This is a genomic window from Janthinobacterium sp. UMAB-60 (assembly GCF_900095235.1).
Taxonomy (GTDB): domain Bacteria; phylum Pseudomonadota; class Gammaproteobacteria; order Burkholderiales; family Burkholderiaceae_D; genus Janthinobacterium.
In genome coordinates this window covers 26,066-83,376 of record NZ_LT607498.1, presented here as the reverse complement: position 1 = coordinate 83,376, position 57,311 = coordinate 26,066, and the positions used below count along the sequence as shown (strand labels likewise).

Here is a 57,311-nt window from a genome sequence, read left to right as displayed (position 1 = left end):
GGGAAGAAGTCGTGGTCCGTCTTGCCCAGTAATTGCTCGCGCGAGCGTCCCAGGGTCAGTTCCGCGTGGCGGTTGACCATTTCAAAGCTCAGCTTGTCGGCGCGCTTGACGAAGACCATGGCCGGGATGTTTTCGATGATGGTGCCGAACAGATGTTTCGAGTGGCGGAATTCCGCTTCGCTGCGCTTGCGCTCGCTAATGTCCAGCCACAGGCCCGACACGCCCAGCAATTGCTGCTCGGGACCGAAAATCGGGTGATACGAGACGATCCAGTGGCTCAGCTGCTCGCGCTGCCGGCCGCTGTGGCCGTTCAACTCCATGTCGACGATGGGCGTGCCCGTTTCCAGCACCTGGCGCACGCAGCGCTCGACGTCCGCGCGCACGGCGTCGTCGCACAGCATGGCGCCCACGGGACGGCCCAGATGCTGCGTCACGCTGGCGCCGTGGATGGCGGCCAGGTAGTGGTTGATCATGACGATGCGCAAGTCCAGGCCCACGAACAGCATGCCGATGGGTGCCGTCGCGTACACGGTTTCCAGCAGGCGCGTGGATTTTTCCAGGGCCAAGGTGCGTTCGGCCACCAGGCTTTCGAGCTGCGTGCGGTGGCGCCGCAGGTCGCGTTCCAGCGCGCCCAGGGCGGCGGCCATGTCGGCCGATTCGCGGTCCGCGTGCTTGTTCGAGAGCAAGGGTTTGCCCTGCGCCAGCGCCTGGATCTGCAAGGTCAGTTCCTGCAGGGTGCTGGCCAGGCGGCTGCCCACGCGCCAGGCCAGGGCAAAGCCCGCACCCAGCAGCAGGGCCAGGATGGCGGAACCCGTGACTACCGAGCCCAGCAGCGCCTCGGCCACCGTGCTGCTGCGCATGGTGACGGTCACCGTCCAGCTGTCGTCGGGAGCGCGGCGAAAGCCCGTGTAGACGTCCAGGTTTTCCAGGGTGGCATGGCGCAGCACGCCCTCGCGCGCCTGGCGTATCTGTTCCAGCAGGGGGGCCACGCTGCGCTGGCCCACGTAGCGCTGCGGCGCCAGAGTGCGCGCCACGTTGATGCCGTCGGCATTGATGATGGCCGCGCCCAGGTAGGCCGGCAGGTGCAGTTCGCGCAACAGCAAGGGCAGGTAGTCGGGCGGGTACAGCGCCGTCAATACATGGGCGGCACCCTGGGCGCGCGGCAAGGGCAGGTTCAGCGCCAGCCGCGGCACCTCGTCCGGCGCCATGAGCAGGCTGGTCAGCCGCGGCTTGCCATACTCGCGCGTGCGTTCCATGCTGGCGGCCCATTTTTGCGGCAGGGGAGGTGGTGCCTGGCTGGCGGGCAGGGCAGTATTGATCAGCTGGCGTCCCCTGGCGTCGGAAACGATGAAGGCGCTGACGGCCATGCCTGGCTGCAACAGGCTGTCGGCCAGGATGCGCAGGGCGCCGATGTCGTCCGTTTGCAGGGCGGGCGAGGCGGCGAGGATGCGCGCGGCCATCTGGGCGCCGTTCAGGTCGCGTTCGACGGCGGCGGCGACTGCCCGCGCCGCCTGCGCCGTTTCGCTGACGACATGCTCGCGTTCGCGCGTGTAGCTTTGCGCCACGAGCAGCAGAAACACGAGCGCCGTCGGAATGACCCAGGCGAGCACCAGCCATGAAATTCTTGAGCGTATCGAAGGCAAATCTTGCACCCGGAAAGCTCCCAGAATGGATGAGTCGACAGGCAGGCTCACGCTGGCGCTGGCTGACCTTGAATGAAAAGATGCTAGACGAAATTGATTGCTCTGACAAGGCTAGTTTCTAGAATGGAAAAAAGCTTGTGCAAGGTATACAGAAGAGGGGGTGATACCCATCCCGCCGTGGCGGCGGGATGGCAATGCAGCTTACGGGACGACGGTCAGCACATCGACATCGATTTCCGGGCTTTCCATGAAGTCTTTTTCCACTTCGCCACGGATTTCCACCTGGGTTTTGGCGTCGATCTTGCGGTTCATGAAGACCTTGTCATCGATGTCCACGCGGATTTCCGCCGTGCCATCGGAGAAGGTGTATTTTTCTTTGCCCACTTTGCGCAGCAAATGGCCGCGCAGCACGACGGCCTGGTCGTCGACGGGATTTTTCAGGATGGCGGCCACGCTGCTGGGCGCGGTGGGGCCGGCCGTGGGACCCACATACTGGGCTTGCGCGCTGCCGGCCAGCAAGGCGCTGGCGGCGGCCAGGGAGACGATGAGTTTGCGGTGCAGAGACATGGTATTCCTTTGATAGTGACGGCCTTGTCAGAAAAACACGGCGGTGCGGGGAATGATAGCACCGGTATTGCCATAGGCTATGTTCGCCCGCACGCTGCCCGTGCTCGCCGAAAGGGAGTGCCATGCGCGCGCGCGGGCGGCAAGTGTTTCCTTGCGCAGTGTTGAAATGCGCGAAAATCAAGCCGCGGAGTGTATTTTCTTTAAGAAACAACAGGTTCTGGAATAAAATACCTGCGCACGCCGCTGGCGTGTATCGTCTGAAGAATCTGTCGAGGAGCAAGCATGGCAAGGCCAGAGAAAGTCCGGCTCGGTGAAATTTTGGTGCAGCAGAAATTGCTGACGGAAGAACAGTTGGGCCAGGCCTTGACGGAACAGAAGCGCTCGGGGCGCAAGCTGGGCCGCGTTTTTGTCGAGCACGGCTTTGTCACGGAAGAGCAGATTTCGGGCGCCCTGGCGCGCCAGCTCGACATTCCTTACATCAACCTGAAGTTTTTCAACATCAATCCCGAACTGGTGCGGCTGTTGCCGGAAACCCAGGCGCGGCGCTTTCGCGCGCTGGTGCTGGAAGACCGGCGCGAGGGCTTGCTGGTCGGCATGTCCGATCCGACCGACCTGTTCGCGTACGATGAGATCTCGCGCCTGGTCAAGCGCCATATCGAGCTCGCTGTCGTCAATGAAACGGAAGTGCTGGCCGCCATCGACCGCATCTACCGCCGCACGGAGGATATCTCCACCCTGACGCGCGAGCTGGAGCAGGACCTGGGCGACGTGTCCGTCGACTTCGGCGCGTTGGCCGCCAATCCGGGCCTGGAAGAGGCGCCCATCGTCAAGCTGCTGCAATCGGTGTTCGAGGATGCCACGCAGGTGCGCGCCTCGGACATCCACATCGAACCGCAGGAAGGCCGGCTGCAGATCCGTTTCCGCATCGACGGCGTGCTGCACCTGCAGACGGAAGCGGACAGCAAGATCGCCAGTTCGCTGGCGCTGCGGCTCAAACTGATGTCGGACCTCGATATTTCCGAGAAGCGCTTGCCGCAGGATGGCCGTTTCGCCATCCGCGTGAAAAACCAGCGCATCGACGTGCGTATTTCCACCATGCCGACGCAGTACGGCGAATCGGTCGTGATGCGGCTGTTGAACCAGGGCGGCACGACCTTGCGCCTGGACGCCATCGGCATGCCGCCCCAGCTGGTGGAACGCTTCCGCGCCATCGTCAATCGCCCCAACGGCCTGGTGCTGGTGACGGGGCCGACCGGCAGCGGCAAGACGACGACCTTGTACTGCGCCTTGTCCGAACTCAATTCCGTGGAAAAAAAGCTCATCACGGTGGAAGACCCCGTCGAGTACCGCTTGTCCGGCATCAACCAGGTCCAAGTGAACGACAAGATCGAGCTCAGTTTTGCCCGCGTGCTGCGCTCAGCCTTGCGGCAAGATCCCGATATCGTGCTCGTCGGCGAGATGCGCGATCAGGAAACGGCGCAAATCGGCTTGCGCGCCGCCATGACAGGTCACCTGGTGCTGTCGACCTTGCACACCAACGACGCCATCAGCACGCCGCTGCGCCTGATGGACATGGGCGTGCCGCGCTACATGGTGGGCAGCTCGCTGCAAGCCGTGCTGGCGCAGCGCCTGGTGCGCGTGATCTGCGAAAGCTGCAGCACGCCCTACGCGCCCACGCCGAACGAATACGAATGGCTGCGCCTGGAACTGGGCGAGCTGGTCGAGCGCAACCAGTATTTCCATGGCAAGGGCTGCTCGCATTGCAATGGCATGGGTTACCGGGGCCGCACGGGCGTGTACGAATTGCTGGAAATCACACGCGCCGTGGCCGATGCCGCCAACCATGCCGATCCATCGCACTTCATGAAGGTGGCGACGGCGCAGATGGCGGGCGAGACGCTGCGCCGCCACGCCGTGCAACTGGTGGTCCAGGGCCGCACGACGGTGATGGAAGCGATGCGCATCAGCAACCAGAGCGAGGATTGAGGTGGCATTTTTCTCCTACAAGGCGCGCAACGCCAGCGGCGAGCTGCTGACCGGCGTGATGGAAGGCGCCGACAGCGGCGCCGTGGCCGACCAGTTGTTTTCCAGCGGCGCGACGCCGGTGGAAATCCTGGTGACCAAAAAAGCCGCCACCACGGGCGCCGATATCGGCTGGTGGCAAAGACTGACGGAGAAAAAAGTCAGTTCGATGGACGTGCAGTTGTTCAGCCGCCAGCTGTACACCCTGCTCAAGGCGGGCGTGCCCATCATGCGCGGCCTGGCCGGCCTGCAGGAGTCCGCCATCAGCCCCGCGTTCGGGCGCATCATCAAGGATGTGCGCGAATCGCTGGACGCGGGCCGCGAACTGTCGGCCGCCATGGCGCGCCACCCCACCGTGTTTACGCCGTTTTACCTGTCGATGGTGCGCGTGGGCGAAATGACGGGGCGCCTCGATGAAGTCTTCCTGCGCCTGTTCGACCACCTGGAGTTCGATCGCGACATGCGCGCGCGCGTGAAGTCGGCCACGCGCTATCCCAGTTTCGTGATCGCGGCCATGCTCGTCGCCATGGTCATCGTCAATATGTTCGTGATTCCCCAGTTCGTGAAAGTGTTCGCCAGCTTCAACGCCGAACTGCCCCTGATGACGCGCATCCTGATCGGCACGTCGGCTTTCATGGTGGCGTATTGGCCTTTGCTGCTGCTACTGACGATCGCCGCGATAGCCGCTTTCCGGGCCTGGTTGCGCACCGTGCCTGGCCGCTATACGTGGGATCGCTACAAGTTGCGTTTCCCCATCGCCGGCAAGATCATCCTGAAAGGCACCATGGCGCGCTTCGCGCGCAGCTTCGCCCTGTCCAGCACCAGCGGCGTGCCCATCGTGCAGGCGCTGACGGTGGTGTCGCAGACGGTGGATAACGCCTATCTGTGCGCCCGCGTCGAGCAGATGCGCGACGGCGTCGAGCGCGGCGACAGCATCCTGCGCACTTCGGTGGCGGCGGGCGTCTTCACGCCGGTGGTGCTGCAAATGATCGCCGTCGGTGAAGAGTCCGGTTCGCTGGATGAGCTGATGGATGAAATCGCCCAGATGTACGAGCGCGAAGTGGATTACGAATTGAAGACCTTGTCCGCGCAGATCGAACCCATCCTGATCACCTTTCTTGGCGCCATGGTGCTGGTGCTGGCGCTGGGCATTTTCCTGCCCGTGTGGGACCTGGGCAAGGTGGCCCTGCACAAATGAGGCCGCGCATTGCGTCAAAAAACAACATGTTGGCTGGCAAGGCGAGGCAGCGCGGCTTTACCTTGTTTGAACTGGCCGTCGCCGTGGCCGTCATCGCCGTGCTGGCGGTCGTGCTGCTGGGCCGGCTGGAGATGCTCCAGCAGGACGCGGAACGGGTCGCCGTGCGGCAAACGGTGCTGGCGCTGCGCGCGGGGCTGCGCATGCAGGTGCTGGAACTGTATGCGTCCGACCGGCAAAACCAGTTGCCGGCGCTGGCGGGGCAAAACCCCATCGATTGGCTGGCTGAAAAACCGGCCAATTATTTGGGCGCATATATGGCGCCGGAGATGGAAAAACTTCCCCCAAGTCATTGGTTTTTTGATAGAAGTAATGCAGAATTAATATATATATTAAATCGAGGCAACACTTTTGCTGCAGACCGTTCCGAGTTGCTTCAATTCAAGGTAAGCTTGCGGCAAGCGTCCGCTACCCGGGCCCAGTCCTCAAGCCCGGTTGATGCGCCCGAGGTGGCCCTGATACAGGTGGGCGAGGCGGGCGGGCTGAAATAGCTTTTTTTATTCTGCGGGCAAATTTTGCCAACATTGTTTTTTTGATTTTTTGGAGATCAGCATGAAACTGCAGTCAATTCGTCGTTTTCAACAAGGTGCTCAAGCGGGCTTTACGCTGATCGAGTTAATCGTCGTCATCGTCATCCTGGGCATACTGGCGGCCACCGCGATTCCCCGTTTTATCAATATGTCGGCTGACGCCCGCCTGGCGAAAATCAACGGCGCCCGCGCCTCGGTGCAGGCTGGTGCAGCCCTGGCCCATGCGCAATGGCTGGTCAATGGCGCGGTTGCCACGGCTCCCTCGGTGCTAATGGATGGCGTTGCTGTCACTCTGGCGAACGGCTATCCTACCGCTGACGCCGCCGGCATCCTGATGGCGGCCGGCATCGGGGCACCGGATTTTAGCGTGACGGGCACGGGGCCGCTCACGATCGCCGCTGACGCCGCTCATACCACCTGCTCGTTCACTTATGCGGCGGCCGCAGCCAATGCCGCGCCGACCGTAGGCACTGCGCCTGCCGTTGGCAGTTGTTAAGGTCGTAAGCCCCGCATGCGGCGGCAGGTCGCGTCGCATGCAATCCGCCTGGTTCGCCAGGCGTTTTTTATTCTTCCTGGCATGTTTCAGCCGGCATGCCGCTCATTGCCACAGGTGTCCACGATGCTGTCTGCAGCAGGTTTGATGTTTGCCGGACCGGCCAGCCGTGGGCGGGGGCCGCGGGGCTTTACCCTGATCGAGCTGATCGTCGTGCTGGTGGTGGGGGGGCTGCTGGCAGCCGTCGCCATGCCCCGTTTCTTTCAACAGGAGAGTTTTGATGCGCGCAGCTTTGCCGATCAAAACGTGAGCATGTTGCGCTATGCGCAAAAACTGGCGATCGCGCAAAACCGTCCCGTCTTCGTGCAGCTCGACGGCACCCGCATCGCCCTGTGCTTCAATACCGCCTGCGACGCGGCCAACCGCGTCTTGCCGCCTGCGGGCGGCAACAGCGGCCGCAGCGCCACCTTGAGCGCCTGCGCGAATACCACGGCATGGCTGTGCGAAGCGGCACCGGGCAAGATCAGCTACAGCGTGCCGCAGGAAGCGGCAGCCTTTTACTTCAATGCCCTGGGCCGACCTTACAAGTCCACTGACACCGAGCCTGTCTCCAGCTTTCCCGCGCGCGTCAGCATCGGCATCAGCGGCGGCGGCATCCCGCGCACCATCGTGGTCGAAGGGGAGACCGGCTATGTCCATTACTAGGGACGCAGCCATGGCGGCGCGCGGGACGGGGCAGCGGGGCGTGACCCTGATCGAGCTGGTCATCTTCATCGTGGTGGTCAGCATCGCCGTAGTGGGCCTGCTGCAAATTTTCGCCCGCACCACGGCCAGCAGCGCCGATCCGCAATTGCGCAAACAGGCGCTGGCCATCGCCGAAGCCATGCTCGATGAGATCGAAGGGGCACGCTTTACGTTTTGCGATCCGCTCGCCGATCCGGCCGCGGATATGGCGACGAATGCCGCACCGTTCGACAGTTCCACCAATCCCACCGGCTGCAACACGCCGCAAAATGTCAGCGCGACGGTACCCGCCTTGGGGCGGCCGTATTACAATGTCAGCGACTATGTGCGGTCCTTCAATACGCCCGTGGTCTATGCCGCCGACACGGCTGGAAACAGTTTTCCTGCCGGCTATGCGGTGAGCGTGGCCATCAGCCCCGACGCGGGACTGGGGCCGGCCGGCGCCGGCCTGCCTTCGGACGCCACGCCGATCAACATGAATGTCCTGCGCATCACGGTCACCGTGACTTATGCCACGAATCAACAGCTCGTGCTGGCCGGCTACCGCACGCGCTACGCAGGCAATGCCGTGCCATGATGACTTCTTTACGCCCCCGGCAGCGCGGTTTCACCCTGATCGAACTGATCGTGGTGATCGTCATCACGGCCATCGTCGCCGGCATGGTGACGGTGTTCATCCGTGCCCCCGTGCAAAGTTACCTGGATGTCAGCGCCCGCGCCGAACTGGCGGACGCGGCCGATACGGCATCGCGGCGCATCACGCGCGATGTGCGCCTGGCCTTGCCCAACAGCGTGCGCGTGACGAACAATAGCAGCGGCAGTTTTCTGGAGCTGTTGCTGACCAAGACGGGCGGGCGCTATCTGTCGGAAGACGACAACCTCAGCCTGACGCCGGGCAATGTGCTGGCGTTTGATCCCGGCACGCCGGTAGCCAACCCGAATATGTTCACCATCGTAGGCGGCGCGCCATCGGGCTTGCAAGCCATCGTTCCCGGCGACTTTATCGTCGTCAACAATCTGGGCGAGCAGCCTCCTGTGGACGCCTATAATTGCAGCGGGCAGTGCAACCGCGCCCAGGTCGCTTCCATCAGCGGCAACGATGTCACGCTGGTCAGCAACCCCTTTCTCGCGCAAACGCCGTCCATGCCTTCCCTCAGCTATCGTTTCCAGGTGGTCAGTAGGGTCGTCACCTATCATTGCGCGCCGAATGCGAACGGCACGGGCACGCTGACGCGCTATGCCGGCTATGCGATCCAGGCGGCCCAGCCGGTGAGCGCCGCCGCGCCGCTGACCGGCGCGCCGTCCTCGGCGCTGATGGCCAATCAGGTGGCCGCTTGCGGTTTTTCCTTCGATACCCTGCCCAACCTGCAGCGCGGTCTGGTCAGTGTCAGCCTGACCCTGGGCGCGCCCGGCGGCAACGCGGGCCAGATCACGCTGGTGCAACAGGCACAGGTCAATAATTCGCCATGAGAATATCGATTTTCCCCTTGCCGCGTGGACGGCGCCTATGCCGTCCGGCGCGCGGTTTCAGCATCGTCACCGCCATCTTCCTGCTGGTGGTGCTGTCCGCGCTGGGCGTGGCGCTGCTCTCCATCTCCACCATGCAGCACGCCGAGTCGGCGCTGGACGTGCAGGGCGCGCGCGCCTACCAGGCGGCCCGCGCCGGCATGGAGTGGGGCGTGTACCGGCAGCGCGTCGACGGCAAATGCATTACCAGCAGCGATTTTGCCTTGCCGGCGAATGGCGCCCTGAACGGTTTCAGGGTCACCGTGCGCTGCACGCAGGCGGCGGGCACGCTGCCCCGTTTCCAGGTGATTGCCACCGCCTGCAACCAGCCTGTGGGTGGCATTTGCGCCACCGCCAATGCCACCAACCATCCCGATTATGTGCAGCGCGTCGTGCAGGCGGAGTTTTAAACACGGTACGCTAAAGGAGCAATATGCAGGCAATCATCGCCGTATGGATAGCCGTCGTGGCCCTGCTTGCTGGCGCGCCGGTTCAGGCGGCAACCTACGCCAACACCAGTTTTGCCTACAGCTGGATCGACGCCAGCAATCATGCCAAGCTCGGCTATAACACAACACCGTACCGTTTCAACGGTTCCGCCGGCTGCGGTACCTCGCCGCCCGTCCTCGACGACACGCTCAGCGATGCCTTGCCCATCGGTTTCAGTTTCATGTATTCGGGCGTGGCCTTCACCACCTTGCGCGTGATGACGAACGGCCGGGTGCAGTTCAATAACAATGTCACCTGCGGCTACGGCAGTCCGGTGCAGACGCTGCCGTATCCGGACAGCAGCCTGAACTACACCATGCGCATCTATGGCAACGACCTTGACCCCACCTCGAAACTGGAAGTGCCCACCTACAGTACCGCCTGCGCCAGCCGCCTTACTTGTTACGTCAGCTACGCCACCATCGGCACGGCGCCGTACCGCAGCTTCGTGGTGACCTGGAATAATGTGCCGGAATGGACCACGGGCACCACTACCACTGGCTCTTACAGCCTGCAATTGATCTTGCAGGAAAACGGCGAATTCATCTACCAGTACGGCACGGCAGTGGCGGGACCTTCCGCCAAGCTGGGACAGATCGGCTGGCAAGCCGACAGCAACGATTACGACACGCCGCAAACCGGCTTCCCCGTCACCAATTCAGCGATCAAGTTCTACATCCCGCGTCCCGTGGTCGAGTACCGCATGGAGCAGCCCAGCTGGAACAATACGCCCGGGCAAGTGTCAGATACCAGCGGCAACGGGCGCGACGGCACGGTGCTGGGCGGCGCGCAGACGATCGCTGCCGGCCGCGTCTGCCGCGCCGCCAGTTTCCCCCTCAATACCAGCGCCGCCGCCATCGATGCGGTCGACAGCGGACTGTCGGTGCCCGGCACCATGGGCGGCGCCGGCACCATCACGTTCTGGTACAAGGCCAATACGGCCTGGTCCGGCAGCGGCACGCGCGATGCGCAACTGCTCGACGCCACGCAGATGAACAACGAGTGGTTTTTTCTCGTGCGGCGCAGCACGGGCGCCCTGCGCTTCGTCGTCACGGACAGCCTGGGCAATGTGCGCGTGGTGGAAACGGCTGCCAATAGCGTGCCCGCCGGCACCTGGAAGCATATCGCCGTGAGCTGGAGCTTCAATGCGCTGGCGGCTGCCAATAGCGATCGCCTGCGCATCTACGTCGATGGCGTGCTGCAAAAGGAGTCGGCGTTTACGACAGCGGCGGTGGTGTCGCCGCGCATTGGCAGCCTGTTCATTGGCGACAACCGCAGCGCGGTGACGGGGCAGAACGGCAGCGGCAATTCCACCGATGGCGCCATCGACGAATTGCGTGCCTATAATTACGAGGGCGGCCTGGCGCTGGTGCAGCGCGACCAGAACCTGAGCCAGGCCGGCTGCCTGAACCATTATGCGGTGACGAATACGGGGACAGGCCTGACGTGCCAGCAAAGCACGGTCACGGTCACGGCGCATGACGTCAATCACAATAATATCGTGATGCCGAACAACACCACGCAAATCCAGCTGAGTACTTCGAACGGCATCGGCGACTGGGCCCTGATCGCGGGCTATGGAGTGCTTTCCAATGGCACGCTGAACGACGGCGTGGCGACCTATCTGTTCAACGGCGAGTACCAGGCCGTGTTTGGCCTGAGCAGCGGCACGGCCGGCACCGTCAGCGTGAATGTGACGGATGGGCAGTTCACGGAGCAGGAAGACCAGTCGCTGGTGATCAAGGCGTGCGCCGTGGCGCGCTTCAACGCCTGCGAGGCAATCTCGCCCCGTTGCGTGCCCAGCACCAGCAGCCTGACCTATGCGCGTCTGAATACCAAGCTGGCCGACACGGCCTTCAAGCTCGACCTGGTCAAGCTGAAGACCGATGCCAGCCTGGAAACGACGTTCGCTGGCGCGGCCACGGTGGATTTGCTGGTCAATACCGCCACCGGCGTCACGCTGGGGGCGAATAACTGCCCGCTCACCCAGACGGCGGTCATTCCGCTGGGCCTGGTGGCGTTCACGGGCGGCTATTCGAGCGCCAATGTCAGCATCCCGGCCAGCGCCATCAGCGCCGTGGCGCCCAGGTACAGCGCTTACCGCGATGTGCGCGTGCGCGTGACTTGCACCGCCGCCGTGTGCGGCACGGCCAATGTCGGCTGTTCGACCGATAATTTCGCGGTGCGTCCACAGCAGTTCACGCTCAGTTCCAACATGAGCAACAGCGGCCTGAGCGGCACGCCCAGCCTGGCGGCGGGCACCCAGTTTACCGTTGGCGCTGCCGCGGCGGCCGGCTATGACGGCACGCCGCTGGTCGATAATTCCGTGGCCGGCCAGAAAATCACCGGCTTTCTCAGTGTCACCGACTACACCGACCGCCTTGCGTCTGCCTCGAATGCCAGCCCGTTTCCGCTGGGGCAGGCGGTGCTGGCCAGCGGCCTGGCCAGTAACAGCGGCGTGACGTACGGCGATGTCGGCACCTTCCGCATGCTGCCCGAGGCGGTGCTCGACAATGCCTACACCAGCGTCGACCAGCCTGGCGACTGCGTCATCGGCAGCAGCAGCAATACGGCCGTGAATGGCAAGTTTGGCTGCAATATCGCCAACCAGGCGCAAAGCCCGGCACCCGTCTTCGGCCGCTTTTTCCCTGACCACTACGCGCTCACGGGCGCGCTGACGGCGGCCTGCGGCGACTTTACCTACATGGGCCAGCGCGAACTGGGCGTCGTGCTGGGCGCGACGGCATTAAGCAAGGGCAACCAGATTCTGGCGCGCTATGGCAGCGCCTATCCCGGACTCGCCAGCGTCAGCGTGGGCGCGGGCAATGCCGGCGCGGCACTGTCCATCGGCCGCCTGGCGCCAGCCTTGCCCGCCTTTGCCTGGAACCAGGGACGCAGCGGGCGCTCCTACACGACCGATGGTGGCGCGTATGCCGCCGGCAGCACGCAAGTGGTGGTGGCAGGCAGCGGCGGTCTGTCGGCGGGCGACCTGATCAAGTTTGGCGGCGACGGCGCCATCTACACGGTGCAGGCCGGCACTGCGGGGGCGGGCAGCATCACGCTCGCCGCGCCTGGCCTGCAGCAGGCGATTCCCAGCGGCGCGACCGGCATCACGGTACTGCACAGCTTTGACCGGCTGGCCAGCGGCCAGGATGGCCCATACGACGATTTTTCGCTGGTGGTGGGCATCAGCGACAGCGACGGCGCGCTCATTTCCAGCGTGAATGGCCTGGTGGTCGCGCCCGCCGCCGCCGTCGCCATCGGCGATACCCGGCTGCGTCATGGCCGCCTGCGCATCAACAATATGTATGGCTCGGAACAGCGCGCGCTGCTGGTGCCCCTGGTCGCGCAATACTGGAACGGCAGCGCGTATGTCGCCAATACGCTGGACAATTGCACGGGCCTGTTGCGCAAGACGTTCGTCTTGAAGGATTATCTCAACCTGACGGATGTGCAGTTGCCAGCGGCGAGCACCTTGCCGCTCGACAGTGGCTTGCTGCAGCAGGGCGGCGGCAGCGTGCTGATGGCCAAACCCGCCGCACCCGTGAAGAAAAAAGGTACGCTGACACTACAGTCGCTGATACCGTACCTGCCGGGACAGGCGCGCGAAACCATAGGCGCATTCAAGAGCGAGCCCGTGTTCTTCATGCGTGAACTGTATTGAGGGGCGCGTGGTTTTTCGGCGCGTCGTGACAATCGTGGTGTTTTCCTGAAAATATGTTGTCAATTATTTCTTTTTTAGCCTGTTCATACCTGCTATGAATTAAAATTGATTCAATGCATCATTCGGACGGCACCGCTGTCGTCGCATTTCATTATCTGGATCGGTGGCATGGGTTTATTCGCAAAAGCAAAAAAATACGAGGGTTGGCTGGCGACATCATTTTCAGCGGAAGGTGTGTGCGCTGTCGTGGTCAAGCGGCGCGCGGATGACAAGCCGCTGGTGCAGGCGGCGGTCATGTATCCCGGACGCAAGCCGCTGGCGGCGTCGACCCTGGAAAAAATGAACCGCGATCTGCATGCCCAGTCTTATCGCAACACCACTTTGCTCGGTGCGGGCGAGTATCAGATACTGACGCTCGACGCGCCGAACGTGCCGCCGGAAGAGCTCAAGACCGCCGTCCGCTGGCGCCTGAAGGACATGCTCGACTTTCCGGCGGCGGACGCCACCGTCGACGTCATCGATATTCCCGCCGACAAGAACGGGCCGGGACGCGCGCAATCGCTGTTCGCCGTCGCGGCGCGCAACAATGCCGTGGCCCAGCGCCAGGCGCTGTATGGCGAATGCAAGATCGGCCTGTCGGTCATCGATATCCCGGAAATGGCCCAGCGAAATATCGCGGGCTTGATGGAAACGCCGGGCCGCGGCCTGGCCATGCTGTCTTTCGATGGCGAAGGGGGGCTGTTGACCGTGACGTTCGACGGCGAACTGTACCTGGCGCGCCGCATCGATGTGACCGTGGCGCAGCTGGCCGATACCAGCGACGCCCAGCGGCAGCAGTATTACGACAAGATCACGCTGGAATTGCAGCGCTCCTTTGACCATTTCGACCGTCAATTCCATTTTATTTCCGTTGCCAGGCTGGTCCTGGCGCCGACCGGCAGCGACGGCCTGCATGCTTACCTGGCGGACAATTTGTACATGCCGGTCGAGGCGCTGGATCTGACGGCCCTGTTGGATTTTTCCAAGGTGCCGGACCTGTTGGCCGCTGCCGGCCAGGCGCGCTTTTTCCTGGCCCTGGGTGCGGCCCTGCGGCAGGAGGAGAACCCAGCGTGAGCCAGCAAATCAATCTGTTCAACCCGGCGTTTGAAAAACGCAAGCAGGCGCTGTCGGCGCTGGGCTTGCTGCAGGGCCTGGGGCTGGTCCTTGCCGCCAGTGCCGCAGTGGTCTGGTTCGGCGCGCGCCAGGTGGCCGCGCTGGAGCGGACGGCGGCCGACGCCAAGGTCGCGCTCGATGCACGCGAGGCGAAGCGGGCGGATGTGTTCGCGCGGTTTCCCGTGCCCGGCAAGGACCCGCTGATCGCGGGCGCGCTGGGCCAGGCCGAGGCTGACCGCGGCGCCTTGGTGGAAGCCGGGCAAATTCTGCAGGGCGGCGAACTGGGCAATACACACGGCTATGCCGATTATTTCCGCGCCTTCGCGCGCGCCAGGGTGAATGGCTTGTGGCTGACGGGAGCGAGCATCGCCGGCGCCGGCAAGCAGATCGAGATCGGCTTGCAGGGGCGCGTCGTGCAGCCGGACTTGCTGCCCCGGTACATCAGTGCCTTGTCGAGGGAATCGGCATTGCAGGGCAAATCGTTCGCGCGCCTGGAGATGGTCACCGCCCAGCTTCCCGCCCAGGCCGCCGTGTCGGCGCCGGCATTACCGGGCGTCGCGCCGGCCGCTGCCGTGGCAGCACCAGTGCCGCGCTTTATCGAATTCAGTTTGCAATCGTCGGCGGCACCCGCCAGCGGCGCGGGGGCGGTCAAGCAATGAAACAGCAATGGCAACAATTTGCCCTGAAATTTGATGCGCTCAGCGTGCGCGAACGGATCATGGTCTTCGGCGCCAGTGCCGCGCTGCTGGTTTTCATGGTTATGTATCTGTTCGTCAATCCGCAGCTGGACAAGCGCAAGGCGCTGGCCGACACGATTGCCCAGCGGCAGCTGGCCGTCGCGGCCATCGATGCCGAGATGGCGCAAAGGATGGCCGCGCATGCGGGCGACCCCAACCAGCAGGACCGCATCCGCCTCGAACGGATCAGGCAGGAAGTGCAGCAGATGCGGCAGTCCCTGCAATCGACGCAAAATGGCCTGGTGGCGCCCGAGCGCATCGTGCCGATGCTGCAGCAATTGCTGAAACAGCAGGCCAACTTGCGCCTCGTGTCGCTGGCCACCTTGCCATCCGGCGCCATGGGGCAGGGCGGCCATGTCGCCAGCAAGGCGGCGTCCGCACCTGCCGCCGCGCCTGCCGGGCAGTCGCCAGCGGACGCCGAGCCGGCGAAGGCGCCGGCCGTGCTCTACCGTCATGGCGTGGAAATCGTATTGCGTGGAAATTATCTGGATATGGTGAATTATATGGATGCCGTGGAGGCCATGCCGTCCCATGTGTTCTGGGGCAAGCTCAATATGCAAGTCGAGCAATACCCGAATGCCACGCTGAGCCTGACCTTGTACACGCTCAGCCTGGACGAGAAATGGATCGCGCTGTGATGCGCGCGCGTCGTTGCGTGCTCCTTGCGGGCGCGCTGCTGGCCTTGGCGCCGGGGGTGTTTGCCCAGGCGCTGGTCGATCCCACGCGGCCGCCCGATGCGGCGCCCGTCCTCGGTAGTGCGGCCTCTGCCGGTGTGGCGCGGCCGCGGCTGCAATCGGTGCTGATTTCCAATCGGCCTGACGGGCGGCGCCTGGCCGTGATCGATGGCCGCAGCGTGCGCGCGGGCGACAGGGTGGACGGCGCGGTCGTCGTCAGCATAGGCGAAGCGAGCGTGGCGCTGCGGCGCGGCAAGACCCTGGAAACGCTGCGGCTGTATCCGCAGACGGTCGACGCAAATGATGCAATGCATGTACGAAGGAAACAGGTTCATGTCACCCAATAAACACAAGGCGGGAATGCGGAAGATACTTGAAATCAGCAAGCGGGCAAGCGTCCTGGGACTTGCCGCGGGTTTGTGCGCCTGCAACGTTGCGCCTGTGAAGCGCGACACCTACAATGCGATCAAGGAGCAGGTGGCAGGCGCAGTGGCCACCACCAGCCCGGCGGCGCAGTCGGCAGCGGTGGAAAACGCGCTGCTGCCGCCGGCGTCCGCGCTGGCCGCGCAGTTGCCCAAGGCGCGCGGCGTGCTGGACGAGCGTTTCAATGTCGCGTTCAACAACGTCCCGGCACGCCAGTTCTTTCACTCGCTCGTCAACGGCACGCGCTACAACATGCTCGTGCACCCGGATGTGCAGGGCAACATTTCCGCCAACCTCAAAGATGTGACGCTGTTCGAGGCGCTCGACGCCGTGCGCGAGATGTATGGCTATGATTACAAGGTCGAAGGCACGCGCATCGCGATTCGGCCCCTCACCATGCAAACGCGCATGTTCCAGGTCAATTACCTGACGGGCAACCGCAAGGGCACGTCGAATTTGCGCGTGTCCTCGACGTCGGTGTCGTCCGCCGGCACCAGCAACAGCGGCCAGAGCGGGGGCAGCAACGGCCAGCAGTCGCAGCCGCAGCAACCAGGCCAGCCCGGCAGCCAGGTGCAGCAAGACAGTTCCAACCTGAGCACTACGTCGGACAGCAATTTCTGGGCAGAATTGAAAGAATCGCTGGGCGCCATCATCGGCGGCACCGGCGATGGCCGCAAGGTGGTGATCAGCCCGCAGTCGGGCGTCGTCGTCGTGCGCGGCATGCCCGACGAATTGCGCGCCGTCGACCTGTACCTGAAGGCGACGCAGCTGTCGGTGGACCGCCAGGTGATCCTGGAAGCCAAGATCCTCGAAGTGGAATTGAACGACAACTTCCAGACCGGTATCAACTGGGCCTCGTTCGCCTCCATCAAGAGCGGCCACACGAACCGCATCTCGACGGGCTTCATCCAGCCGGGCGGCACCCTGGCGCCGCTGCCGTTCAACGGCGGCCAGCCGCCGAACATGACGAATGGCAGCGGCCTGACGGCCAGCAGCGGTTTTGGCTTGAGTTCGGCGGCCACGGCGGCCGGCTCGATGTTCGGCCTGGCCTTCCAGACCGCCAACTTTGCCGCCATGATTACCTTCCTGGAATCGCAAGGCGCCGTGCACGTGCTGTCGAGCCCGCGCATCGCCACCATGAACAACCAGAAGGCCGTGCTGAAGATAGGCACGGACGAATTCTTCGTCACCGGCGTGAGCACCACCGTGACGTCGACCGGCACCACGGGCGGCACCACCTCCAGTCCGAACGTCACCCTGCAGCCATTCTTTTCCGGTGTGGTGCTGGACGTGACGCCGCAGATCGATGACCAGGGCAATATCATCCTGCACGTGCATCCGTCCGTCAGCCAGGTCACCACCGTCAGCAAGGAAATCGACCTGGGCAGTGCCGGTTCGCTGAAATTGCCGCTCGCCGCTTCCAGCACCTCGGAGATGGACAGCATGGTGCGCAGCCAGGATGGACGCATCGTCGCCATCGGCGGCCTGATGCGCCAGGCCACCACCTCGGACCGCTCGCAAGTGCCGGGCGCGGGCGATATTCCCGTACTGGGCGCCTTGTTCCGCAACACGGGGCAAGTGATCCAGAAGCGCGAACTGGTGGTGCTGATCAAGCCCACCATCGTCGAGGGCGCCAACAGCTGGAACGAGGACTTGCTCGATTCGGGCAAGCGCATCGAGGCGCTCGACCCACGCCGCCCATCGGAGCGGCGCTAAATGTACCAGGCCCATTTCGGCTTGCGCGAGGCGCCGTTCGGCCTCACGCCCGATACCAGTTTCTTCTTCAACGGCCCGCAGTCGCAAAAGGCGCTCAACACCTTGCTGGTGGCGGCGCGCAATGGCGAGGGCTTCATCAAGATCACTGGCGAAGTGGGTACCGGCAAAACCTTTTTGTGCCGCAAGTTCATGCAATCGCTGGGGCCGGATTTCGTCACGGCCTACATCCCGAATCCGAACCTGGCGCCCCGTTCGCTGATCCTGGCGCTGGCGGACGACCTCGATGTATTGCTGGAGAAAGATGCTGACCAGCATCAGCTGCTCAAGTCGCTCAACTTGCGTTTGCTCAACCTGGCGGCGCAGGGCAAGCGCGTGCTGCTGTGCCTGGATGAGGCGCAGGCGATTCCCGTCGACAGCCTGGAAGCCTTGCGCCTGCTGACGAACCTGGAAACGGAAAAGCGCAAGCTGCTGCAAATCGTGCTGTTCGGCCAGCCTGAGCTGGACGTCAAGCTGGCCCTGCCGGAAATCCGCCAGCTGACGCAGCGCATCACCTTTCACTATCACCTGGGCCCTTTGTCGCGCGACGACGTGGATTTTTATGTGGCGCACCGCTTGCGCGTGGCCGGTTTCGATGGCGCGCGCCTGTTCAGCCGTGGCGGCGTGAGCAAGCTGTACAAGGCTTCCGGCGGTATCCCGCGCCTGATCAACATCATGGCGCACAAGGCGCTGATGGTGGCGTACGGCGAAGGCCGGCAGCAGGTCAGCGGACGCCACGTGGCGCTGGCCGCCAGCGATACCCTGGCCAGCAAGCCGCGCCGCTTCTGGCAACGGCCATGGCCATGGCTGGCCGGCACCGGCGTGCTGGCCGCCGCCTGCGGCGTGAGCTGGACCTTATTGAACCGATGACGAAGATGAGCCTGTAGATGAGCCTGATTAACAAGATGTTGCAAGACCTCGATGCGCGCGGCACCCCCGATGGGCGCGGCGACGCGGCCGGCATCCGCTCCGTGCCCGAACGCGAGCGGGGCGTCTCGCGCGCGCTGGTCTTCGGCGGCGCGGCCGGCCTGACGGCGGCCGCCATCGCCCTGGGCTGGGTGTACTGGAAGCGCCCGGCCGTGCCGCCCGTGCTGGTCAGCGTGGCCAACACGCCGCTGCCGGTGGCGGCAGCGCTACCCGTGCCGCTACCTGTACCGGTGGTTGTGCCTGTTTCTGCGCCGGTCGCTGTGGCTGCGCCGGTCGCCACGGCGCCGCTGGCAGCCGAGCCGGTGTTGCCGGTCGGGGAGGCGGTCGCGCCAGCCAAGCTGCGTGCCGCTGAAATGCGCCGCATCACGGACAAGCCGGCCAGGCCCGCCGTGGCGCCCGTGGTGAAGACGCCAGCGCCCGCCGCCAGCGAACGCATTCTTGACGGAAAACAAGTTACGCCGCAGCAGCGCGTGGAGAATGACTACCGGCGCGCGCTGGGCCAGTTGCAGGATGGCCGCGTCTCGGAAGCGCTGGCCGGCTTGCAGCAGACCCTGCAGCTGGACCCGCGCCACCAGGGCGCGCGCGAAACCCTGGTGCGCCTGCTGCTCGAAGCGCAGCGCCCCGACGAGGCGGCGCGTCAATTGCAGCTGAGTCTGGCATTGGACCCGAAACAGCCGGCACAGGCGATGATGCTGGCCCGCTTGCAGCTGGACAAGACCAACGGCGGCGCGGTGGCCCTCGATACCCTGATGCGCAGTCTGCCGTACGCCGCCGACAACGGCGAATACCATGCCTTCCTGGCCGCCGTGCTGCAGCGCGAACAGCGCTACCGCGAAGCGTCCGAACATTATCAGCTGGCCCTGCAGACGGCACCCGACAACAGCGTCTGGTGGATGGGCCTCGGCATCGCCTTGCAAGCCGACAACCACCCGGCCCAGGCGCGCCAGGCGTTCGAGCGGGCCAAGGGCTTGCAAACCCTGTCGCCGCAATTGCAGGCGTTTGTCGAGCGCAAGCTGTTGCAATTGACGGCGGCGACCGCCAAGTAAGCGCTTTCACCTCCCCCGCAAGCGACATCGCAGGCGGGGGATGAATCTGTATCACATGATTGAAGCGGATGATCCCGTAAACAAGATGACCACTGCCTGGAAATTCCACGATGCTCCCAACACTGCCTGCTTCACGACCACGGAAGTAGTGAACGGTGCTCCCATCGTGCATGTATCCCATGACTACGAAGGGGATTGGCAATTTTACGGCGCGTCCGACGCAACGGCGTCGAGTTCCGCCAAGATCGCCAGTCTGGCTGGTCTGATCGGCACGAATGACTTGCTGGCAGACCTGCATGACCTGCCCTATGGCTGGAGCGCGCACTGGGATGCTGGCGCGGGAAACTGGGAGCGTTTCAAGGACCATCCATTTCCTTCGTTTGCTGAGCAAGGCTATTACCTGGAAGACGCCATCTGGCTTTCCCGGTACTTGACGGATATCGAGCCACCGCCGGCCGCGGTACGCGATGCGCTGCCCATCGGCGCGTACGTGAAACTGGTTTTTCGCTTCGCCGCCGAAGATGCTGCGCGCGGAGATGGCCAGTGCGAAAGAATGTGGGTACAAGTGACCGGTATCGATGAAGAGGAAGGCTGGTACAGCGGCACCATCGAGAATGATCCGCAGCATTTGGCCGCCAGATACGGCGACCTTATCGCGTTTCATCCCCTGCATGTGGCAGATCTTGCTCATGAACAGGCATGACAGGAAACGCAGTGTGAAATGAATGCGAAGGTGTCTGTTTCGTTACCGCAGATCTGTTCATTGAAATTTGCTTTTTTGATAAAAATACCTTGGCCGCACCCGCCGCCAGGAAAGAAACGTTCACGCTCGGAAGAAGACGATGGCGGGCGTGCAATCGAGGCGGCGAAATGGCGTTTCAGTCCTCCAATCAAGCGGTTTGTCGCAATGGCATGTGCCAGAAAATGGCAATGGGATAACATGCAGTGGGTTTTCTCATGATGAGTTGCCCGCAAGCGAGTGTTCGATGCCGGCAGTAGCGCAGTCATCAACGAATGCTTCTCAATGACCTCGATCAGGATGAAATACGCATGAAATTGACCCTTTCACATCTTCTTTCTACCTGCCTGCTGGGCGCCTTGGGCGCGATCGGTGGTGTGCAGGCGGCTCCCGCCGACGCCGAACTGGTCGCTTTGGTGCAGCGTCATGCGCAGGCCCAGAGCAGCTTCGATCAAGCCACGTTGAAAGCCATCACGGCCGAGAATTATGTGGAAATATCGCCGGTCGGCGAGGTGGACGGGCGTGAAAAGATGCTGTCCTTCTATGCGCCGGAGCAGAAACGGCCGAGTCCTCAAGTCCAGGTCGATGAACCGGCGGTGCGCCTCCTTGGCGATACGGCGCTCATCTCGGCCCGGCTGTCCTACCGCGTCAATCAGGAAGGGGCGGCCCGTACCTTCGCCCTGCGTGCCGGGTATGTGGCTCGGTTTGTCGACAAGCAATGGCTGCTCGTCAGCGCACAGTATACGGGCATCCGTCCGCCGAAACCGTAAGCTGACATTTGGTCTGGCACAGGCCTTGCCCAGCGAGGCTAGAGCCGCGCCTCATCGCCCCACACGTGCCGCATGCTGAAGTGCACGCCCGCATCGTCTTCATGCAGCGACGAGACGATGGCGAACTGGCTGTCGCCCGTGTCGCGCGGCGTCATCTGCGCCAGCTGGGCGGCGGCCAGCGGCGCGCCCAGCGGGTCGCTGAGCGGGTGCACGTGGCCGGCGCCCCGTTGCGTCACCACGCCCAGTTCGCCGCTGCGCAGGCGCACTAATGTGCCGGGTGGATACTTGCCCAGCAGCTTGACGAACTGTTCGCCCAGCAAGGGGTCGATGGCCACGCCCTGATCGAGGAAGATGTGCTGCAGCGCCTGGTCAGGCACGATGGAGCGCCGGTAGTTGCGCGCCGAGACGCGCGCGCAATAGCGGTCGGCCAGGCCGATCAGCTTGGCATTTTGCAGGATTTCATCGGCCGTGCGCCCCTGCGGGTAGCCGCTGCCATCGTCGTTTTCATGGTGCAAGAGCACGCAACTGAGCCATTCCTCGTCGTCGACGCCCGCGCAGCGCAGCAGTTCCGTGCTTTCCTGCGGATGCAGACGCACGATGCGCATTTCTTCGTCATTCAGGGGGCCGCGCCGGTCCTGGAAACTGTCGTGGTGGCGCAGCATGCCGACGTTCATCGTCAGCGCGGCGGCGCCGATCAGTAACAGTTCATCGTGGGACTTGTGCATGCTGCGCCCCACCAGCATGGCCAGCAGCGCCGTTTCGATGCAGTGGCGCACGGCGTAGGTACCGGCGATCTGGTTGAGCAGGATGCTGGCCAGCGCGATGTCGGCATCGTGTTCGAGCGCGTGCAGCAGGTCGCGGGCGATGTCGCGCACGTCGCGCTCGGCATTGCTTTCGCTGCGCAAGTCCAGCAGCAGCCGTTCCAGGCGTTGCGCCGTTTGATTGAGCAAGCGCAAGACGGACGGCTGCTCGGGCGTGCCCGCGTACAGACCCAGTTGCAGCAAGCGGCCCAGCTGCGCGCCATCCGTGATGATCTGCCCCTTGCGCAGTTGCGGGCCGGCACTATGGTCAGCCAGAAACAGATCCCAGGGCAGGGGTTCGCCGGGAACCAGGTCGGCCGGGCCGATGCGACGCTGTACCATGCTGTCATCCTTTGCCCCGCCGTGGCGAAGCCGTGCTCGGTTATATGCTGCGCAGGTGCTCCAGCGCCAGGCGCAAGGTGTCATCCTGCTTGGCAAAGCAGAAACGCACGATGCCCGATTCCTTGCCCTGCGCATAAAACGCGGAGACGGGGATGGCGGCCACCTTGATCTCGGCCGTCAACCATTCGGCGAACTGTGCTTCGGTCTCTTGTGAAATGGCATCGTAGCGCACGCACTGGAAATACGTGCCGTCGGCCGGCAGCAGGGTAAAGCGGCTGCCCGCCAGGCCGTCGCGGAACAAATCGCGCTTGCGCTGGTAAAACGCGGGCAAGTCCAGGTAGGGCTGCGCGTCGGCCATATAGCCGGCGATGCCGTGTTGCATCGGGGTGTTGACGGTAAAGACGTTGTACTGGTGCACCTTGCGAAACTCGGCCGTCAGGGCCGCGGGCGCCGCCACATAGCCCACTTTCCAGCCCGTCACGTGATACGTCTTGCCGAAGCTGGAAACGATGAAGCTGCGCGCCGCCAGTTCCGGGTGGCGGGCGAGCGACTCATGGCGCACGCCGTCATACACCATGTGCTCGTAGACTTCATCGGAGAGGATGAGAATTTGCGTGCCGCGCACGATGTCGGCCAGCGCCGCCACGTCGGCCGGGCGCAAAATCGTGCCCGTCGGATTGTGCGGCGTATTGATGATGATCAAGCGCGTCTTGGAGCTGACGGCGGCGGCCAGCTTGTCCCACGGCACGCTGTAGCCGGACTCTGTTACCTGCATGGCCACCAGCACGGGCACGCCGCCGGCCAGCGCGATGGCGGGCAGGTAGCTGTCGTAGGCCGGTTCGATGACGATGACTTCGTCACCTGGATGCACGCAGCACAGGATGGCGGTGGTGAGCGCCTGCGTGGCGCCGGCCGTGACGGTGATTTCCGTGCCCGCGTCATAGCTGTGGCCGTACAGGCTGGCGATCTTCGTGGCAATCGCCTCGCGCAGGGGCGCGGCGCCCGTCATCTGCGGGTACTGGTTGTGGCCGGCGCGCATGGCGTCGCTGACGAGATCGACCAGGGCCGGGTCGCAATCGAAGTCGGGAAAGCCCTGACCCAGGTTGACGGCGCCATGCTGGGCCGCCAGGCTGGACATGCGGGTAAACACGGTGGTGCCCACCAGAGGCAAGCGCGTGGTCAGTGTGGGAGTCAGGTGGGGCAGGGACGGGCTGTTCATGTACGGTAGGGTCGCGGTGCGGAAAGTGGAATCGTGTCCCATTCTAGCGCAGCGCGTGGCGTTCCGTGTGGGGCTTTGGCGGCTCAGCCTGGCAAGGCCCAGCCTTCCGGCAGCATGATCTTGAACATGCCGGCCTTGGCCGTCTTGCGGGCCAGTTTCAGCAGCGCCTTGTCCTTGGTGATGAGGATGTCGGCGTTGGCGTCGCGCGCCAGTTCGAGGAATTTCTGGTCATCCCTGTCCGTGCAGACGGGCAGGCGCACGCCGGAGACGGGTGGCGCCACGACGCTGATGTGGGCGTCGAAGCGGGCGGCGGCGACAGCGCGGCTGGCTTCATCGAGCGGCAGATGTTTGTAATGCAACACGACCAGATATTCCGCGCGGCAATCTTCGCGCGTGATGGCGTGCACGGCGCCGCTTTCCATGGCCGCCAGCAAGCCCGCCCAGCGCGGGTCGTTGAAGACGAACAGGTCGAGGCAGACGTTGGTGTCGAGGACGAGTTTTTGTGGAGCAGGTATCATGTCGGCAATTCTATTTTGTAGTGATAATTTATGTTGATCGTGCTTTCGCCCGCCAAGAGTCTCGACCTGGAGACGCCGCCAACGACCACGTTGCACAGCACCCCCGATTTTCTCGACCATTCCGCCCAGCTGATAGAGCGCATGCGCCAGTTTTCCCCTGGCGAAGTGGGCAGCCTGATGGGCATTTCCGACGCCTTGTCCGCCCTCAACGTGGCCCGCTATGCGTCGTGGACCCCGCAGTTGACCGATGCGCACCAGGCCATCATGGCCTTCAATGGCGACGTGTACACAGGCTTCGGCGCGCGCAGCCTGCAGCCCGAGCAGCTCGACTACGCGCAGTCGCGCGTGCGCATTTTATCCGGGCTGTACGGCTTGCTGCGCCCGCTGGACCTGATCCACCCGCACCGCCTGGAAATGGGCACGCGTTTGTCGACCGCGCGCGGCAAGGATTTGTATGCGTTCTGGGGCGACACCATCACCAACGGCCTGAACCGTACAGCGAAGGAGCAGGGCGCGCAAGTGCTGGTCAATCTTGCTTCCGAAGAATATTTCAAATCCGTCAGGCCGCGCCAGCTGGACGTGCCCGTCATCGCGCCCGTATTCGAGGACTGGAAGAACGGCAAATATAAAATCATCTCGTTCTACGCCAAGCGCGCGCGCGGCATGCTGGCCCGCTATGCGGCCGTCCATCAGATCCGCGATCCCGAGCAGCTGAAGCAGTTCGACGTCGACGGTTACGCGTATGTGCCCGAAGCGTCGAACGATAAAAGCTGGGTATTCCGGCGCAAGGTCGGCGAGTAACCCTGAAGCAAATGCTGGGGTCGTACCCGACGGGGGAATGCGTCCCAGTGGGACGCATTCCGATCGCGCAGCGAACGACCCCGGTCCTTGATTTTGGGGTTGACGCAAGAAAAAACCGGAGCAAGCTCCGGTTTTTCATTTTACTGCCAGAATTTCCACCACTTGCGTTCCTTGTTCACCCCTTCCGGGCTGAGGAATGCCGTGTTCGGGTAGTTCTTGGTCAGCACGCGCAAGGTGTCGTCGCGCAGGTCGGTCAAGCCCAGCTTGTCATACGAGCGGTACATGATGAACAGCGCTTCTTCGATGGCCGGCGAAGCGGCAAAGTCGCTGACCGTCGTTTGTGCGCGGTTGGCGGCGGCCAGGTAGGCGCCGCGGCGATAGTAATAACGCGCCACGTGCACTTCATATTTCGCCATGGCATCGATCAAATAGTTCATGCGGGCCAGCGAATCGGGCGCATATTTGCTATTTGGAAACTTGTCGACCAGTTGCTTGAAGGCCGCAAACGCTTCGCGCGTGGCTTTCGGGTCGCGTTCGGTCGGGTCTTGCTCGTACAGGAAGTTCAGGAAGCTGATCTGGTCGTTAAAGCTGATCAGGCCGCGCAAGTAGTACATATAGTCTACATTGGCGTGGTTCGGATGCAACTTGATGAAGCGTTCGACGGCAGCCAGTGCCTGCGCCTGGTCTCCCGCCTTATAATACGCGTAAGCGATCTCCATCTGCGCTTGCAGAGCATAGTTGCCGAAAGGATAGTTAGCCTCCAGCTTCTGGAACAGGCCGATTGCAGCTTCATAGTGCTGCCCGGCCATTTCTTCACGCGCCTCCGAGTATAATTTCGTAACGGACCAGTTTTTGGTCTCATCCACTTTTTCAGGCAACAAGCTGCAAGCGGACATGCCGAGCAGAACGACTGAAGCGACTACCAACGATAATTTTTTTTGCATGACGTTTTGCAAGAAGGTTTTAACCAAGATTTTACAATAGGCTGATTATAGCCGATGGGAATGCTGTGATATTAACTCCGAAGCCTAATTTGGCTGACTCCGCGTTTGACTCCCTTTCTGACCATGGCGCCGAAGATGCGTTTGACGGCGATTTTGCCGCCGACGACGCCTTCGAGATCATGGCCCCGATTACATTGGAACTGACGCCGGACGCCTGCGGCCACCGCCTCGATAAAGTCATCGCCCAGCTGGTGCCGCAATACTCGCGCAGCCGCTTGCAATTGTGGCTGGAAGCCGGTTTCGTGACCGTCGATGGAAAAGTTGCCAAACGCAACATGACCGCCTATGGCGACGAGAAGATCGTCATTCTGCCGCAAAGCGCGCCGGAAGACGAGGCTTTTAAGCCGGAAGCGATGGAATTGAACATCGTGCACGAAGATGAGCATATCATCGTGATCAACAAACCGGCCGGACTGGTCGTGCATCCGGGCCCTGGCAACTGGTCGGGCACCTTGCTCAACGGCCTGCTGCACCACTGTCCGCAACTGGCGGGCGTGCCGCGCGCCGGCATCGTGCACCGCCTGGACAAGGATACGAGCGGCCTGATGGTGGTCGGCAAGACCCTCGCTTCGCAAACGGATCTGGTGCGCCAGTTGCAGGCGCGCACCGTCAAGCGTGAATATTTTGCGCTGGTGTGGGGCACGCCAAAAATGGCGGGCACCATCGATGCCTCCATCGCGCGTCACCCGCGCGACCGCGTCAAGATGGCCGTGTCTGAGAATTTCACCGCCAAGCCCGCCATCACGCACTATGAATTGATCGGCAGCGGCGAACTCGACCGCCGTCCAGTGAGCCTGATGCAGTGCCGTCTGGAAACAGGCCGCACGCACCAGATTCGCGTGCACATGCAGCACCTGGGCTTCGCGCTGGTCGGCGACTCCGTGTACGGCAAGCAGCACCTGGTGTCCGTCTTCTCGCGCCAGGCCTTGCAGGCGCGTCGCCTGGGCCTCGTGCATCCGGGTACCCTGGAAGCGTGCGAATGGATCGTGCCGTTGGCCGATGACTTCGCTCAACTGATTGCCACCGCCGGCATTCCCGAGCCGGAACAGGTCTGATGACGTTACCGTTGCCTTGCATTACTCCCCATTGGCCCGGCTTGCCCGCGAACGTGGGCGCGCTGGCGACCGTGCGCGCGGGTGGCGTCAGCCAGGCACCATATGGTGACGGGCAGGGCGGCGGTGGCTTGAACCTGGGCACGCACGTGGGCGATGATCCCGCGCACGTGGCCGCCAACCGAGCGCGGCTGGCGGCCATGCTGCCATCTGAACCGGCCTGGCTGTCGCAGGTGCATGGCGTGGCCGTTGCCGATGCCGGTACGCTGGGCGGCTGCGTGCCCGATGCCGACGCCAGCATCGCCACGCAGGCGGGCGCCGTGTGCGTGGTGATGACGGCCGATTGCCTGCCGGTGCTGTTTTGCTCGGCCGATGGCTTGGTCGTCGGCGCGGCCCACGCGGGCTGGCGCGGCCTGGCCAATGGCGTCTTGCAGCGCACGGTGGCATCGATGCGGGCGCAGGGCGCAGGGGAGATCCTTGCCTGGCTGGGGCCAGCCATTGGTCCGCAGCAATTCGAAGTGGGGCAGGACGTGCTGCAAGCGTTCCGCGACGGCGCGCGTGACGATGCCGAGCGGCAAGTGCTGAGCGCTGCGTTCACTGCCATCGCCGGCAAGCCGGGCAAGTACCTGGCGAATATTTATGCGCTGGCGCGCACCATGTTGTTGCGCGATGGCGTGGCGCAAGTGGCGGGAGGCGAGTACTGCACCGTCAGCGATGCGGCGCAGTTTTACTCGTACCGGCGCGATGGCGTCACGGGAAGACAGGCCAGTTTGATCTGGCGCAAATAATCTGCACGGCAGACACTTATGTGTCTGCCGTTTTTGTTTTATCGTCTGCTGAGGCGAGCGCGCGGGCGTTCTGTTCAGCGATACGCGCCGCCTTGCGTTTGCGTCGCCGCGAGCCCGTCAGATAGAATAGGATGGACAGCGGGATGACGCAGTACAGCACGAAGGTCATCACCCCGGCGACGATGGACGGTTCCGTCAGCGCCATGAGGCCGACGACATAGATCCAGGCAACAGCGGTCATGAGCATCATTGGTATTGGCAGTCAGTAAGAGTTTGCATGCTTTGATCCAGAAGTATTTATTTTTGACGACGTTTTAATTTCTTAATGGACTTTTACATCTATGAACATGCCCGATCCTCAAATGATGACCAAGGAATGGATGGCGCAGATCAGCAATCCTGAGCAGTGGAAGACGTGGTTCAACATGGTACCGCAGCCCCAGGGCAATCCGATTGCCGGCATTTTGCAGGATGCGGGCGCCAGCATCAAGCCGGAAGCGATCGAGCAACTGAAAAATGCCTATGTGGCCAAGCTGACGGGCTTGTGGGCTGACTTTATGGCCGGCAAGGCGCCGGAGCTGAAAGATCGCCGCTTCGCCGCGCCCGCCTGGCACGCCAGCCCCCTGTCGGCCTTCAACGCGGCCGCCTATTTGCTGAACGCGGAGTTTCTCAGCGCCATGGCCGATGCCGTGGAAGCGACGCCGCACCAGAAGCAAAAGATTGCGTTTGCGGTGCAGCAAATCGTTGACGCCATGTCGCCCGCCAACTTTCTGGCCACCAACCCTGACGCCCAGCAAACCCTGATCGAGACCAAGGGCGAAAGCCTGGCCAAGGGCTTGACGAACATGCTGGCCGACATGCAGAAGGGCCGCATCTCGCAGTCCGATGAATCGGCCTTCGAAGTGGGCCGCAACGTGGCCACCACGCCGGGCACGGTGGTGTTTGAAAACGCGCTGTTCCAGCTGATCCAGTACACGCCGACGACGGCCACGGTACACCAGCGGCCCCTGTTGATGGTGCCGCCATGCATCAATAAATTCTATATCCTTGACTTGCAGCCGGAAAACTCGCTCGTGCGCTATGCGGTGGAGCAGGGCAATACCGTGTTCCTGATGTCCTGGCGCAATCCGGACCTGAGCATGCAGCACCTGACGTGGGACGATTACGTCGAGCAAGGCGTGATCGAAGCCATCCGGGTGACACAGGAGATCTCCGGCCAGGACAAGCTCAATATGTTCGGCTTTTGCGTGGGCGGCACCATCGTCTCGACGGCGCTGGCCGTGCTCAAGGCGCGCGGCGAGAATCCTGCCGCCAGCCTGACCCTGCTGACCACCTTCCTCGACTTCTGCGATACGGGCGCGCTCGACGTCTTCATCGACGAGCCGCAAGTGGCGCTGCGCGAACAGAGCCTGGCCAGCGGTGGCCTGATGTCGGGCCGTGACCTGGGCAGCACGTTTTCCAGCCTGCGGCCGAACGACCTCGTGTGGAACTACGTGCAGTCGAATTACCTGAAGGGCAAGGAACCTCCCGCGTTCGACTTGCTGTACTGGAATGGCGACGGCACGGGCTTGCCGGGCCCCATGTTCTGCTGGTATCTGCGCAATACTTACCTGGAAAACAGCCTGAAAGTGCCGGGCAAGCTGACGGTGGCCGGTGAAAAGGTCGATCTGAGCAGCATCGACGCGCCCGCCTTCATCTATGGCTCGCGCGAAGACCATATCGTGCCCTGGGGCGCGGCCTATGCCAGCACGGCCTTGCTGAATCCCAAGAAGCCGAAAGCCAACCGTTTTGTCCTCGGTGCCTCGGGCCACATCGCCGGCGTGATCAATCCGGCCTCGAAGAAAAAGCGCAGTTACTGGAGCAACGACCAGCCGCGCACGGCGAAAGCCAAGCCTTTGAGCGCCGAGCAGTGGATGGAAGGCGCGACCGAGCACGCGGGCAGCTGGTGGCCCGAATGGGCGGCCTTCCTGGCCGAACACGGCGGCACGCAGGTGAAGGCGCCCGGCAAGCCGGGCAACAAGCGCCACGCGGCAATCGAGCCGGCGCCAGGGCGGTATGTTAAAGTCAGGGCGGATTAGTTTATAAAAGCTTCTCGCCTGACAAGGCCGGCGTAATCATCGGTCTTGTCAGGAATCTACTTTTAGTTGCGTTGCAATAAATGCGGGAATCTACTACCCTGATGTGTAATGGAGCCGTTTTCCACTCTATAATGGAAAAAGTAGGCAGGTGCGAAAGCGGACCCACGTTCGCTTTTTTTTCGGATTAACTCAGTATGCGCTGCGGCGCAATAAGTGGAACTTGTGATGAGTAGTGCAAAAAAAAGTATAGACCGCCTGATTAAAAAATATCCCAACCGCCGTCTGTACGACACGCAAACCAGTTCCTACATCACCTTGACGGACGTCAAGCAGCTGGTGTTGGACAATGAGGTGTTTACGGTCGTCGATGCCAAATCCAGTGAAGATTTGACGCGCAGCATCTTGCTGCAAATCATTTTGGAAGAGGAAGCGAACGGCGCGCCCATGTTCTCGAGCGTCGTGTTGTCGCAGATCATCCGCTACTATGGCCACGCCATGCAGGGCATGATGGGCTCCTACCTGGAAAAGAACGTGCAAGCGTTCACCGATATCCAGCACAAATTCACGGGCACGTCGGCCGGCAGTTTCGAAGGCAAGCCATTCAGCCCCGAAATGTGGACCCAGTTCATGAATGTCCAGGGCCCGATGATGCAAGGCATGATGAACAACTACATCGACCAGAGCAAGAGCCTGTTCGTGCAGATGCAGGAACAGATGCAGAGCCAGAGCAAGAATCTGTTCGGCACCTTCCCGTTTGTGCCGCCGGTTCCTCCGACCGACAAAAAGTAATCGACGCCAGACGCTCGCGGGCCATTTCGCGCCCGGGAGTTGTATTGGCGTCATCAAATCAGCATAGTTCTGCCAGCAAGGGGCGGCTCGGGGTACAATAGCCGATTCGCCTCACCATTTTACTAGCTGCCAACTATGTCTGAAATTCACCGTATTCCCGTTCCTTCCGCCAAGCCAGAGGCCATGCTGGCCATGCCAGGTGCGGCGCCGAAAGTGGGCTTTGTCTCGCTCGGCTGCCCGAAAGCGCTGGTCGACTCCGAACAAATCCTGACCCAACTGCGCGCCGAAGGCTACGAAACGGCGAAATCCTATGCTGGCGCCGATCTGGTGATCGTCAATACCTGCGGTTTTATCGATGCTGCCGTGCAAGAGTCGCTCGATGCCATCGGCGAAGCGCTGGCTGAAAACGGCAAGGTCATTGTGACCGGCTGCCTGGGCGCCAAGAAAGATGCTGCCGGCGACGACATCATCATGAAGGTGCACCCGAAAGTGCTGGCCGTTACGGGTCCGCACGCGCTGGCCGAAGTGATGGATTCCGTCCATTTTCACCTGCCGAAGCCGCACGCGCCGTTTCTCGACCTGGTGCCGCCGCAAGGCATCAAGCTGACGCCGAAGCATTATGCCTACCTGAAAATTTCCGAAGGCTGTAACCACCGTTGCAGTTTCTGCATCATCCCATCGATGCGCGGCGACCTGGTCTCGCGTCCGATCGGCGAACTGATGATCGAAGCGGAAAACCTGTTCAAGGCCGGCGTCAAGGAATTGCTGGTTATTTCGCAAGATACCTCGGCGTATGGCGTGGACGTGAAATTCCGCTCCGGCTTCTGGAATGGCCGTCCCGTCAAGACACACATGACGCAGCTGACGGAAGCGCTGGGCGAACTGGCCAAGACCTACGGCGCCTGGGTGCGCCTGCACTACGTGTACCCGTACCCGCACGTGGACCAGATCATCCCGATGATGAGCGGTGGCCACATCTTGCCCTACCTCGATATTCCGATGCAGCACGCGCATCCTGACGTGTTGAAACGCATGAAGCGCCCGGCCAGCGGCGAGAAAAACCTGGACCGCATCCAGGCCTGGCGCGCCATCAACCCGGACCTGACGATACGCTCGACCTTTATCGCCGGTTTCCCTGGCGAAACGGAAGCGGAATTCGAGTACTTGCTCGACTTCCTCAAGGAAGCGCAGATCGACCGCCTGGGCTGCTTCGCCTATTCGCCTGTCGAAGGCGCGACGGCCAATGCCATCGCCAATCCCGTGCCGGAAGAGCTGCGCGAAGAGCGCCGCGGCCGCGTGATGCTGCTGCAGGAAGAAATTTCCAAGAAACGCCTGCAAGCCAAGGTCGGCAAGACCGTGCGCGTGCTGATAGATGAAGTCACCCGCTCCGGCGGCGTGGGCCGCTCGTCCGCCGACGCGCCGGAAATCGACGGCGTCGTGTATGTGAAACCGCCGTTCGAACCGCACCGCAAGCTGGCCGTCGGTCAATTCGTTGACGTAAAAATTACTTCAGCGGACGCGCACGACCTGTGGGGCGCCGCAGAATAAAAGTTTTTCGCAGGTGTAACACTCTGTCATACGTACGGCAGGAAAGGGCATAAGCCCTTACAATCAAGGCGGACCAGCAATTGCTGATCCGCCTTTTTTATTGGCCACGTTTGTGATGTGTCTCAATGAATGATAATTTGCAGGATCAGCGAACCTCGCAACAAAACGTTCACAAAAGCGGTTAAATGAATTTTAACGCCATCGGCGCAGATGCCATTAGTAATGGAAAGATTATGACGACAGCGGTACAGGCAGTTCAAGCGACTCAGGCCGTAGCTAGCGGCTGGCTGGGGGTTCCATGGATTATTTGGGCGGGCCTTATCAGTGCTATCGTAGCATCCGGCGTTGCAGCTTTTACTACACGGGCGTCAAGCAGGAATAGCCTTCTACTATTGGCGATGCAGCATGCTCGCAATGACGCTGAGGCAGCCTTACAGCGGCAGCATGATGCCACGCAGAAGGACGAGGATCGAAAAGGAGCCATCCGCAGAGATGTTTATGCAAAAGCGGTGGAGGAAACTCATGCTCTACTTGGATACATCGGAGGTCTACCAGACCGGCCGCTTAACGCTGGAAATGATACGGACGCCTTGCAATCATTTCTGAAAGCTAACGCAAAGATATGGCTGGTTGCCGATGCGGAGGCCGCGCATCTCTCTCGCGATCTGGCAAGCGATTTCTCGGAGGTTTTCATACATGCGTTGGCCACAGCCAATCCAATTAGAACCGCAATGGAGCCGATACGTCGTCGTAAGGAAACAATCGTCTTCGCAGAAGCCGAGGCTCGTCGGCTCAGCTCTCAATTTACTGATGCCAAGGCAAAGAATGCAAGTCTGATAGAGCAGGAAAGGCTGGCTGACTTGGTATTGGACGCAAATGCGTATGTAAAAGAGCTTGAAGTAACGCAGCGACACGTCATAAACGGCATTTTGCCAATGCGCCTGGAGGTCTTCAAAGCGACCTTTGGAAGGCTTCGCTCCGTCCAGCGTGCGTTGGTGAGGTTAATGAGCGCGCTACGCGCTGAGCTGAACCTGCCTCGGAATGATGATAAGTTCATAGTGCAGCTCAAGGACATGGAGGAACGGGCATGGGCTGCAGTGAATAGAGTATATGGCATAGATCCGCCCGAATCGATGCCAGAAATAGTTGAGTCTGTCTGATCATCACATCTTGAATCATTTCACGCTAAGGTTTGAGTACTGAAGGCCAAATGATTTCAAATATTCTGCGAACACAGCTCTTATATTAGCGTATGCCATGACCACAATCAAATCCCCCCAGACGGCGCTGATCCACAGCGATTACCAGGCGCCGCAAGGCTTTGCCGCCTTTCCCAACGCCATCCATCACGCATCGACCGTGCTGTTCAAGGACGTGGCGGCCATGCGTTCGGGCGACTGGAAAGAGAAAAACGCTTATACCTACGGCTTGCACGGCACGCCCACCACGTTCACGCTGGAAGCGCGGCTGGCCGAGATCGAAGGGGGCAACTACTGCCTGCTGGCGCCATCGGGCCTGGCGGCCATCGCCATGGCGGATTTTGCGCTGCTGAAAACGGGCGATGATGTCTTGCTGCCGGAAAATATCTACAACCCGAACCGCGAATTGGGACGCTGGCTGGCGCAGGATTTCGGCATCACGGCCCGCTATTACGATCCGCTCATCGGCGCCGGCATCGCCGCCTTGATCCAGGAGAATACCAAGCTCATCTGGACGGAAGCACCGGGTTCCGTGACCATGGAAGTGCCGGACTTGCCCGCCATCTGCGTGGCCGCCCATGCGCGCGGCGTGCTCGTCGCCCTGGACAACACCTGGTCGGCGGGTCTGGCCCTGCGCGGCTTCGACCTGGGCGTGGACATCATCATGCAGGCGCTGACGAAATACCAGTCGGGCGGCTCCGACGTGCTGATGGGCGCCCTGATCACGCGGGACAGGGCGCTGCACGAGCGCCTGGCGCAGGCGCACATGCGCCTTGGCATGGGCGTGGGCGCGGATGACGCCTACCTGGTGCTGCGCGGCTTGCCCACCATGAAGCTGCGCTTCGACGCCCACGATGCGGGCGCGCGCGCGGTGGCCGCCTGGCTCAAGGGCCGCAGCGAGATCGCCACCGTGCTGCATCCGGCTTTTGCCGATTGTCCGGGCCACGCCATCTGGCAGCGCGATTTCACGGGCGCGGGCGGCCTGTTTTCCGTGCTGTTCGATGCCCGCTACACGGAGGCGCAGACGGACCGTTTCGTCGATGCCTTACAGTTGTTCAAGATAGGCTACAGCTGGGGTGGCGCGAACAGCCTGGTGATGCCGTACCGCATCGCCGCCATGCGCAAGGGCTGGCAGTTGCCGGGCCAGCTGGTACGCCTGAATGTGGGGCTGGAAGATCCGCAGGATCTGATCGCCGATATCGAACGGGCGTTCGCGGCGATGTAGCGGCAGTGGGGCAAGCACGATGGCTTGCCCGCAAGTTCTTACATGGGCACGGGCGTGTTGTTGTTCAGGTCGAGGAAGCCGCGCAGCAGGCGGTAGGCTTTCCACAGCCAGGCCACGCCCCATACGACGAAGGCCAGCGGAATGCCGATGATGGTGACCCACAGCACGGCACCGAGGACGACCCAGGCCACATACCACCAGAAGGAACGGATCATCCAGCTGTGATGGCTGTATACGAAGGTCCCGGCCGCCTCGTCCCGCTTCATATAATTGATGATGAGCGGAATGAAGGAAAACGCGCCCAGCGAAAACACAAAGCTGGCGCCATGTATCAGGTATAACCACCAGGCCAGGTTTTTCGTCTGCCGGAGTGGGGTATCTAAAATAATATCTTGTGACATGCAGGCTCCTGCTTGATTGTTTGCTCAGATTTTTATTGTAACAAGCTATTTTGCGCGGGAGCGCAATTCATGAAAAAGGCGGAATACATTGTTGAAAGCAGATCCACATCCCACCTTGGCCGCGCGCGCCAGGTCATGGCTGCGGCGCGCCGTGCCCGCCTTGCTGCTGTGCGCCACGGCGGCCCATGCCGCCGCGCCTGCGCTGGAGGCGGAGTTTGCCGCCGGCTTGAAGGAAGAGGGCCTGGCGGGCGCCGTCTGGAGCGAAGTCTTGTCCGACGGCACAGTCAAAGTCGGCGCGTCGGGCCAGCGCGATGCCGCCAAGCACATACCCATGCAGGCGGACACGCGCGTGCAAGTGGGCTCCGTGGGCAAGGTGGCGCTGGCGCTGGGCGTCTTGCGCCTGGTCAGCGAAGACCGGCTCACGCTCGACACGCCCTTGCAGCAGGTGCTGCCGGAACTGGCGCTGAAAAACCCGTGGCAAACAAGCGACCCCGTGCGCATTCGCCACCTGCTGGCGCACACGTCCGGCCTCGATAATGTGCGCTTCTGGCAGGCCTTCAGCCTGAATCCTGCGCCGCAGACGCCGCTGGCGGCCGCCTTCGACGGCGGCCGCAATCTGCTGCGCGTGCGCGCCCGTCCCGGCAGCCGCTATGCGTATTCCAACATGGGCTATGGCTTGCTGGGCATGGTGATCGAGAAGGTGACGGGCCAGCCGTATGAACGCTACCTCGATGCGCAGCTGCTGCAGCCGCTGGGCATGGCGGACAGCACGTTTACTTTCGTCACGCAGGCGGGCGCGCAGGCTGATCCGCGCCTGGCCATGGGCCACTTCGAGCATGGCGTGGCGCAAGCGGCCGTGCCGCAGTACCTGCGTCCGGCCGCGCAATTTACCACCACGGCGGCCGACATGGGCAAGCTGGCGCAATTCCTGATGGGCGACGGCAAGCTGCAGGACCAGCGCTTCATCGACCTGGCGCTGATGGGCGCCTTGTCCGAACCGGCCGGCACGGATGCGGCGCAGGCGGGCCTGGCAACGGGCCACGGCCTGGCCCTGGCCGTGCGCGACCGCCACAATGTGGTGGGCGCCTGCCACCCTGGCACGGCCGTGGGTTTTCGCGCCATGCTGTGCCTTTATCCTGAACAGAAAAGCGCCTTTTTCGTGGCCTTCAATACGGATGCCGAACAGGCCGACTATGAACGCTTCAACCGCCTGCTGCTGCGCGACCTGGAGCTGCCGCTGCGCGCGCCGGCCCCGCAGGGCACGCCCGCGCCCACGGTGGAAAACTGGCAGGGCGTGTATGTGCCGTCACCCAGCCCCATGGCCAGCATGGCCTGGGTCGATGCCGTCTTCGGCTTTATGCGCCTGAAATGGGATGGCGAGTCGCTGTTCCTGATCCCGTTCCAGGGCGAGCCGAAGGAACTGGAACCGGTGGGCGGCTTGCTGTTCCGCGCCAGCGACCGCAGCACGCCATCGCACGTGCTGATGCAGGAGGATGGCAAGCATATCCTCAGCGACGGCTTGCGCAGCTATGAGCGGGTGTCGATGCTGCGCATGCTGGTCTTGTGGGGCAGCCTGGCGCTGGGCATGGCGGGCTTGCTGTATGTGCTGGTGGTGGGCGTGTGGCGCGCCGCGCTGCGCAGCCTGGGGCGGGGCGACCATCTGTTCGCGCCCCTGCTGTCGCTGCTGGCGCTGCTTTTGCCGCTGCCGTTTTTCTATTTCCAGTCCTACCTGCGCCTGGGCGACGTGACCATCGCCAGCGTGCTGCTGGCGCTGGTCACAGGCGTGTTGCCGCTGGCCACGGCATTCGGCCTGGCCCGCTGCTGGCGCAGCCGCGGCACGGCGGCAGAGGCCGGCTCGTGGGCGAAATGGGATTGGGTGGCCTTGCTGGCGGCATTGCAACTGCTGCTGGTGCTGGCCTGGTGGGGCTTGCTGCCGCTGCGCTTGTGGCAGTTGTAGAACGTCAGATCCAGCCTGCCAGCAGCCGGCGCCACCAGCGCTGCGCCGGCCTGGCCCGGGGGCCGTGTCCGGCGCGCCCGGCCCGTTTGCTGCGATAGCTGGCCGCCGCCATCTGCAGGCCGACGCGATCCATGGCCGCCATCGCCTCCGCTTCCTGCTGCGACAAGCCATGCAGCAAAGCTTGCGCCCGGGGTTCCAGCAGGAAGGCGTCACGCACGGCGTCGTCCGTGTACAGCCTGGCCAGATAGGTTTCCAGTGCGGGAGAACTCATGCGCTGCGTCCCGCGCGCAAGGCCGCGCGCGCCAATTCCAGCTGGCCCAGCACGTGCTCGAACGACGGGTAATTGCCGTCGCGTTCGACGATCACCGTCAACGGTTGCGGCGCATGGCGCGCCAGCATGGTCAATAAAGCGAAGACTTCGGGCGGCACGTCGTGCAGATGGTCGTCCAGCAGGCGCTGGCCACCGCCCGGCGCAGCTATCCAGTGGCCGCCGCTCAGGTGCACGGCGCCGACCCTGTCCAGGGGCAGGCGCAGCAGCAGTTCCTCCGGCGCCTCACCAACATTGACGGCGTTCGCATACAGGTTGTGCAGGTCCAGCAGCAGCGGCACGTGCGCGCCGTGGATAATCTGCGTCAGCCATGCGGCTTCGTCCAAGGTGCTGGCGGGAGGCTGGACCAGGGTGGCGATGTTTTCCATCAGCGGCGCGCTGCCGACGATGCGCGTGGCCAGAGCGATGTTGGCGATGGCGCCGGCGGCGCTGTGCGGCGTGCGCGGCGGCGCCGCCAGGTGGCCGATTTCGACGCCGCCGGCGCGCACGAAACTCAGGTGCTCGGACCACGATTCCGCCTGCACCGTCTTCATCAGGCGCGCCATCGCATGCAGGCGGCGCCGGTCGGCGGGAATCGTCGAGACCAGCCCCATGCCCACGCCGTGCAAGCTCACCGGCACCTGGCGCGCCAGGCTGCACAGGGCGGCGATGTCGGCGCGCGGGGCGCGGTAATAATCGTCGGCGGTCACTTCCAGTACATCGATCCGCGCCAGGTTGGACAGGATGCCGGCAGCCAGTTCGCCGCGCCAGCCCAGGCCGACGCGGTCGCGCGCGGTTCCCTGGCTAACTGCCACAGCCGCCGCCACCGCCGCAACCGCCACAGCCGCTGCCGCCGCCATCGCCACCGCCGCCATCACCGCCGCCCGATGACGAGTCGCCCGTGCCGCCGGACGACGAGTCCCTGCCCGTGGCTTGCCGGGGCACCGGGTACAGCTCGGCGACATACGCGTACACCGACGGCGGCAGGGCGCCCATGCCGAAGATGGCGGCCAGCAGTGCCATGTCGCCGCTGCCGCTGCCCGCCTGCAGGCGCGATGCGCGCAGGTTCAGCCGGCCAAACAGCATGCGCAGGTCGGTCAGCAGCCGCTGCGCGCTCCAGCTGGTCGCCTGGGTGCGCAAGCCGCGCAGCATGAGCAGGAAGATCGCCAGCAGCAGCGCCAGGAACAGCAGCTTGTAGTGCTGGCGGCTGATGGCGATGACGGCCTTGACGCCGGCCACCGTCACCAGCAGCCAGTGCGCCACCCAGGTGATGCGTTCGCGCCGGCGCAGCAGCGGCGGGCCGACCAGCAATTCCTGCCGCGTCAAGGTCTCCTGATAGGCGCGGCACGAAGGCAGCATCTCGGCCTGCGCGGCCAGTTCCTTGCTGTGGCCCTGGCGGCCCAGGTACAGCCGCAGCACGTCGCGTTCGATGTCATGGCTGGCGAAGCGCAGGCTGTCGGCGCTGGCCGTTTCCAGCAGCGGGCCGTCGGCGCGCAGCAAGCCGCGGTCGACCAGCACGATGGCGGCGATCTTCACGGCTTCGAGGGCGCCGCTGCGCAGGAAGGCGATGCGGTAAGGGTCATCGGCCAGCGACAGCTGGGCGTGCGGATTGCGCAATTCCTGGCGGATCAGCAGCTCGCGCGCGAGGTAGTACACGAGCAGGCCGAAGATCAGATAGGCCAGCAGGAACCACGGTCCGCTCCAGTCAAACGGATTGTAGCCGTTCACCGCATCTGCTCCGCGTGCTCGCGCAGGCGTTCGGTAATGGCCATCAGGCCCGTAAAAGCGGGCAGGGCTTGCCCCGGCGCCAGGCGCGCCGTTTCGCGCGCCGCCGACATGGCTTGCAAGGCAGAGTGCAGGGCCGGGTCGCCCAGCTGGTCGACAAACGCTTCGAGCGCCTGCTTGCCGGACTGCGCAGACTTGCCCTCCAGTTGCGCCAGCGAGGCGGCGGCCGAGCGCAGGGGGCCTGCCGCGTCGGCGATGGCGCCGGCCAGCTGTTCTTCATTCAGGCTCAATAGCATATACCGTTCGCGCATGCGCACCTGCTGGTTCAGCAGCACTTGCCGCAAGCGCCGCAGTACGGCGTCGCGGCTGGTGTGCAGGCTGGCGAAAGGGGCGACGCCATGCAGCACCTGGTGGCGCGCGATGATGTCGGCGAACTTGACGGCGAAGGCGTCGGCGGCCTGCGTCAATTCGCCCTCGAGCAGGAACATCACTTGCAAATCGATGGCGGCGTGCGCCATGCGCAAGGGCCCACGCAGCGCATCGGCCGCCTGCGGCGTAAAGCGTTTGAGCAGCAACAGCAGGTTGACGTCGGAGGTGGCGCGCAACTGGCCATCGGCGGCCGAGCCAAACAGCACGGCGGCGGCAAGGTCATCCTCGAAGGCCGTTTGCGCGGCGGCGACAAACACATCCAGGTGGCGTTGTATCTCTTCTGGCAGCGATGGCGGCATGCGGTGTTCCTTCACGATGGGCGAGCTTGGTATTCACAAGTTTGCAATATAGCAAACTTATGCCATCGTGCGCGCCCCGTCCGCCAGATGGCGCCAAGTCAGGTCAATACGTTCAGCAAGCCATCGAGTCCCACAAAGTTCAGCGCCACGTCGGCCTGCGAGCGCACCACGGGTTTGGCGCGGAAGGCCACCGACAGGCCGGCGATGCCCATCATTTTCAAGTCGTTGGCGCCGTCGCCCATGACGATGGCTTGCGCTGGCGTAATGCCCATCTGCGCGCACACGCGCTCCACCGTGCGCTGCTTTTCCTCGGCGTCGACGATGCCCCCTAACACTTTGCCCGTCAGCTTGCCGTCGACGATTTCCAGCGCGTTCGCGTGCGTGTAGTCGAGGCCCAGGCGTTCCTTCAGGCGCTCGGTGAAGAAGGTAAAACCGCCCGACACCAGCAGGGTTTTCAGGCCGGCTTTCTGCACGGCCGCCAGCATGGCTTCCGCGCCCGGCGACAGTTTCAAGCGTTCGTCGTAGACGCGCTGCAGGGCCGACGCGTCGAGGCCTTCGAGCAGGGCCACGCGCTGTTTCAGGCTGGCGGCAAAATCGAGTTCGCCGCGCATGGCCGCTTCCGTGATGGCCGCCACCTGCGGTTTCAGGCCCTGCATGTCGGCGATTTCATCGATGCACTCGATGGTGATCAGGGTCGAATCCATGTCCATCGCCACCAGCTTGAATTCACTCAGTTCGCGCTGGCCCATCATGTAGGTGGCGTCCAGCTGGGCCGCCTGGGCCGCCACTTCGATGGTGGGGCGCAGCGCGGGCGAATAGGCGATCTGCTCGCAGCGCACGGCGTTCGGACCGAGGCGCGTGACGGAGGTGGGCGCGGCCAGCGCGGCGATGCGATCGAGGCGGGCGCTATCGCCGCCCAGGCCCTGCAGGATCAGGTTCATGGTGATGGAAGTCGTGTTGGTCATGGGTCAGGCCTGCATAAATGATATGAATGGTCTACACCGTCAGTTGCTTGATGGTGGTCTTGATCTGCGTCACGCGCGCGGCCAGGTCCGGCATGGCGGCCGTGATTTTCAGCTTGTCCTGGCCATGCAGCTTGATATGGCGGTTCTTCTGGATCAGGTCGATGATGCGCATCGGGTCGATGGGGGGCTTGGCCATGAATTGCAGGGTGGCCGCCTCGCCATGCACGTCGATCTTGACGATGCCCACGGTCTTGGCTGCAATGCGCAGGCGGTGCGTCTCGATCAACGCTTTCACGGGGTCGGGCAGCTTGCCGAAGCGGTCGATCAGCTCTTCCTGGATATCGTCGATCTTCTCTGGCGTGGCGCAGTTGGCCAGGCGCTTGTAGATCGACAGGCGTTCATGCACGTCGCCGCAAAAATCGGCTGGCAGCAGCGCCGGCACGTGCAGGTTGATTTCCGTGGTCGAGGCCAGCGGCGCGGCCAGGTCCGGCTCCTTGCCGGCCTTCAGCGAGCGCACGGCTTCGTGCAGCATGTCCGAATACAGCTGGAAGCCGATTTCCGTCATCTCGCCCGACTGGCTCTCGCCCAACACCTCGCCGGCGCCGCGGATTTCCAGGTCGTGCATGGCCAGGTAAAAGCCGCTGCCCAGTTCTTCCATCTGCTGGATGGCATCCAGGCGGCGCTGCGCTAATTTTGTAAGCCCCTGCACGTCGTGCACCAGCAGGTAGGCGTAGGCCTGGTGATGCGAACGGCCCACGCGGCCGCGCAGCTGGTGCAGCTGCGCCAGGCCGAACTTGTCGGCGCGGTGCATGATGATGGTGTTCGCCGTCGGCACGTCGATACCCGTTTCGATGATCGTCGTGCACAGCAAAATGTTGAAACGCTGGGCGACGAAGTCGCGCATGACCTTTTCCAGGTCGCGCTCGTGCATCTGGCCGTGCGCCACGGCGATGCGCGCCTCGGGCAGCAGTTCCGTCAGCATGGCCAGGCGGTTCTGGATGGTTTCCACCTCGTTGTGCAGGAAGTAGATCTGGCCACCGCGTTTGAGTTCGCGCAGACAGGCTTCGCGGATGATCGCTTCGCCTTCGCTGCGGACAAAAGTCTTGATCGCCAGGCGCTTTTGCGGTGCCGTGGCGATGATGGAAAAGTCGCGCAAGCCTTCCAGCGCCATGCCCAGGGTGCGCGGGATCGGCGTGGCCGTCAGGGTCAGCACGTCCACTTCCGCGCGCAAGGCTTTCAAGGCTTCCTTCTGGCGCACGCCGAACCTGTGTTCCTCGTCGATGATGACCAGGCCCAGACGGGTAAACTTGACGTCATCGGACAGCAGTTTATGCGTGCCGATGACGATGTCGATGGTGCCGTCGGCCATGCCCTTGAACGCCTGCGTGATTTCCTTGCCGGTGCGGAAACGCGACAATTCCGCGATGCGCACGGGCCAGTCGGCGAAGCGGTCGGCGAAGGTTTGCGCATGCTGCTCGGCCAGCAGGGTGGTCGGCGCCAGGATGGCCACCTGCTTGCCGCCCATGACGGCGATGAAGGCGGCGCGCAAGGCCACTTCCGTCTTGCCGAAGCCGACGTCGCCGCACACCAGGCGGTCCATCGGCTTACCGGACGTCATGTCCTTGATGACGTTGCGGATGGCCTCGGCCTGGTCCGGCGTCTCGTCGAAGCCGAAGCTGTCGGCGAAGCGCTGGTAGTCGTGCGACGAGAATTCGAACGAGTGTCCCTGGCGCAGCGCGCGCCGGGCATACAGGTTGAGCAGCTCGGCGGCCGTGTCGCGCACCTGTTCGGCCGCGCGCTTCTTCGCCTTTTCCCACTGGCCCGAACCGAGCGAGTGCAGCGGCGCGTCTTCCGGCGAAGCGCCCGAATAGCGCGAGATCACATGCAGTTGCGACACGGGCACATACAGCTTCGTGTCCTTGGCGTATTCGAGGTGCAGGAATTCCGTCTCGCCTTCGCCCAGGTCCATGCTGGTCAGGCCCATGTAGCGCCCGATGCCGTGGTTGATGTGCACCACCGGATCGCCGATCTTGAGCTCGGACAGGTCGCGCACCATCGATTCGACCTGCGTCACGCCTTCCTGTTTTTTCGTGCCGACGCGGCGGCCGGAGCCGGCATACAGCTCCGTCTCGGTGATGAAGGCGAGATTGCCTTCCGGCGTGAACAGCTCGAAGCCCGCATGCAGCGGCGCCACGCCCAGCATCAGCTTGGCGTCGGACTGCAGGAAGCCGTCGCTGCCTTCCACCGGCGTCAGGTGCAGATCGTATTCGGTGAAGTACTGCTGCAAGGTTTCGCGGCGGCCGTTCGATTCGGCGCAGATCATCACGCGGCGGCCCGCTTGCAGCAGGTAGCTGCGCAGGTTGGCCAGCGGGTCGTCGGCGCGGCGGTTGACGGCGATGTTGGGAATCGGCGCCGACAGTTCGGAGGCCAGCGCGTCGTTTGATTTCACAATCGCCAGGCGCGCATACGGCTTGGCCAGGCCGAAGAACTGCTCGTCGGACAGGAACAGCGATTCGGGCGGCAAAATCGGCCGCTCGCGGTCCGCCTTCAAAAAGCGGTAGCGCGACTGGGTATCGGTCCAGAAGCGCCCGATGGCAGCGTCGATCTCGCCCACCAGGGCCAGCGAAGCGTCGGGCGGCAGGTAGTCGAACAGGGTGGCCGTCTGCTCGAAGAACAGGGGCAGATAGTATTCGATGCCGGCCGAGGCGATGCCGCTGCTGATGTCCTTGTAGACCACGGAGCGCGATGGATCGCCCTCGAACTGTTCGCGCCAGCGGTTGCGGAAGGTGGTGCGCGCCGCTTCGTCCATGGGAAATTCGCGGCCCGGCAGCAGCCGCACTTCGTGCACGGGATACAGCGAGCGCTGGGTATCGGCGTCGAAGGTGCGGATGGTTTCGATGGTGTCGCCGAACAGGTCCAGGCGGTAGGGCAGGGCCGAACCCATGGGGAACAGGTCGAGCAGGCCGCCGCGCACCGAGTATTCGCCGGGCGACATCACCTGCGACACATGGCTGTAGCCGGCCAGGGTCAGCTGCGACTTCAGCCTCGCCTCATCGAGCTTTTCGCCCTTCTTGAAGAAGAAGGTGTAGGCGGCGAGGAACGATGGCGGCGCCAGGCGCACCAGCGCCGTGGTGGCCGGCACGATCAGCACGTCGCACTGGCGCGTCTGGATTTCATGCAGCGTGGCCAGGCGCTCGGAGACCAGGTCCTGGTGCGGCGAAAAGGCGTCGTAGGGCAGGGTTTCCCAGTCCGGCAGCAGATGGCAGCGCAGTTCCTTGCCGCCGAACCACGGGATTTCATCGAGCAGGCGCTGGCCGTCGCTGGCCTGCGCCACCACCACGGCCAGCATCTGGCCCCGCGCTTTCAAGGCCAAAGCGGCCAGCGCCAGGGCATAGGCGTCGGATGAACCATACAGGGCGGGCAGCGCGTAGCGGTTGCCGGGCTTGGGGAGGGCTTTTGTTAAGTCTAAGGACATGCAGGCGATGACACTAGTGGCAGAGGCAGTTGAATGGGACAGCTGTGATGCGCGCCGCGCCGCCAGTGACGGCGCTGACAGGCGAGATTATAGACCATCGCCCGCGCGCATATTCGCAATGCCGAACGGTACATGCACCATGGGGATGGTTCCGCCCGCCGATTTGAGGTGGCTCAGCTGGTCGTCGAAGAAGATATGCGGCTTGAACACGGACAGCACGCGCGACTTGTCCATGCCGCCCAGGAAAAACGTCTCGTCGGCCGCCACGCCCCAGCTTTTCAGGGTCGTCACGACGCGCTCGTGCGAGGGTGCATTGCGCGCCGTGATGATGGCGATGCGCAAGATCTTCTTGTAGCCGGGGTCGCGCCGCTGCGCCTTTTCTTCCAGGCGCTGCATGGTGGCCAGCTTCTGGAACAGGTCGGCCAGCGGGCCGGGGCGGTGCGGCGTGCCCACGTTCAGGGTTTCATGGGCGTGGAATTCATCGACGTCGTTGTTGCGCTTGAACACGGTTTCCGCTTCGTCGTCGGCGATCACGCCGTCGAAATCGAAGGCCACGCGCAGTTCCTCGTCGTTCTCGTCGTCTTCCGTGCGCGACGGCAGCACCAGGCCGGCCGGATAGTTGCAGGCCAGCGCGCTGCGCACGTCGCCTTCATTCGCGCTGAGGAACAGCGAGGCGTTGAAGGCCGGCAGGTAGGGGTAGGGTGACTTGCCCGTCATGAAGGCGGCGCGCGAAATGTCCAGACCGTAGTGGGCGATCGAGTGCATGACGCGCAAGCCCGTTTCCGGCGAATTGCGCGAAAATAGCACCACTTCCACGGGCGACTGGCGCGGATAGTGTTTGTTGATGTTCAGGAAGCGGCGGATGAAGGGGAAGGCCACGCCGCGCGGCAAGACCGTGTCGATATGCGTTTCCTGGTACTTGCGGTATTCCTCGGGGCCATTGTCGAGGTAGACCTGGTGCGATTCGGCCAGGTCGAACAGGGCGCTGGAAGCGACCCCGATCACCAGTTTGTGTTCGATAGGATATGCCATGGTCTGCCTGTTGTTTGCTTGTTGCTCATCTTATACGACTATCAACTGCGCAGCCAATAGTGGCACGCGGCGATTTTTTGCACCAAAGCAGGGCGCCAGGCTATTTTTTTTGTTCGCTGTGCAACACGCGCCACAGTAAAGAAATAAATCTTGTTTTGTATCAAGTATGTAGCAGCCAGAAAGATATTTTTCCTCTATGCTTGGAATTGTGAATTCTCGCCAATTGTAACGAAGCGTACGCCCCAACCCCGCCACCTTTATACAAGTGTCAGCCGTTCTACCCGAACATGCCAGCCTCAACCTTGCCAGCAGCAGTTTTGACTAATAAAGGACCTAGCCATGTTTAAGAATTTACTGATCAAATGGAAGTTGGCGACCCTCGTCGCCGTGATGATGGCGGCCCTGCTGGTGGTCGGCATCTGCGGTTACACGGGCATCGCCACTGTGGGCAACGCCGTCAACGAGATCGGCGTGGTGCGCCTGCCGTCGATCCAGGGCTTGATGATGATGAACGAGGGCCAGACGGCCGTCGCCGCCGCCACCCTGACGGCCGCCATCTACGAAAACAATTACCAGGCACAAGACAAGTTCGCGGAAGCGCTGCAGCTGCGCACCAAGGCCTGGAGCAATATCGAGGCGGGCCGCAAGCTGTACGAGCCGTTGCCGCAAACGCCCGAGGAAGCCGTGCTGTGGAAGCGCTTCCTGGAGGAGTGGGCCGGCTGGAAGGGCGATGACGACAAGGTGCGCGCCATCCTGCGCCAGCTGGCCGACAACCGCGACGAGCCGCGGCAGAAAGAGCTGTTCGTGGCTTTTTACAAGACGTATCTCGATTCGCGCGGCCTGTTCGGCAAGGCCGAAGCCACGCTCAACGAGATCATCAAGCTCAATAACGGCGTGGCTGACGCCAGCATCAAGGACGGCAGCGCGGCCGTGATCCGCTCGGAAAGCCTGATGGTCATCCTCGGCTTGCTGGCTTCCGCGCTGGGCATGGGCTGCGCCGCCTACATCACGCGCGCCATCACGCAGCCGATCAATTCGGCCGTGAAAGTGGCGCAGACGGTGGCGTCGGGCGACCTGACCAGCCAGATCGAGGTACACACGACGGAAGAAACGGGCCAGCTGCTGCAGGCGCTGAAAGACATGAATTCCAGCCTGGTCAACATCGTCGGCCAGGTACGCAGCGGCACGGAAACGATCGCCACGGCGTCGTCGGAAATTGCCAGCGGCAACCTGGACCTGTCCTCGCGCACGGAAGAGCAGGCCAGTTCGCTGGAAGAGACGGCATCGTCGATGGAGGAGCTGACCTCCACCGTGCGGCAGAACGCCGATAACGCCCAGCAGGCCAACCAGCTGGCGCTGAGCGCTTCCGGCGTCGCCGTCAAGGGCGGTGAGGTGGTGGGCAAGGTGGTCGAGACGATGGATGCCATCAACGATTCCTCGCGCAAGATCGTCGACATCATTTCCGTCATCGACGGCATCGCCTTCCAGACGAATATCCTGGCCCTGAATGCGGCCGTGGAAGCGGCGCGCGCGGGCGAGCAGGGACGTGGCTTTGCCGTCGTGGCGACGGAAGTGCGTAATCTGGCACAAAGATCGGCTGGCGCAGCGAAAGAAATCAAGACCCTGATCGGCGATTCCGTGGAAGCGGTGGACGCGGGCAGCAAGCTGGTGGCCGAGGCGGGCAGCACGATGGCCGAAATCGTCTCCAGCGTGCAGCGCGTGACGGACATCATGGCGGAAATCAGCCTGGCCACGCAGGAGCAAAGTTCGGGCATCGACCAGATCAACCAGGCGATCAGCCAGATGGACCAGGTGACGCAGCAAAATGCGGCCCTGGTGGAAGAGGCGGCCGCCGCGGCCGAATCGCTGCAGGAGCAATCGGGCCAGCTGGCCGGGGTGGTCAGCGTCTTCAAGCTCGCTGGCGTGCAGGCGCCAGCCACGCGCACCAAGGCGCCCGCGCCGCGCGCCGTGATGGCCAGCGCCGCGCCGAAGCGTCCGGCACCGCGTCCTGCAGCACGTTCCAACTCGGGACGCCCGGCCCTGCACGCCGTACCGTCATCGCGCCACAGCACGCCGCGCGACGACGAGTGGGAAGTGTTCTGATGGCGTGACGGCACCAGCATGCGCTACCGGACGGCCGCCTTGTGCGGCCGTTTCGTTTCCTAAGGTGCGGCCGGCGGCGCCTGTTCGTAGGCGGCCAGCCGGCGCTGTTCCTCCGGCGTGAAACTGGCGTCGCGCAGCTGTTGCAGGGCTGCCGCATTCTGTGCGCCGCCGGGCAGGCCCGCCTGCTGCACCTTCTGCGCCTGATACGCGATGATGCGCTGCTGCCACTGCGATTCCTCGCGATCCAGTTCCGCCAGGCGCGCCGCCGCCGCTGGCGTGAAGGTGCTGGCGCGCAGGCGGTAGACTTCATTCTCGCCGCCGCCCTGGGCGCGCAACGCCTTGACCGATTCATCCAGCTTGACCACCTGCAGCGGCGCGTCGCGCGCGGCGCGCCGGGCGGACGGCATTTTCTGGTCCAGCGCGGCCAGCTGCGCCTGGCGCTGGGCTTCATCGAGCGACGTATCGCCGAGGATCGCCATGCGCGCCACGGCATCGTCGTCATACGCGTCGCTGGCGCCGAACAGGCCTGCGCTTTCCTCGGGCGTAAAATAATTGCCGCGCAGGGCGCGCATCGCTTGCAGACGCGCGCGCGCCGCCAGGGCGGGATCGGCTTGCGCCGGCAAGGCCTGTTCCGCGCCGGCCAGCGCCTGCTTGTAGGCCAGATATGCGCCCAGCAGGCGCTTCGCTTCGCGGGCGGGAACGGGTGCCAGGCGCTTGTCGAGTTCCGCCTCGATCTGGCTGCGGATGGCGGCCAGCGGCTTTTCACCGAGGCCTGCCAGGTAGTAATCGAACAGGTGGCCCAGTTCCGCGTCGACCACCAGCTTGTCGCCGGGGGCCACCGTCACGTTGCCGTCGGGCCGCGTGCCTTGCATCGAGCGCACGAATGCGAACAGGTCCGGCTCCGGTTTTTCCGGCGGCGGGGCGGGCGGTTCGCCCGGGCGCAGCACCAGGTACAGGGCCAGGGCCGCCAGGCTGCCGCCGATGAGCCATTTCGCGTTCGTGCGCATCGTAGCTCCCTTACAGTCCCAGGCCTTGCAGGCGGTTGGCTTGCTGGCGGTAGACGGTGACGGGGTTCGTCTCGAACAGGTTGACGATGCCGACGAACTGGTTGACTTCATCGAGGTGGTTCATGGCGTAGTCGTCGCGTATCACCTTGCCCAGGTGGCTGGAGCAGCTGCTGACCAGGCCATCGTTCTTGACGCCGCCGAAGGCCAGGCTGATGGCGGCCAGCAGCGGGTCGCCCACGTCGAGCACATTCGTGTACGGTTGCGCGCCGCTCCACGAAAAGTAATGCACGCCTTGCACCTGGTAGGCGCCTTCGCCGCAGGCCGAGGTGGGCACGCCTTGCGGGTGGCGGCTATTAAAAGCCAGCGAGCCGGCCGTGGACAGCGACGCGAGCGAGGCGCCCGCGTTTTGCGGCAGTCCCTTGTTACCTGACAAAATGCCGATCAGGGAAGCGAGTGCATTGCCCAGCGCGCCGCTGGTGTTGGGAATGGCGCCGCTGAGGATATCGGCCACTTTCGAGCCCTTGTTGACGCCGGCCACGCTGGTGACGGACGCCACCAGGTCGGGGCGCACGGAAGCGACATAGCGGGCCGTGGGGCCGCCGTGGCTGTGGCCGATCAAATTGACCTTGGCCGCGCCCGTGGCGGCGAGGATTTGCCGCACCTGCGACAGCAGCTGCTCGCCGCGCACTTCCGTGCTGTTGGCGGCCGAGACGGTGGTCACGTACACTTGCGCGCCGCCGCTGCGCAGGGCGGCGGGGACGCCATAAAAATATTCGACGGGACCGAGCTTGTCGAAGCCGAACAGGCCGTGCACCAGCACGATCGGGTACTTGGTTTGCGTGTAGCCGGCGGCGCTGGCGCTGCCGGGCAGGATGGTGAGGATGAGCAGGAGGGTGGATAGCAGTTGCCAAAAGCGTGTCTTCATTTTATCTCCGTTATTTTGAAATAGTGTGGAAATGTCGATGCTGTAGCGATGTGCCGTGCGCCCCTGCACATTCTATCGATGTATTAAATATAGCGAGCGCTCGGTTTTTTGAATGTAGCACCGCTGGATTTAAATTGCAGCGAATTGCATGATGCAGCGCAATAACTGTGGCAATTTGGCGTTGCGTCTGTGCCCATTACATAGTTGAAAGGTCAAATAGTTGTTTTCCTGAGCTATAATCGGCCCGGCATCAGCCGTCCCGCCGTCTTGCAGCGCCGCTCAGGCGCTGTCTTACATTGCTCATACACCGTTACTTGGGAATGCACTTGTCGACCCATTTCAATTTTGAACAGTTTCAGCAGATGACGCCTTTAAATGGCGAAAACATCTGGGAATATATTCTTGACCGCCACGCGGAACGTATCGGCGTCAAACGCCGCAAGCCGGCGCTGGAAAATCTCGAACGCATCTTCGTCGCCACTTTCCGCCTGGCCAATGACGTGGGCTTCCTCGCCATGAGCTTGCGCGACCTGTGCCGAGAAACGGGGCTGTCGATGGGTGGCCTGTATGGCTACATCACCAGCAAGGACCAACTGGCCGAAATGATCGAGGATGTGGTGCGCCACGCCACGCAAGCCTTGCCGCTGCTGTTTGCCGACGTAAAGTCGCCGCTGGACCGGCTCGAGGCGATGATACGCTCGTCGATCTACCTGTCCGAAGTGCTGCAGCCGTGGTTTTATTTCGTATTCATGGATTCGCGCGTGCTGCAGGTGGAGCAGCGCAGCATGGCGAAGAATTCGGAACTGTATGTGCAGACGCTGATCGCCGCCACCATCGCCGAAATCGAGCCAAAGCCGCAGGGCGACCCCACCTTGCTGTCCGCGCACTGCCTGGCCCTGTTCCAGGACTGGTACGTGAAGCGCTGGAAGTACCGCGCGGCGAAGGTCAATGTCGACGATTTCGCCGATAGCGTGGTCAGTACGGTGCGCGGGTATTTGAGTATGAGCGGCGTAGGTCGGATTAGCGCAGCGTAATCCGACAAGCGCCGACGGCGGCTTGTCGGGTTACGCCGTTCCGGCTAACCCGACCTACTGATCAGTTCGTGGTCTCTACCGGCAGCGTCTCCGGCACGACCGCCGGGTCCGTCGGCGTCTCCACGTCCATATCCAGCGTTTTCACGCCGTTCATGTCGATGAATTCATCGTACAGCCACTCGCCGTCGACCTGGCTCAGGCCCGCCGGCACGGCGCGCGTGATTTGCGGACGCGTCGACAGAGCCGTGCGCATGTAGTCGATCCAGATCGGCATGGCCAGGGTGGAACCGAATTCGCGTCCACCCAGCGATTTTGGCTCGTCATAGCCCATCCACGCCACGGCCACGATGCCGCCGCCATAGCCGGCGAACCAGCCGTCGACGGCATCGCTGGTGGTGCCCGTCTTGCCTGCGATGTCGCTGCGTCCCAGTTTTTTCGTCGCCGCCGCGCCCGTGCCGGTGCGCGCCACTTCGCGCAGCATGCTGTCCATCACGAAGGCGTTGCGCGGGTCCAGCGCCAGTGTCTTGTCGTCGTTCGGCGCGGGCGGCTTGGTCTGCATCAGGATGGTGCCCCTGGCGTCGACGATGCGGTCGATCAAATACGGTTCCACCTGGTGGCCGCCATTGGCGAACAGGGCGTAGGCGCCCGCCATCTGCACGGGCGTGACGGAACCCGTACCCAGCGCCATCGTCAGATTGTTCGGCTGGCGCTTTGGATCGAAACCGAATTTTTCCAGGAAGTCGTGTGTGGTCGACACACCCAGCGCGCGCAGGATGCGCACCGAGGCCACGTTCTTCGACTGCGCCAGCGCATAGCGCATGGTGATGGGGCCGTCGAACTTGAAGTCGTCATTCTGCGGCGCCCACACCTTGCCGCCCGCCTGCATTTCCAGGGGCGCGTCGTTGATCAGGGTGGCCGGCGAAAAGCCTTTTTCCAGCGCCGCCGAATACACGAAGGGTTTCATGGCCGAACCGGGCTGGCGCCAGGCCTGCGTGACGTGGTTGAACTTTTGCAGGTTGTAGTCGAAGCCACCCACCATGGCGTGGTAGGCGCCCGTTTCCGCATCGAGCGAGACGAAGGCGGCGGCCACCAGCGGCACTTGCGTGATGGCCCAGTTGCCCTTGCCATCCTGGCTGATGCGGATCACGGCGCCCGGGCGCAGCTTGATGCCGGCGCTCGCCTTGCTTGAGAGGGCAGGGGCGGCAAAGCGCAAGCCGTCACCCGTGATGGCCTTGGCGTTGCCGTCGCCCGTGTCGGCCAGCACCTTGCCGCTGGATACCTCGGTGACGACGGCGGCGATCAGGCCGTCGCTGTCCGGGCGTTTTTGCAGCGCAGCATCGATGGCGTCGTCGCGTTGCTCGGTGTCCACCGGCATGTCGATGAAGGTTTCCGGGCCACGGTAGCCGTGGCGCTGGTCGTAGGCGATGACGTTGCGGCGCGTCGAGGCGTAGGCCGCGTCCTGGTCCGCTTTCAGGATCGTCGTGTAGACGCTGATGCCCTTGGTGTAGCTGTCTTCCTGGTACTGGGCATATACGGCCTGGCGCGCCAGTTCGGCCACGTATTCGGCGTGCGTCTCGAAACCCTGCTTGCCGCGCGTATTGATATGCAGCGGCTGCGCCAGCGCCTGCCGGTACTGGCCTTCGCTGATGTAATCGAGTTCGCGCATGCGTTTCAAGACCAGCTGCTGGCGCGCGTGCGCCTTCTTCGGATTGCTGATCGGGTTGTGGCGCGACGGATTCTGCGGCAAACCGGCCAGCATGGCCATTTCCGCGATCGACAGTTCCGACAAAGGCTTGCCGAAATACGTCTGCGCCGCGCTGCCGAAACCGAACGAGCGCTGGCCCAGGTACATCTGGTTCATGTACAGCTCGAGAATCTGCTCTTTTGACAGGGCCGCCTCGATTTTCAGGGCCAGCATGATTTCATTGAGCTTGCGCGAAGCGACCTTTTCGCGCGTCAGGAAGAAGTTGCGCGCCACCTGCATGGTGATGGTGGAGCCGCCGCCGTGGCCGAAGCCGTGGCGCAGGTTCGACAGCACGGCGCCGCCGGCGCGCACGAAGTCGATGCCGTGGTGTTCGTAGAAGCGGCCATCCTCGATGGCCAGCAGGGCCTTTTTCATCATGTCCGGCACTTGCGCGATGGGCACGAAGTCGCGGTGCTCTTCGCCGAATTCGCCGATCAGCACATTGTCGGCCGTGTACACGCGCAGCGGGATCTTCGGCTGGTAGTCGGTGATCACGTTCAACTCGGGCAGGCGCGGGCGCACGTACAGGAACAGCCAGGCGGCCAGCAGCACGGCAGCGGCCAGCGCGGCGCAGCCGGCGATGATGAAGCCGCGCACGATGGCGCGGCGGGAAGGCCAGGGAAATCCGGTTCGTTGGGCAGTCAAGGCAGTCTCACGGTAGCGTGCAGGGCACGGTGGCAGCGATTATAGACCAATGCGCCCGCGCTTCCCGTGCGGGCGGGGCGCCGGGAGCGGGAGCAAAAAACCTTTTCATCGAAACGCGGCTGTGCGATAGTCTCGGCTTCAAGAAAATAGCCCGGGCGTCAATCCGGGCTGTTTATTTTTAAAAATTAAGGAAATATCCATGGCAAAAGATGCAACACCGAGCGTCGTGAAGCCCTATATCCCGGCCGATGCGAAGCTGCCCGAGATGACCTTCCGCGCGCTGTTCATGGGCGTCATCCTGGGGATGGTCTTTGGCGCCTCCTCGCTGTACCTGGTGCTGAAAGTGGGCCTGACTGTCAGCGCCTCGATTCCCGTCGCGGTCATTGCGATTACCCTGTTCGGCCTGGCCAAGAAGGCGGGCTTCAAGGATTCGTCGATCCTGGAAAACAGCATCACGCAAACGGCCGGTTCGGCCGGCGAATCGCTGGCCTTCGGCCTGGGCGTGACCATGCCCGCCATTTTGATCCTCGGCTTCGACCTGGAAATCTCGCGTGTCATGCTGGTCGGTATCCTCGGTGGCTTGCTGGGTATCCTGATGATGATCCCCATGCGCCGCACCATGATCGTCGACCAGCACAAGGAACTCAAATTCCCCGAAGGCACGGCCTGCGCGGAAGTGCTGAAGGCGGCTGCCACGGAAGAATCGCGCATCGCCGCCGGTGAAAGCATCGAGAAGGACTCGGCCGCCGCGCTGGACGCCAAGCGCCGCGCCAAGATCATCTTCGGCGGTTTCGCCGTCGGCTTGCTGTATAAAGTGTTCAATATCTCGTTCAAGGGCTGGAAGGATACGCCGGGCGTGGAATTTGCCGCGCCGCTGAAGGGCGGCTCCATCGGCGCCGAGATTTCCCCTGAATTGCTGGGCGTGGGCTACATCATCGGTCCGCGCATCGCCGCCACCATGGCGGCCGGCGGCGTGCTGTCGTATTTGCTGCTGATCCCGATGATCAAGTTCTTCGGCGACAGCCTGACTACCGTGCTCTCGCCGGGCACCAAGTTGATCAGCGAAATGGGCGCCGACGACGTGCGCAGCGCCTACGTGCTGTACATCGGCGCGGGCGCAGTGGCCGCCGGCGGCCTGATTTCGCTGGTGCGCGCCATGCCCATGATCTGGCGCAGCCTGTCGGCCGGCCTGAAAGGCATCGGCAAGGGCGTCAAGAGTACTTCCACCTTGCGCACCGACCAGGATATCCCCCTGAAATGGGTCATCATCGGCTGCCTGTCCATCATCGCCGTGATCACCTTCGCCACGCCGCTGCACATGAATTTCCTCGGCGCGCTGCTGATCCTCGTCTTCGGCTTTTTGTTCGCCACCGTCTCGTCGCGCCTGACGGGCGAAATCGGCTCCTCGTCCAACCCGATCTCCGGCATGGCCGTGGCCACCTTGCTGTTTACTTGCCTGATCTTCCTGATCATGGGCTGGACGGGCGGGCGTTACTATGTGACTGCCTTGTCGGTGGGCGCCATCGTGTGCATCGCCGCCAGCAATGCGGGAACCACGTCGCAGGATTTGAAAACCGGCTACCTGGTGGGTGCCACGCCGCGCCTGCAGCAGTACGCGATTCTGGCGGGCGCGCTGTCGTCGGCGCTGATCCTGGGGCCGATTTTGCTGACACTGAACGAAGCGAGCACCGTCTACGTGCCGGCCGCGCAAGTGGCGCCCGGCCTGACGGTCGATGCGTCGAAGCTGACGGTGACGGGCGAGCTGCATGGCCCGCAAGCCGATACGGACCACAATACGTATAAAGTCTGGCAAAAGACCGATACCGTGGGCGGCCCGGCCGGCAAGTATTTCGTCAAGGACGATGGCCAGCTGGCTTACCTGGTCGATCCGGGCATCAATGGCCATTACAGCAAGCGTCCGGACGGTTCGGAAGTGAAGAAATACGATGCGCCGAAGGCCGTGCTGATGTCCTACATCATCAAGGGCATCCTCGACCAGCAGCTGCCGTGGACCCTGGTGCTGTTCGGCGTGATGATCGCCGTGGTGCTGGAAATGGCCGGCATCCCGTCGCTGGCGTTTTCCGTGGGCGTGTACCTGCCGCTGTCGTCGACCTTGCCGATTTTCGTCGGCGGCCTGGTGCGCTGGCTGGCGGACCGCCGCAACAACAAGCTGGAACACAACGCCAAATTGAACGAGGAAGAGCGCCAGCTGGCGGGCGACCGCAGTTCGGGCGTGCTGCTGGCGTCCGGCTACATCGCCGGTGGCGCGCTGGCCGGCATCATCATCGCCATTACGGCCGGCGTGCTGACGCACTTCGACCAGATGATGGCCGACTGGGCCGAGCATGGCAATCCGTTCTACGCGGGCCTGCATTCGGATGCGCTGTCGCTGCTGCCGTACGCCGTCATCATCGTGCTGCTGTATATCGTCGCAAGAGAGAAGAAAGCGGATCGCCCGCAGGCTTGATGTTCTAGCCAATCCAATGGAAACCGCCCGGTGTCATGACGATCCGGGCGGTTTTTTTATGCGCGCATGGCGGCGATGACTACGATATCGGCCGCGCCGCCAGCTGTGCCGCGCTGGCGTAGATCGTCACGTGCTCGGACGCCAGCCGGCCCAGGTGCTCGAAGAAGGCCTGCGCCGGAATGGCCCACGACGCCGCATCGCCCACCTGTCCGTTAACGCGCAGGCCGGCGGCATCGAATTCGCGCGCAAAATAATCGCGCAGGTCGCCGCGGCCCGGATGGTCGATGCGGCGCTGCGCGATGGCCGGATCGAAAGGGCGCACGGGCACCTCCCAGCGCCGGCCGGCGTGGTCCAGGCAGGCCAGCAGCCTTGTAGCATCTTCCCACACGGGCACGGGAAAGGCGTCGCCCATGGCGTCTTCCAGCGCGTGATAGAACGTCACCGGCCCCATGGAAATGCCCAGGCCCAGAACCTTGGCCTGGTCGCAGCCGATGAAGCGCTGCCAGGGAGAGCCCATGCCGAAGATCGAGGGTGAGCGGTGGTGCGCCTCGGTGAGATCGGCGGCATGGCGGCCCCACGCGGACACGGAGTGAGTCGGGTGGATGCTGCGGTGGATATTGCCGCTTGCCAGAAACGCTTCGGGCAGGCGCCCCATGTGCGTGCCATGGCGGTGCGGGTCGAACACATAGTCTTTCATTTCACAGGTGGCGCGCACGGTGCCGCCGGGCAGATAGTAGGTGGGCAGCAGCAGGGTGCCTTGCGGGCCGACGGCATCCTGCAGGGCATGGACCACGGTCGCCGCGCCGCCTTCCACATAGCCCAGGCTTTTCAGCGAAGAATGGACGAACAGCGTGTCTCCGTGCGCGATGCCCAGCCGCGCCAGGCCGGCCGCCAACCCGGCGCGCGTCACGTGGGGGGCGCTGTGGCGCATGTGCCGGGCGCTGTCGGCGCGGCGCCACGCTTCCAGCGCGGCCCTGGCGGCGCGCCTGGCCCCGTCAAGCATGGCCTAACTCCAATTCCAGCAGGTTGGCATCGATGCAGAACTTGGCGGCCCAGTTCAGGTAGGCCCAGGCGCCGTAATCGCCATCGACGGGAAACGAGCCCTTGACGCCGCCGCGCGCGTGCACGGGGCCGTCGATGCTGATCGAGCGCCGTACGTAACGGTTCAGCCGGCGCCCCGCGTCGAGGTAGCGCCGCTCGCCGGTGAGCCGATACAACAGGAACAGACAATGCGCATTTTGTACGGACCCCGTGAGGCAGGCGTAATCGGCGGCGGGCTGGAAGTCGGGACCGAGGCGGCCTGCCAGGTAGCCATCGGCCGCCACGGCCCTGGCGACGCTCGTGCCGGTCCGCGCGGCGGCGTCCAGCAGGTCGGCGCGCGCCGAAAAGCGGTGCGCTTCAAGCAGGCCGCGCAAGGCGTAGCCGATGGTGTGGGTCAAAGGCAGCAGCGGGTTGTCGAGGCAGTTCGAGGCGAACCAGCCGTTGGAGCGCTGTTTGCTCAATGCCCAGTCGACCTGGCGCAGGCCGGCCGCGCCATAGCCGTGGCCCGGCGCGATGCGGTCAGCTTCGAACAGGCCCCAGGCCACATGCGTTTCGTAGGCCTTGTCGCCGGGCCTGGCGAACGGCGTCGGATGCCGGCGCCAGCAGCCGTCGGCATCCTGGCTGTCGCGCAGCCACCGTGCCGCGCGGTGCATGGCGTCCTCGTAGGCCGCGCCGTACGCTGCCACGCCGGCGGCCAGGCCAAGCAGGATCTGGCCCGTGTTGAAGGTGACGGGCCCGCGCGGCAGCGAATCGATCTTCCCGCCCTGAAAACCGCCTTGCGGGAACTGGATGGCCACGCACCAATCGAGCATGCGGCGCGCCCGCCCGTGCAGCGCATCATCCCCACCCTCGTCGCCCGTGCGCTGCGCCACGGCGATGATGGTGGGGATGATGTAGCCGGTGGTCTCCGGGTAGGAGCTAGCCCAGCCTGTCAGCAGGCTGTAGTCGCGCGCGACGCCGCCGTCGTTTGAACTGGAATGGTCCTGCGCCGCGCATAGCCAGGCAGTGCAGGCCTCGACGACGGCTTGCGGGCCGGGGTCAAAAGTGGGCAGGCCGCGCCGGTCCGACAGCCGCTCCATGCGCGCCGCCGCCGGCAGGCCCGCCTGCGGTGCCAGAGAGTTCCTGATCTTCGCGAGCAAGGCGCGCATGGCATTCCATTTGGTGGTTGGCTCAGGCTACTGTAGCGCCGGCGGCGGGCGGGGCTATTGACTTGCCGCAAGGATCAGCCCTCGCGTCGCTGCCGCCGGAATTGACGCATA

The 57,311-nt window shown here is 63.3% G+C and carries 51 protein-coding genes (1 of these 51 cut by a window edge); 30 read left to right on the top strand and 21 right to left on the bottom strand.

Annotated features, from left to right (window positions below):
- A protein-coding gene (locus tag K0F86_RS23405) for a PAS domain-containing protein (protein ID WP_219136550.1) crosses the window boundary here: on the bottom strand, positions 1-1,610 show its beginning. Its footprint begins 2,878 nt before the window's first position; the window shows 1,610 of its 4,488 coding nt (coding positions 1-1,610); the start codon lies at positions 1,608-1,610; its stop codon lies beyond the left edge, outside the window.
- A 234-nt stretch (positions 1,611-1,844) separates the two neighbouring features.
- Complete coding sequence (locus tag K0F86_RS23400) at positions 1,845-2,210, bottom strand: YgiW/YdeI family stress tolerance OB fold protein (protein WP_219136549.1); 366 nt, start codon at positions 2,208-2,210, stop codon at positions 1,845-1,847.
- Between the two features lie 282 nt (positions 2,211-2,492).
- Here K0F86_RS23400 and K0F86_RS23395 point away from each other — a divergent pair, with 282 nt between their 5' ends.
- The 17 genes from K0F86_RS23395 to K0F86_RS23315 all read left to right on the top strand — a co-directional run bounded on the left by K0F86_RS23395 (position 2,493) and on the right by K0F86_RS23315 (position 20,327).
- Positions 2,493-4,196, top strand: coding sequence for a GspE/PulE family protein (locus K0F86_RS23395; RefSeq protein WP_219136548.1), 1,704 nt, complete (start codon positions 2,493-2,495; stop codon positions 4,194-4,196).
- A 1-nt stretch (position 4,197) separates the two neighbouring features.
- Entirely contained in the window at positions 4,198-5,430 is a 1,233-nt protein-coding gene (locus K0F86_RS23390; RefSeq protein ID WP_219136547.1) for a type II secretion system F family protein, read from the top strand.
- Between the two features lie 26 nt (positions 5,431-5,456).
- Positions 5,457-5,978, top strand: coding sequence for a prepilin-type N-terminal cleavage/methylation domain-containing protein (locus tag K0F86_RS23385; protein ID WP_219136546.1), 522 nt, complete (start codon positions 5,457-5,459; stop codon positions 5,976-5,978).
- Between the two features lie 61 nt (positions 5,979-6,039).
- Positions 6,040-6,513 (top strand): type IV pilin protein, encoded by a 474-nt coding sequence (locus K0F86_RS23380; protein WP_219136545.1) that lies wholly within the window; start codon positions 6,040-6,042, stop codon positions 6,511-6,513.
- Between the two features lie 123 nt (positions 6,514-6,636).
- Positions 6,637-7,215 carry a Tfp pilus assembly protein FimT/FimU gene (locus K0F86_RS23375; RefSeq protein ID WP_219136544.1) on the top strand — a complete coding sequence of 193 codons (579 nt, stop codon included), beginning with the start codon at positions 6,637-6,639 and terminating at the stop codon, positions 7,213-7,215.
- The gene (locus K0F86_RS23370; protein ID WP_257572324.1) at positions 7,202-7,831 is read left to right on the top strand and encodes a hypothetical protein; all 630 of its coding nucleotides are present in this window, start codon (positions 7,202-7,204) and stop codon (positions 7,829-7,831) included. Before K0F86_RS23375 ends, K0F86_RS23370 begins: the two co-directional genes overlap by 14 nt.
- Positions 7,828-8,724 carry a Tfp pilus assembly protein FimT/FimU gene (locus K0F86_RS23365; protein ID WP_219136543.1) on the top strand — a complete coding sequence of 299 codons (897 nt, stop codon included), beginning with the start codon at positions 7,828-7,830 and terminating at the stop codon, positions 8,722-8,724. Before K0F86_RS23370 ends, K0F86_RS23365 begins: the two co-directional genes overlap by 4 nt.
- Positions 8,721-9,170 (top strand): agglutinin biogenesis protein MshP, encoded by a 450-nt coding sequence (locus tag K0F86_RS23360; RefSeq protein WP_219136542.1) that lies wholly within the window; start codon positions 8,721-8,723, stop codon positions 9,168-9,170. Before K0F86_RS23365 ends, K0F86_RS23360 begins: the two co-directional genes overlap by 4 nt.
- 23 nt (positions 9,171-9,193) lie before the next feature.
- Positions 9,194-12,913 (top strand): LamG domain-containing protein, encoded by a 3,720-nt coding sequence (locus K0F86_RS23355; RefSeq protein WP_219136541.1) that lies wholly within the window; start codon positions 9,194-9,196, stop codon positions 12,911-12,913.
- 168 nt (positions 12,914-13,081) lie between these two features.
- A complete protein-coding gene (locus K0F86_RS23350; RefSeq protein WP_219136540.1) occupies positions 13,082-14,026 on the top strand; it encodes an agglutinin biogenesis protein MshI in 945 nt (314 codons plus the stop codon).
- Complete coding sequence (locus tag K0F86_RS23345) at positions 14,023-14,724, top strand: MSHA biogenesis protein MshA (protein WP_219136539.1); 702 nt, start codon at positions 14,023-14,025, stop codon at positions 14,722-14,724. The genes K0F86_RS23350 and K0F86_RS23345 overlap by 4 nt, the downstream gene beginning before the upstream one ends.
- Positions 14,721-15,440 carry an MSHA biogenesis protein MshJ gene (locus K0F86_RS23340; RefSeq protein ID WP_219136538.1) on the top strand — a complete coding sequence of 240 codons (720 nt, stop codon included), beginning with the start codon at positions 14,721-14,723 and terminating at the stop codon, positions 15,438-15,440. The genes K0F86_RS23345 and K0F86_RS23340 overlap by 4 nt, the downstream gene beginning before the upstream one ends.
- Positions 15,425-15,823, top strand: coding sequence for an MSHA biogenesis protein MshK (locus K0F86_RS23335; RefSeq protein ID WP_257572323.1), 399 nt, complete (start codon positions 15,425-15,427; stop codon positions 15,821-15,823). Before K0F86_RS23340 ends, K0F86_RS23335 begins: the two co-directional genes overlap by 16 nt.
- Before the next feature lie 13 nt (positions 15,824-15,836).
- Entirely contained in the window at positions 15,837-17,615 is a 1,779-nt protein-coding gene (gene mshL / locus K0F86_RS23330; RefSeq protein WP_219136582.1) for a pilus (MSHA type) biogenesis protein MshL, read from the top strand.
- Positions 17,616-18,521 (top strand): ExeA family protein, encoded by a 906-nt coding sequence (locus K0F86_RS23325; protein WP_219136537.1) that lies wholly within the window; start codon positions 17,616-17,618, stop codon positions 18,519-18,521.
- A 17-nt stretch (positions 18,522-18,538) separates the two neighbouring features.
- Positions 18,539-19,624, top strand: coding sequence for a tetratricopeptide repeat protein (locus K0F86_RS23320; protein ID WP_219136536.1), 1,086 nt, complete (start codon positions 18,539-18,541; stop codon positions 19,622-19,624).
- Between the two features lie 40 nt (positions 19,625-19,664).
- Positions 19,665-20,327 carry a DUF2314 domain-containing protein gene (locus K0F86_RS23315; RefSeq protein WP_219136535.1) on the top strand — a complete coding sequence of 221 codons (663 nt, stop codon included), beginning with the start codon at positions 19,665-19,667 and terminating at the stop codon, positions 20,325-20,327.
- Here the strand turns inward: K0F86_RS23315 and K0F86_RS23310 are convergent.
- Positions 20,312-20,632 (bottom strand): hypothetical protein, encoded by a 321-nt coding sequence (locus tag K0F86_RS23310; protein WP_219136534.1) that lies wholly within the window; start codon positions 20,630-20,632, stop codon positions 20,312-20,314. The genes K0F86_RS23315 and K0F86_RS23310 overlap by 16 nt on opposite strands.
- A gap of 42 nt (positions 20,633-20,674) precedes the next feature.
- Here K0F86_RS23310 and K0F86_RS23305 point away from each other — a divergent pair, with 42 nt between their 5' ends.
- Positions 20,675-21,133: a nuclear transport factor 2 family protein gene (locus tag K0F86_RS23305; RefSeq protein ID WP_219136533.1), complete on the top strand. Its 459-nt coding sequence runs from the start codon at positions 20,675-20,677 to the stop codon at positions 21,131-21,133.
- A gap of 38 nt (positions 21,134-21,171) precedes the next feature.
- Here K0F86_RS23305 and K0F86_RS23300 read toward each other — a convergent pair whose 3' ends face one another.
- The 3 genes from K0F86_RS23300 to K0F86_RS23290 form a co-directional block, all read right to left on the bottom strand.
- A complete protein-coding gene (locus K0F86_RS23300) occupies positions 21,172-22,275 on the bottom strand; it encodes an HD-GYP domain-containing protein (protein ID WP_219136532.1) in 1,104 nt (367 codons plus the stop codon).
- 40 nt (positions 22,276-22,315) lie between these two features.
- Positions 22,316-23,494, bottom strand: coding sequence for a pyridoxal phosphate-dependent aminotransferase (locus tag K0F86_RS23295; protein WP_219136531.1), 1,179 nt, complete (start codon positions 23,492-23,494; stop codon positions 22,316-22,318).
- 83 nt (positions 23,495-23,577) lie between these two features.
- Complete coding sequence (locus K0F86_RS23290) at positions 23,578-24,012, bottom strand: putative toxin-antitoxin system toxin component, PIN family (RefSeq protein WP_219136530.1); 435 nt, start codon at positions 24,010-24,012, stop codon at positions 23,578-23,580.
- 30 nt (positions 24,013-24,042) lie between these two features.
- On the opposite strand from K0F86_RS23290, the gene yaaA reads away from it, so the two are divergent.
- On the top strand, positions 24,043-24,813 hold the full coding sequence (gene yaaA, locus K0F86_RS23285) for a peroxide stress protein YaaA (RefSeq protein WP_219136529.1): 771 nt from the start codon (positions 24,043-24,045) through the stop codon (positions 24,811-24,813).
- 140 nt (positions 24,814-24,953) lie between these two features.
- Here yaaA and K0F86_RS23280 read toward each other — a convergent pair whose 3' ends face one another.
- Entirely contained in the window at positions 24,954-25,757 is an 804-nt protein-coding gene (locus tag K0F86_RS23280) for an outer membrane protein assembly factor BamD (RefSeq protein WP_071076763.1), read from the bottom strand.
- Positions 25,758-25,846: 89 nt separating this feature from the next.
- Between K0F86_RS23280 and K0F86_RS23275 the strand changes: the two genes are divergently transcribed.
- Positions 25,847-26,872, top strand: a complete 1,026-nt coding sequence (locus K0F86_RS23275) for an RluA family pseudouridine synthase (protein ID WP_071076764.1) — start codon at positions 25,847-25,849, stop codon at positions 26,870-26,872.
- Entirely contained in the window at positions 26,872-27,657 is a 786-nt protein-coding gene (gene pgeF / locus K0F86_RS23270) for a peptidoglycan editing factor PgeF (RefSeq protein WP_219136528.1), read from the top strand. Before K0F86_RS23275 ends, pgeF begins: the two co-directional genes overlap by 1 nt.
- Positions 27,658-27,673: 16 nt before the next feature.
- On the opposite strand, the gene K0F86_RS23265 is transcribed toward pgeF, so the two are convergent.
- A complete protein-coding gene (locus K0F86_RS23265) occupies positions 27,674-27,898 on the bottom strand; it encodes a hypothetical protein (RefSeq protein WP_306823222.1) in 225 nt (74 codons plus the stop codon).
- Between the two features lie 100 nt (positions 27,899-27,998).
- On the opposite strand from K0F86_RS23265, the gene phaC reads away from it, so the two are divergent.
- From phaC to K0F86_RS23240, 5 genes are all read left to right on the top strand, one after another.
- Entirely contained in the window at positions 27,999-29,735 is a 1,737-nt protein-coding gene (phaC, locus tag K0F86_RS23260; RefSeq protein WP_219136527.1) for a class I poly(R)-hydroxyalkanoic acid synthase, read from the top strand.
- Between the two features lie 225 nt (positions 29,736-29,960).
- On the top strand, positions 29,961-30,524 hold the full coding sequence (phaR, locus tag K0F86_RS23255) for a polyhydroxyalkanoate synthesis repressor PhaR (RefSeq protein ID WP_219136526.1): 564 nt from the start codon (positions 29,961-29,963) through the stop codon (positions 30,522-30,524).
- Between the two features lie 192 nt (positions 30,525-30,716).
- A complete protein-coding gene (rimO, locus tag K0F86_RS23250) occupies positions 30,717-32,072 on the top strand; it encodes a 30S ribosomal protein S12 methylthiotransferase RimO (RefSeq protein WP_219136580.1) in 1,356 nt (451 codons plus the stop codon).
- A 185-nt stretch (positions 32,073-32,257) separates the two neighbouring features.
- Positions 32,258-33,232 (top strand): hypothetical protein, encoded by a 975-nt coding sequence (locus K0F86_RS23245; RefSeq protein WP_219136525.1) that lies wholly within the window; start codon positions 32,258-32,260, stop codon positions 33,230-33,232.
- A 97-nt stretch (positions 33,233-33,329) separates the two neighbouring features.
- Entirely contained in the window at positions 33,330-34,496 is a 1,167-nt protein-coding gene (locus K0F86_RS23240) for a cystathionine beta-lyase (RefSeq protein WP_219136524.1), read from the top strand.
- 38 nt (positions 34,497-34,534) lie between these two features.
- Here the strand turns inward: K0F86_RS23240 and K0F86_RS23235 are convergent, their stop codons facing one another.
- Entirely contained in the window at positions 34,535-34,897 is a 363-nt protein-coding gene (locus tag K0F86_RS23235) for a hypothetical protein (protein ID WP_219136523.1), read from the bottom strand.
- A 91-nt stretch (positions 34,898-34,988) separates the two neighbouring features.
- On the opposite strand from K0F86_RS23235, the gene K0F86_RS23230 reads away from it, so the two are divergent.
- The gene (locus K0F86_RS23230) at positions 34,989-36,854 is read left to right on the top strand and encodes a serine hydrolase (RefSeq protein ID WP_219136522.1); all 1,866 of its coding nucleotides are present in this window, start codon (positions 34,989-34,991) and stop codon (positions 36,852-36,854) included.
- A gap of 4 nt (positions 36,855-36,858) precedes the next feature.
- Here the strand turns inward: K0F86_RS23230 and K0F86_RS23225 are convergent, their stop codons facing one another.
- The 7 genes from K0F86_RS23225 to K0F86_RS23195 all read right to left on the bottom strand — a co-directional run bounded on the left by K0F86_RS23225 (position 36,859) and on the right by K0F86_RS23195 (position 45,086).
- Entirely contained in the window at positions 36,859-37,125 is a 267-nt protein-coding gene (locus tag K0F86_RS23225) for a hypothetical protein (protein WP_219136521.1), read from the bottom strand.
- Entirely contained in the window at positions 37,122-37,976 is an 855-nt protein-coding gene (locus tag K0F86_RS23220) for a DUF692 family multinuclear iron-containing protein (protein ID WP_219136520.1), read from the bottom strand. Before K0F86_RS23220 ends, K0F86_RS23225 begins: the two co-directional genes overlap by 4 nt.
- A complete protein-coding gene (locus K0F86_RS23215; RefSeq protein WP_219136519.1) occupies positions 37,966-38,889 on the bottom strand; it encodes a TIGR04222 domain-containing membrane protein in 924 nt (307 codons plus the stop codon). The genes K0F86_RS23220 and K0F86_RS23215 overlap by 11 nt, the downstream gene beginning before the upstream one ends.
- Positions 38,886-39,614: a nucleotidyltransferase domain-containing protein gene (locus K0F86_RS23210; protein ID WP_219136518.1), complete on the bottom strand. Its 729-nt coding sequence runs from the start codon at positions 39,612-39,614 to the stop codon at positions 38,886-38,888. Before K0F86_RS23210 ends, K0F86_RS23215 begins: the two co-directional genes overlap by 4 nt.
- Positions 39,615-39,712: 98 nt before the next feature.
- Complete coding sequence (gene serB, locus K0F86_RS23205; RefSeq protein ID WP_219136579.1) at positions 39,713-40,555, bottom strand: phosphoserine phosphatase SerB; 843 nt, start codon at positions 40,553-40,555, stop codon at positions 39,713-39,715.
- A 55-nt stretch (positions 40,556-40,610) separates the two neighbouring features.
- Positions 40,611-44,054, bottom strand: a complete 3,444-nt coding sequence (mfd, locus tag K0F86_RS23200; RefSeq protein WP_219136517.1) for a transcription-repair coupling factor — start codon at positions 44,052-44,054, stop codon at positions 40,611-40,613.
- A gap of 87 nt (positions 44,055-44,141) precedes the next feature.
- Positions 44,142-45,086: a 5'-nucleotidase gene (locus K0F86_RS23195; protein WP_219136516.1), complete on the bottom strand. Its 945-nt coding sequence runs from the start codon at positions 45,084-45,086 to the stop codon at positions 44,142-44,144.
- Between the two features lie 339 nt (positions 45,087-45,425).
- Between K0F86_RS23195 and K0F86_RS23190 the strand changes: the two genes are divergently transcribed.
- Entirely contained in the window at positions 45,426-47,189 is a 1,764-nt protein-coding gene (locus tag K0F86_RS23190) for a methyl-accepting chemotaxis protein (protein ID WP_219136515.1), read from the top strand.
- Between the two features lie 59 nt (positions 47,190-47,248).
- Here K0F86_RS23190 and K0F86_RS23185 read toward each other — a convergent pair whose 3' ends face one another.
- Positions 47,249-48,196 carry a lipase secretion chaperone gene (locus tag K0F86_RS23185; RefSeq protein ID WP_219136514.1) on the bottom strand — a complete coding sequence of 316 codons (948 nt, stop codon included), beginning with the start codon at positions 48,194-48,196 and terminating at the stop codon, positions 47,249-47,251.
- Between the two features lie 10 nt (positions 48,197-48,206).
- On the bottom strand, positions 48,207-49,121 hold the full coding sequence (locus K0F86_RS23180) for a triacylglycerol lipase (protein WP_219136513.1): 915 nt from the start codon (positions 49,119-49,121) through the stop codon (positions 48,207-48,209).
- A gap of 320 nt (positions 49,122-49,441) precedes the next feature.
- On the opposite strand from K0F86_RS23180, the gene K0F86_RS23175 reads away from it, so the two are divergent.
- Positions 49,442-50,155 (top strand): TetR/AcrR family transcriptional regulator, encoded by a 714-nt coding sequence (locus K0F86_RS23175; protein WP_219136512.1) that lies wholly within the window; start codon positions 49,442-49,444, stop codon positions 50,153-50,155.
- A gap of 61 nt (positions 50,156-50,216) precedes the next feature.
- On the opposite strand, the gene K0F86_RS23170 is transcribed toward K0F86_RS23175, so the two are convergent.
- The gene (locus tag K0F86_RS23170; RefSeq protein ID WP_257572322.1) at positions 50,217-52,544 is read right to left on the bottom strand and encodes a penicillin-binding protein 1A; all 2,328 of its coding nucleotides are present in this window, start codon (positions 52,542-52,544) and stop codon (positions 50,217-50,219) included.
- Positions 52,545-52,743: 199 nt separating this feature from the next.
- On the opposite strand from K0F86_RS23170, the gene K0F86_RS23165 reads away from it, so the two are divergent.
- Positions 52,744-55,011: an OPT family oligopeptide transporter gene (locus K0F86_RS23165; RefSeq protein WP_219136511.1), complete on the top strand. Its 2,268-nt coding sequence runs from the start codon at positions 52,744-52,746 to the stop codon at positions 55,009-55,011.
- A 79-nt stretch (positions 55,012-55,090) separates the two neighbouring features.
- Here the strand turns inward: K0F86_RS23165 and K0F86_RS23160 are convergent, their stop codons facing one another.
- The gene (locus K0F86_RS23160) at positions 55,091-56,014 is read right to left on the bottom strand and encodes an AAC(3) family N-acetyltransferase (protein WP_219136510.1); all 924 of its coding nucleotides are present in this window, start codon (positions 56,012-56,014) and stop codon (positions 55,091-55,093) included.
- Positions 56,007-57,200, bottom strand: a complete 1,194-nt coding sequence (locus K0F86_RS23155) for a hypothetical protein (RefSeq protein ID WP_219136509.1) — start codon at positions 57,198-57,200, stop codon at positions 56,007-56,009. Before K0F86_RS23155 ends, K0F86_RS23160 begins: the two co-directional genes overlap by 8 nt.
- Between the last annotated feature and the right edge of the window lie 111 nt (positions 57,201-57,311).

Bases quoted from the DNA above. Each gene is read 5' to 3' on its own strand.
- K0F86_RS23400 (WP_219136549.1), bottom strand. From the start codon at position 2,210: ATGTCTCTGCACCGCAAACTCATCGTCTCCCTGGCCGCCGCCAGCGCC.
- K0F86_RS23395 (WP_219136548.1), top strand. From the start codon at position 2,493: ATGGCAAGGCCAGAGAAAGTCCGGCTCGGTGAAATTTTGGTGCAGCAG.
- K0F86_RS23385 (WP_219136546.1), top strand. From the start codon at position 5,457: ATGTTGGCTGGCAAGGCGAGGCAGCGCGGCTTTACCTTGTTTGAACTG.
- K0F86_RS23380 (WP_219136545.1), top strand. From the start codon at position 6,040: ATGAAACTGCAGTCAATTCGTCGTTTTCAACAAGGTGCTCAAGCGGGC.
- K0F86_RS23375 (WP_219136544.1), top strand. From the start codon at position 6,637: ATGCTGTCTGCAGCAGGTTTGATGTTTGCCGGACCGGCCAGCCGTGGG.
- K0F86_RS23370 (WP_257572324.1), top strand. From the start codon at position 7,202: ATGTCCATTACTAGGGACGCAGCCATGGCGGCGCGCGGGACGGGGCAG.
- K0F86_RS23365 (WP_219136543.1), top strand. From the start codon at position 7,828: ATGATGACTTCTTTACGCCCCCGGCAGCGCGGTTTCACCCTGATCGAA.
- K0F86_RS23360 (WP_219136542.1), top strand. From the start codon at position 8,721: ATGAGAATATCGATTTTCCCCTTGCCGCGTGGACGGCGCCTATGCCGT.
- K0F86_RS23355 (WP_219136541.1), top strand. From the start codon at position 9,194: ATGCAGGCAATCATCGCCGTATGGATAGCCGTCGTGGCCCTGCTTGCT.
- K0F86_RS23350 (WP_219136540.1), top strand. From the start codon at position 13,082: ATGGGTTTATTCGCAAAAGCAAAAAAATACGAGGGTTGGCTGGCGACA.
- K0F86_RS23340 (WP_219136538.1), top strand. From the start codon at position 14,721: ATGAAACAGCAATGGCAACAATTTGCCCTGAAATTTGATGCGCTCAGC.
- K0F86_RS23335 (WP_257572323.1), top strand. From the start codon at position 15,425: ATGGATCGCGCTGTGATGCGCGCGCGTCGTTGCGTGCTCCTTGCGGGC.
- mshL (WP_219136582.1), top strand. From the start codon at position 15,837: ATGCGGAAGATACTTGAAATCAGCAAGCGGGCAAGCGTCCTGGGACTT.
- K0F86_RS23325 (WP_219136537.1), top strand. From the start codon at position 17,616: ATGTACCAGGCCCATTTCGGCTTGCGCGAGGCGCCGTTCGGCCTCACG.
- K0F86_RS23320 (WP_219136536.1), top strand. From the start codon at position 18,539: ATGAGCCTGATTAACAAGATGTTGCAAGACCTCGATGCGCGCGGCACC.
- K0F86_RS23315 (WP_219136535.1), top strand. From the start codon at position 19,665: ATGAATCTGTATCACATGATTGAAGCGGATGATCCCGTAAACAAGATG.
- K0F86_RS23310 (WP_219136534.1), bottom strand. From the start codon at position 20,632: ATGACTGCGCTACTGCCGGCATCGAACACTCGCTTGCGGGCAACTCAT.
- K0F86_RS23305 (WP_219136533.1), top strand. From the start codon at position 20,675: ATGAAATTGACCCTTTCACATCTTCTTTCTACCTGCCTGCTGGGCGCC.
- K0F86_RS23300 (WP_219136532.1), bottom strand. From the start codon at position 22,275: ATGGTACAGCGTCGCATCGGCCCGGCCGACCTGGTTCCCGGCGAACCC.
- K0F86_RS23295 (WP_219136531.1), bottom strand. From the start codon at position 23,494: ATGAACAGCCCGTCCCTGCCCCACCTGACTCCCACACTGACCACGCGC.
- K0F86_RS23290 (WP_219136530.1), bottom strand. From the start codon at position 24,012: ATGATACCTGCTCCACAAAAACTCGTCCTCGACACCAACGTCTGCCTC.
- yaaA (WP_219136529.1), top strand. From the start codon at position 24,043: ATGTTGATCGTGCTTTCGCCCGCCAAGAGTCTCGACCTGGAGACGCCG.
- K0F86_RS23280 (WP_071076763.1), bottom strand. From the start codon at position 25,757: ATGCAAAAAAAATTATCGTTGGTAGTCGCTTCAGTCGTTCTGCTCGGC.
- pgeF (WP_219136528.1), top strand. From the start codon at position 26,872: ATGACGTTACCGTTGCCTTGCATTACTCCCCATTGGCCCGGCTTGCCC.
- K0F86_RS23265 (WP_306823222.1), bottom strand. From the start codon at position 27,898: ATGACCGCTGTTGCCTGGATCTATGTCGTCGGCCTCATGGCGCTGACG.
- phaC (WP_219136527.1), top strand. From the start codon at position 27,999: ATGAACATGCCCGATCCTCAAATGATGACCAAGGAATGGATGGCGCAG.
- phaR (WP_219136526.1), top strand. From the start codon at position 29,961: ATGAGTAGTGCAAAAAAAAGTATAGACCGCCTGATTAAAAAATATCCC.
- rimO (WP_219136580.1), top strand. From the start codon at position 30,717: ATGCCAGGTGCGGCGCCGAAAGTGGGCTTTGTCTCGCTCGGCTGCCCG.
- K0F86_RS23245 (WP_219136525.1), top strand. From the start codon at position 32,258: ATGAATTTTAACGCCATCGGCGCAGATGCCATTAGTAATGGAAAGATT.
- K0F86_RS23240 (WP_219136524.1), top strand. From the start codon at position 33,330: ATGACCACAATCAAATCCCCCCAGACGGCGCTGATCCACAGCGATTAC.
- K0F86_RS23235 (WP_219136523.1), bottom strand. From the start codon at position 34,897: ATGTCACAAGATATTATTTTAGATACCCCACTCCGGCAGACGAAAAAC.
- K0F86_RS23225 (WP_219136521.1), bottom strand. From the start codon at position 37,125: ATGAGTTCTCCCGCACTGGAAACCTATCTGGCCAGGCTGTACACGGAC.
- K0F86_RS23210 (WP_219136518.1), bottom strand. From the start codon at position 39,614: ATGCCGCCATCGCTGCCAGAAGAGATACAACGCCACCTGGATGTGTTT.
- serB (WP_219136579.1), bottom strand. From the start codon at position 40,555: ATGAACCTGATCCTGCAGGGCCTGGGCGGCGATAGCGCCCGCCTCGAT.
- mfd (WP_219136517.1), bottom strand. From the start codon at position 44,054: ATGTCCTTAGACTTAACAAAAGCCCTCCCCAAGCCCGGCAACCGCTAC.
- K0F86_RS23195 (WP_219136516.1), bottom strand. From the start codon at position 45,086: ATGGCATATCCTATCGAACACAAACTGGTGATCGGGGTCGCTTCCAGC.
- K0F86_RS23190 (WP_219136515.1), top strand. From the start codon at position 45,426: ATGTTTAAGAATTTACTGATCAAATGGAAGTTGGCGACCCTCGTCGCC.
- K0F86_RS23185 (WP_219136514.1), bottom strand. From the start codon at position 48,196: ATGCGCACGAACGCGAAATGGCTCATCGGCGGCAGCCTGGCGGCCCTG.
- K0F86_RS23180 (WP_219136513.1), bottom strand. From the start codon at position 49,121: ATGAAGACACGCTTTTGGCAACTGCTATCCACCCTCCTGCTCATCCTC.
- K0F86_RS23175 (WP_219136512.1), top strand. From the start codon at position 49,442: ATGCACTTGTCGACCCATTTCAATTTTGAACAGTTTCAGCAGATGACG.
- K0F86_RS23165 (WP_219136511.1), top strand. From the start codon at position 52,744: ATGGCAAAAGATGCAACACCGAGCGTCGTGAAGCCCTATATCCCGGCC.
- K0F86_RS23160 (WP_219136510.1), bottom strand. From the start codon at position 56,014: ATGCTTGACGGGGCCAGGCGCGCCGCCAGGGCCGCGCTGGAAGCGTGG.
- K0F86_RS23155 (WP_219136509.1), bottom strand. From the start codon at position 57,200: ATGCGCGCCTTGCTCGCGAAGATCAGGAACTCTCTGGCACCGCAGGCG.